The 57,671-nt window shown below is 57.8% G+C and carries 45 protein-coding genes and 8 pseudogenes (1 of these 53 running past the window's edge); 33 read left to right on the top strand and 20 right to left on the bottom strand.

Features of this window, described 5'->3' with window-relative positions; genetic code table 11:
• Positions 1-182, bottom strand: the 5' portion of a protein-coding gene (locus tag A5906_RS36120; protein WP_136615732.1) for an NAD(P)/FAD-dependent oxidoreductase. The gene continues 934 nt to the left of window position 1, outside the view; 182 of the gene's 1,116 nt are visible here — the first part of the coding sequence; its start codon is at positions 180-182; its stop codon lies beyond the left edge, outside the window.
• A 682-nt stretch (positions 183-864) separates the two neighbouring features.
• On the opposite strand from A5906_RS36120, the pseudogene A5906_RS36115 reads away from it, so the two are divergent.
• From A5906_RS36115 to A5906_RS36070, 10 genes and pseudogenes are all read left to right on the top strand, one after another.
• Positions 865-1,668: pseudogene (locus A5906_RS36115) on the top strand (tyrosine-type recombinase/integrase); the annotation flags it as partial.
• 729 nt (positions 1,669-2,397) lie between these two features.
• A complete protein-coding gene (locus A5906_RS36110; RefSeq protein ID WP_245327089.1) occupies positions 2,398-3,981 on the top strand; it encodes an amidophosphoribosyltransferase in 1,584 nt (527 codons plus the stop codon).
• 8 nt (positions 3,982-3,989) lie between these two features.
• The gene (locus A5906_RS36105; RefSeq protein ID WP_080139878.1) at positions 3,990-4,670 is read left to right on the top strand and encodes an HAD family hydrolase; all 681 of its coding nucleotides are present in this window, start codon (positions 3,990-3,992) and stop codon (positions 4,668-4,670) included.
• Between the two features lie 3 nt (positions 4,671-4,673).
• Complete coding sequence (locus tag A5906_RS36100) at positions 4,674-5,639, top strand: NAD(P)-dependent oxidoreductase (protein WP_080139876.1); 966 nt, start codon at positions 4,674-4,676, stop codon at positions 5,637-5,639.
• 468 nt (positions 5,640-6,107) lie between these two features.
• Positions 6,108-6,833, top strand: a complete 726-nt coding sequence (locus tag A5906_RS36095; protein WP_136615731.1) for an FkbM family methyltransferase — start codon at positions 6,108-6,110, stop codon at positions 6,831-6,833.
• Positions 6,834-8,320: 1,487 nt separating this feature from the next.
• Complete coding sequence (locus tag A5906_RS36090; RefSeq protein WP_080139874.1) at positions 8,321-8,773, top strand: (2Fe-2S)-binding protein; 453 nt, start codon at positions 8,321-8,323, stop codon at positions 8,771-8,773.
• A complete protein-coding gene (locus tag A5906_RS36085; RefSeq protein ID WP_080139873.1) occupies positions 8,773-11,097 on the top strand; it encodes a xanthine dehydrogenase family protein molybdopterin-binding subunit in 2,325 nt (774 codons plus the stop codon). The genes A5906_RS36090 and A5906_RS36085 overlap by 1 nt, the downstream gene beginning before the upstream one ends.
• Before the next feature lie 88 nt (positions 11,098-11,185).
• Positions 11,186-12,973 carry a PQQ-dependent dehydrogenase, methanol/ethanol family gene (locus tag A5906_RS36080; protein ID WP_080139872.1) on the top strand — a complete coding sequence of 596 codons (1,788 nt, stop codon included), beginning with the start codon at positions 11,186-11,188 and terminating at the stop codon, positions 12,971-12,973.
• Positions 12,974-13,045: 72 nt separating this feature from the next.
• Positions 13,046-13,663, top strand: coding sequence for a c-type cytochrome (locus A5906_RS36075; protein ID WP_080139870.1), 618 nt, complete (start codon positions 13,046-13,048; stop codon positions 13,661-13,663).
• Positions 13,660-14,313, top strand: coding sequence for a hypothetical protein (locus A5906_RS36070; RefSeq protein WP_080139869.1), 654 nt, complete (start codon positions 13,660-13,662; stop codon positions 14,311-14,313). The genes A5906_RS36075 and A5906_RS36070 overlap by 4 nt, the downstream gene beginning before the upstream one ends.
• A 362-nt stretch (positions 14,314-14,675) precedes the next feature.
• Here A5906_RS36070 and A5906_RS36065 read toward each other — a convergent pair whose 3' ends face one another.
• The 4 genes from A5906_RS36065 to A5906_RS36050 all read right to left on the bottom strand — a co-directional run bounded on the left by A5906_RS36065 (position 14,676) and on the right by A5906_RS36050 (position 19,549).
• On the bottom strand, positions 14,676-15,683 hold the full coding sequence (locus A5906_RS36065) for a LacI family DNA-binding transcriptional regulator (RefSeq protein WP_080139867.1): 1,008 nt from the start codon (positions 15,681-15,683) through the stop codon (positions 14,676-14,678).
• A 52-nt stretch (positions 15,684-15,735) separates the two neighbouring features.
• Positions 15,736-17,214 (bottom strand): aldehyde dehydrogenase family protein, encoded by a 1,479-nt coding sequence (locus A5906_RS36060; RefSeq protein WP_080139865.1) that lies wholly within the window; start codon positions 17,212-17,214, stop codon positions 15,736-15,738.
• A gap of 93 nt (positions 17,215-17,307) precedes the next feature.
• A complete protein-coding gene (locus tag A5906_RS36055) occupies positions 17,308-18,237 on the bottom strand; it encodes a dihydrodipicolinate synthase family protein (RefSeq protein WP_080139864.1) in 930 nt (309 codons plus the stop codon).
• 259 nt (positions 18,238-18,496) lie between these two features.
• Positions 18,497-19,549 (bottom strand): LacI family DNA-binding transcriptional regulator, encoded by a 1,053-nt coding sequence (locus tag A5906_RS36050; RefSeq protein ID WP_080139863.1) that lies wholly within the window; start codon positions 19,547-19,549, stop codon positions 18,497-18,499.
• A 306-nt stretch (positions 19,550-19,855) separates the two neighbouring features.
• On the opposite strand from A5906_RS36050, the gene A5906_RS36045 reads away from it, so the two are divergent.
• The 7 genes and pseudogenes from A5906_RS36045 to A5906_RS46265 all read left to right on the top strand — a co-directional run.
• Positions 19,856-21,454, top strand: a complete 1,599-nt coding sequence (locus tag A5906_RS36045; protein ID WP_080139862.1) for an acyl CoA:acetate/3-ketoacid CoA transferase — start codon at positions 19,856-19,858, stop codon at positions 21,452-21,454.
• Between the two features lie 12 nt (positions 21,455-21,466).
• Entirely contained in the window at positions 21,467-22,231 is a 765-nt protein-coding gene (locus A5906_RS36040) for an enoyl-CoA hydratase/isomerase family protein (RefSeq protein ID WP_080139861.1), read from the top strand.
• Positions 22,232-22,262: 31 nt separating this feature from the next.
• Positions 22,263-23,048, top strand: a complete 786-nt coding sequence (locus A5906_RS36035) for an enoyl-CoA hydratase-related protein (protein ID WP_080139860.1) — start codon at positions 22,263-22,265, stop codon at positions 23,046-23,048.
• Between the two features lie 120 nt (positions 23,049-23,168).
• Positions 23,169-24,515: an MFS transporter gene (locus A5906_RS36030; protein ID WP_080139859.1), complete on the top strand. Its 1,347-nt coding sequence runs from the start codon at positions 23,169-23,171 to the stop codon at positions 24,513-24,515.
• A gap of 61 nt (positions 24,516-24,576) precedes the next feature.
• Positions 24,577-25,728: a glycoside hydrolase family 88 protein gene (locus A5906_RS36025; protein WP_161495470.1), complete on the top strand. Its 1,152-nt coding sequence runs from the start codon at positions 24,577-24,579 to the stop codon at positions 25,726-25,728.
• A 771-nt stretch (positions 25,729-26,499) separates the two neighbouring features.
• The gene (locus A5906_RS36020; RefSeq protein ID WP_080139986.1) at positions 26,500-26,991 is read left to right on the top strand and encodes an Lrp/AsnC family transcriptional regulator; all 492 of its coding nucleotides are present in this window, start codon (positions 26,500-26,502) and stop codon (positions 26,989-26,991) included.
• A 224-nt stretch (positions 26,992-27,215) separates the two neighbouring features.
• Positions 27,216-27,398: pseudogene (locus A5906_RS46265) on the top strand (hypothetical protein); the annotation flags it as partial.
• Between the two features lie 74 nt (positions 27,399-27,472).
• On the opposite strand, the gene A5906_RS42145 reads toward A5906_RS46265, so the two are convergent.
• The 4 genes from A5906_RS42145 to A5906_RS35995 all read right to left on the bottom strand — a co-directional run bounded on the left by A5906_RS42145 (position 27,473) and on the right by A5906_RS35995 (position 32,194).
• Positions 27,473-27,706, bottom strand: a complete 234-nt coding sequence (locus A5906_RS42145; protein WP_245327098.1) for a GMC family oxidoreductase N-terminal domain-containing protein — start codon at positions 27,704-27,706, stop codon at positions 27,473-27,475.
• Positions 27,707-28,586: 880 nt separating this feature from the next.
• Positions 28,587-29,555: a hypothetical protein gene (locus tag A5906_RS45660; protein ID WP_245327088.1), complete on the bottom strand. Its 969-nt coding sequence runs from the start codon at positions 29,553-29,555 to the stop codon at positions 28,587-28,589.
• Positions 29,556-29,573: 18 nt separating this feature from the next.
• On the bottom strand, positions 29,574-30,269 hold the full coding sequence (locus A5906_RS45655; protein ID WP_245327087.1) for an outer membrane protein: 696 nt from the start codon (positions 30,267-30,269) through the stop codon (positions 29,574-29,576).
• A 1,415-nt stretch (positions 30,270-31,684) separates the two neighbouring features.
• Positions 31,685-32,194 (bottom strand): hypothetical protein, encoded by a 510-nt coding sequence (locus A5906_RS35995; protein ID WP_167523449.1) that lies wholly within the window; start codon positions 32,192-32,194, stop codon positions 31,685-31,687.
• A 172-nt stretch (positions 32,195-32,366) separates the two neighbouring features.
• Between A5906_RS35995 and A5906_RS45650 the strand changes: the two genes are divergently transcribed.
• The 4 genes and pseudogenes from A5906_RS45650 to A5906_RS35975 all read left to right on the top strand — a co-directional run.
• The gene (locus A5906_RS45650) at positions 32,367-32,813 is read left to right on the top strand and encodes a glycosyltransferase family protein (RefSeq protein WP_245327086.1); all 447 of its coding nucleotides are present in this window, start codon (positions 32,367-32,369) and stop codon (positions 32,811-32,813) included.
• Positions 32,770-32,931: a glycosyltransferase gene (locus A5906_RS45645; RefSeq protein WP_245327085.1), complete on the top strand. Its 162-nt coding sequence runs from the start codon at positions 32,770-32,772 to the stop codon at positions 32,929-32,931. The genes A5906_RS45650 and A5906_RS45645 overlap by 44 nt, the downstream gene beginning before the upstream one ends.
• A gap of 93 nt (positions 32,932-33,024) precedes the next feature.
• The gene (locus A5906_RS35985) at positions 33,025-33,819 is read left to right on the top strand and encodes a GDP-mannose 4,6-dehydratase (RefSeq protein ID WP_245327084.1); all 795 of its coding nucleotides are present in this window, start codon (positions 33,025-33,027) and stop codon (positions 33,817-33,819) included.
• Between the two features lie 1,834 nt (positions 33,820-35,653).
• A pseudogene (locus A5906_RS35975) lies at positions 35,654-36,019 on the top strand (branched-chain amino acid ABC transporter permease); the annotation flags it as partial.
• 33 nt (positions 36,020-36,052) lie between these two features.
• Here A5906_RS35975 and A5906_RS35970 read toward each other — a convergent pair.
• Positions 36,053-37,243, bottom strand: coding sequence for an aminotransferase class V-fold PLP-dependent enzyme (locus A5906_RS35970; protein WP_080139985.1), 1,191 nt, complete (start codon positions 37,241-37,243; stop codon positions 36,053-36,055).
• 477 nt (positions 37,244-37,720) lie between these two features.
• Between A5906_RS35970 and A5906_RS35965 the strand changes: the two are divergent.
• Positions 37,721-38,183: pseudogene (locus A5906_RS35965) on the top strand (YybH family protein).
• A gap of 151 nt (positions 38,184-38,334) precedes the next feature.
• On the opposite strand, the gene A5906_RS35960 reads toward A5906_RS35965, so the two are convergent.
• Both A5906_RS35960 and A5906_RS35955 read right to left on the bottom strand, forming a co-directional pair.
• Positions 38,335-38,961, bottom strand: a complete 627-nt coding sequence (locus A5906_RS35960; protein WP_080139845.1) for a LysE family translocator — start codon at positions 38,959-38,961, stop codon at positions 38,335-38,337.
• A gap of 16 nt (positions 38,962-38,977) precedes the next feature.
• On the bottom strand, positions 38,978-39,625 hold the full coding sequence (locus tag A5906_RS35955; RefSeq protein ID WP_080139843.1) for an FMN-binding negative transcriptional regulator: 648 nt from the start codon (positions 39,623-39,625) through the stop codon (positions 38,978-38,980).
• Between the two features lie 1,662 nt (positions 39,626-41,287).
• Between A5906_RS35955 and A5906_RS35940 the strand changes: the two genes are divergently transcribed.
• From A5906_RS35940 to A5906_RS35920, 5 genes are all read left to right on the top strand, one after another.
• Complete coding sequence (locus tag A5906_RS35940; RefSeq protein WP_080139839.1) at positions 41,288-43,807, top strand: MBL fold metallo-hydrolase; 2,520 nt, start codon at positions 41,288-41,290, stop codon at positions 43,805-43,807.
• Positions 43,804-44,136, top strand: coding sequence for a hypothetical protein (locus A5906_RS42135; protein ID WP_136615730.1), 333 nt, complete (start codon positions 43,804-43,806; stop codon positions 44,134-44,136). The genes A5906_RS35940 and A5906_RS42135 overlap by 4 nt, the downstream gene beginning before the upstream one ends.
• Before the next feature lie 406 nt (positions 44,137-44,542).
• The gene (locus A5906_RS42130) at positions 44,543-44,932 is read left to right on the top strand and encodes a hypothetical protein (RefSeq protein WP_136615729.1); all 390 of its coding nucleotides are present in this window, start codon (positions 44,543-44,545) and stop codon (positions 44,930-44,932) included.
• 424 nt (positions 44,933-45,356) lie between these two features.
• On the top strand, positions 45,357-46,091 hold the full coding sequence (locus A5906_RS35925) for a leucine-rich repeat domain-containing protein (RefSeq protein WP_080139836.1): 735 nt from the start codon (positions 45,357-45,359) through the stop codon (positions 46,089-46,091).
• Between the two features lie 64 nt (positions 46,092-46,155).
• Positions 46,156-47,439 (top strand): cystathionine gamma-synthase family protein, encoded by a 1,284-nt coding sequence (locus A5906_RS35920; RefSeq protein WP_080139835.1) that lies wholly within the window; start codon positions 46,156-46,158, stop codon positions 47,437-47,439.
• Between the two features lie 293 nt (positions 47,440-47,732).
• Here the strand turns inward: A5906_RS35920 and A5906_RS46530 are convergent, their stop codons facing one another.
• The 7 genes and pseudogenes from A5906_RS46530 to A5906_RS35890 form a co-directional block, all read right to left on the bottom strand.
• Positions 47,733-47,969, bottom strand: coding sequence for a hypothetical protein (locus tag A5906_RS46530; protein ID WP_430642444.1), 237 nt, complete (start codon positions 47,967-47,969; stop codon positions 47,733-47,735).
• A 340-nt stretch (positions 47,970-48,309) separates the two neighbouring features.
• Entirely contained in the window at positions 48,310-48,624 is a 315-nt protein-coding gene (locus tag A5906_RS45640; RefSeq protein WP_245327082.1) for a P-loop NTPase family protein, read from the bottom strand.
• 27 nt (positions 48,625-48,651) lie between these two features.
• Entirely contained in the window at positions 48,652-48,822 is a 171-nt protein-coding gene (locus A5906_RS45635; RefSeq protein ID WP_245327081.1) for a ParA family protein, read from the bottom strand.
• A gap of 132 nt (positions 48,823-48,954) precedes the next feature.
• Positions 48,955-49,515, bottom strand: coding sequence for a hypothetical protein (locus tag A5906_RS35905; protein ID WP_080139834.1), 561 nt, complete (start codon positions 49,513-49,515; stop codon positions 48,955-48,957).
• Positions 49,516-49,979: 464 nt separating this feature from the next.
• Positions 49,980-50,200, bottom strand: a pseudogene (locus A5906_RS45630) (LrgB family protein); the annotation flags it as partial.
• 185 nt (positions 50,201-50,385) lie between these two features.
• Positions 50,386-50,587, bottom strand: a pseudogene (locus tag A5906_RS35895) (Dabb family protein); the annotation flags it as partial.
• A gap of 78 nt (positions 50,588-50,665) precedes the next feature.
• A complete protein-coding gene (locus A5906_RS35890) occupies positions 50,666-51,298 on the bottom strand; it encodes a GntR family transcriptional regulator (RefSeq protein WP_080139833.1) in 633 nt (210 codons plus the stop codon).
• Between the two features lie 113 nt (positions 51,299-51,411).
• On the opposite strand from A5906_RS35890, the gene bioB reads away from it, so the two are divergent.
• The 5 genes from bioB to A5906_RS35865 all read left to right on the top strand — a co-directional run bounded on the left by bioB (position 51,412) and on the right by A5906_RS35865 (position 55,928).
• Complete coding sequence (gene bioB, locus A5906_RS35885) at positions 51,412-52,407, top strand: biotin synthase BioB (RefSeq protein WP_080139832.1); 996 nt, start codon at positions 51,412-51,414, stop codon at positions 52,405-52,407.
• 47 nt (positions 52,408-52,454) lie between these two features.
• Entirely contained in the window at positions 52,455-52,808 is a 354-nt protein-coding gene (gene panD / locus A5906_RS35880) for an aspartate 1-decarboxylase (RefSeq protein ID WP_080139831.1), read from the top strand.
• Between the two features lie 71 nt (positions 52,809-52,879).
• Complete coding sequence (locus A5906_RS35875) at positions 52,880-54,028, top strand: 8-amino-7-oxononanoate synthase (RefSeq protein WP_080139830.1); 1,149 nt, start codon at positions 52,880-52,882, stop codon at positions 54,026-54,028.
• A 2-nt stretch (positions 54,029-54,030) separates the two neighbouring features.
• Entirely contained in the window at positions 54,031-54,666 is a 636-nt protein-coding gene (gene bioD / locus A5906_RS35870; RefSeq protein ID WP_080139829.1) for a dethiobiotin synthase, read from the top strand.
• A complete protein-coding gene (locus A5906_RS35865) occupies positions 54,663-55,928 on the top strand; it encodes an adenosylmethionine--8-amino-7-oxononanoate transaminase (RefSeq protein WP_080139828.1) in 1,266 nt (421 codons plus the stop codon). The genes bioD and A5906_RS35865 overlap by 4 nt, the downstream gene beginning before the upstream one ends.
• Positions 55,929-56,576: 648 nt before the next feature.
• On the opposite strand, the pseudogene A5906_RS45620 reads toward A5906_RS35865, so the two are convergent.
• Positions 56,577-56,717: pseudogene (locus A5906_RS45620) on the bottom strand (3-methyl-2-oxobutanoate hydroxymethyltransferase); the annotation flags it as partial.
• Positions 56,718-56,840: 123 nt separating this feature from the next.
• Here A5906_RS45620 and A5906_RS35860 point away from each other — a divergent pair.
• Positions 56,841-57,671 (top strand): annotated as a pseudogene (locus A5906_RS35860) (aminotransferase class I/II-fold pyridoxal phosphate-dependent enzyme); the annotation flags it as partial.

The following is a 57,671-nucleotide window of genomic DNA, read 5'->3' as shown; positions in this document are numbered from 1 at the left end:
GAGCTGAATTGCATAAAGTTAGGCGTCGCCGCAGCTAAGAAGCTCAAGGACGCGAAACTCAATCCGCTCGCGCCAGAGCCAGGTGAGGCTCCATCAAACAACAGGACTGTCATTTTATTTGCGGCCAAATGAAGCGTGAGTGACGCGCCCATGATCCCGGCTCCGACAACAGCGACCAACATCGAGTCCTCCGTCAACCAGTGTGGCGGGCGCGCCTGTTGGAGCAGGAGTTATTGGTCAAGAGGGGCTCCGCCACGACTGTACTTTTCGCTTGTTGTGTCTCGAGCTTCCTCGGTTGAGGCAGAGAGAGGGACACTCCGGAAAGTCAATGAAGTCTGGCGAGCGGATGGCTCCTGGTCCCGTATGACAGGTTTGCGTCCAGATGAGATCGCTTTGGTATCCGCTTGACGGCCTCTCAAAATAGTTTCCAGGTTCTGTCTGAACTATCATTGGTCCAATGTTCCACGACGGCCACTATCTTCACTGCCGCGGCGCCCGGAGAATTCAGCGATCGGCGACGGGATGGCATTCTCCAAAGGCGAGGTTAACTTGAGGGTGCGGCACGCCTAGAGGCATGACAGTGCGTCGACCAAGGTCACCGGCAGAACGGACGGTGGTTGTGGTTCCATTGCCGAACACCTGCAGCCACACTTGATCAGCGCTACGCTCATCATCCAATCGGTGGCCTGCGTCTTTGATCGAATCAACTACTAACATTGGTAGTGGGCGCAAATTGTTGAATTTGTGAGCCTTGTACGGCAGGGCGAATGGGTGAGTTGCAGCGCCGCGTGTCCGGCGAGTTGTCGATTCAAGCGCCGTTGTCAAACTAGCAGCGTACGACCGCAATGGCTTGGCGCGCACGGCGCGTTCCTCACCGATCTCGAGGTTAAGCGCGGCGTCAGCACGAAGACGCGTAACCTGCGTCTGACCGCCATCCGATCCTTCTTCAGGTTCGTGTCCTTCGAGGAACCGGCACATAGTGCGCTAATCCAGCGCGTACTCGCCATACCGAGCAAGCGCCACGACAAGCGACAGGTGCACTTCCTGACGCGCCCCGAGATCGAGGCGGTTCTCGCCGCGCCTGATCGAACGACGTGGCTTGGCCGCCGCGATCACACCTTGCTGCTGGTCGCGGCACAGACGGGCTTACGCCTCTCAGAGCTGACTGGCCTTGACCGGGATGCCGTCCACCTCGGGTCTGGCGCACACGTACGATGCGTCGGTAAAGGGCGGAAGGAGCGGACCACTCCGCTGACCACACTCGCTCGGTGTGCACTCCAGGCATGGCTCAGGGAACCGTTGCGGAAAGGATCAACAGCGTTGTTCCCGAACGTGCACGGGGGCAGGCTCAGTGCCGATAGCGTCCAGTCCTTGCTGGGAAAGCATGTTCGTGTCGCTCACAAGAGTTGCCCGTCTTTGAAGGCCAAGAGCGTGTCACCGCACGTGCTGAGGCACAGCGCTGCGATGGAACTGCTGCAAGCCGGCGTCGACTGCTCCGTGATCGCGCTGTGGCTCGGTCATGAATCGGTCGAGACCACGCAGACGTACCTGCACGCCCACCTCGCGCTCAAGGAAGCTGCCCTGGCGAAGCTCAAGCCGTACGAGCGCGGCAAGCGAACCCGCTTCCAGCCGAACGACCGCCTACTCGCCTTCCTCGAGGCGCTCTGAAGGACCAGACTATGCCGAATGGAATGGGTTGCCCTGCGCGCGATCGACGGTGCCAGCGTGATAACAGCGCGCTATACCAAAATCCGTTCGGCATAGTTCGGCGGGCGGCATAAACGGCCCTATGCCGCGCGCGGCATAGGCAGGTCTCGATCAACGACGCGATGACAACACAGTGTCTGGCATCACCGTCGGGTCGGGCAAAGAGGGCGTTCTTGCGACCGAGTTTGATGCCACGGCTTGATCGTTCGACCGCACTGAAGATCGCGGGCGGCTGCGTCCATGACCTACTTGCCATCTCCAGGAAGCTCTCGTTCCAATCCTGCTCGCATGCGAAAAGGCGATAGGTCTAGCAGCTGCCCATCAAAAACCTAGTCGATGGACCAGAAGGTTCGGTGCGGATAGAAAGCCTCCTGTTCGCTCATCCGAGTGGACTGCGCCGCACGCAAGCTCGTGCATGAAGGTGTGCCGGCGCAGGACAAGCCAACTAAAAATCAGAGCTTGGCTGATTTCGGACCAAGGCGTCGCGCTCCAGACAGCGTGTCGGTAATCGGACGGCGCGATGGTAGTTGATAAATAAAACCGGAGAATATTTCTCGAATTCCGTCGCTCTAAGCACTGGTACGGCGCTTGCTAAAGTTAAGGGCGGAACGCGTCTTCACGCCTGGCGGTCAAATACATTGCTTGGGATGGATTGGGAAGATCGGCTCTTTGACAGGAGAGGCTACTGGCATGTCCGGTGTTGCTGCTGCGTTTCTATGTTCTTCAAGCAATTCACCGGGCACGGTTTATGATAGGCTCCAGCACATGGTTTCGAAACTTGCACTGCGTGGGCAGGCAGGGGTCGGTGTTGCAGCTTTCATGCACGAGGAAGGTGTCAGATACGGGGGAGCGCTTGAATCGTCATGCGATGCAGAACGCATCATAGACGCTCAGCAAGATCCGAACTTTCGGCCTCACGTTGCGATCGCCCAAATACATAACCGACGCCGCGCAATCACCGATGGCGACGACCTTCACTACAATGCGAGCACCAGCCGCAATCTGGCAATTTCTGTGGATGGAGCTTTGGTCAATGCCCGTGAACTCAGGGAAGAGTTGCTTGCCCAGGGATATAAGTTGAACGGCGACACAGATGCTGAACTCTTGCTCAAGTGGATCGAAAGCTCTTGTGAAAGGGACTACTGGCGGCACGGTCTGCCCGTCGACTACGAAAACGTCTTTCGCGACATTGACGACCGTATTGACGGGGGTATTAGCGCGCTCCTGCTGGATGGAGAGGGAAATCTGGTTGCATACCGTAGTCGATCGGGTTTGCGACCATTGGAATTTATGCAAACAGATGACGGGTTCTCGCTGTTTGCTTCGGAAAATTGTGCCTTCGTCGGCCTAGAGGGTAAGATGCAGCAGCTCTTACCTGGGCACATCAAGTATGTAGACGGGAAAACGGGGGACTGCGCTGATCGTTCGGTAGTGGTTGGGCGATACAAGGCCAAACTCTGCGCCTACGAAGCTCTCTACTTAGGAAATCCGAACACATCAATCGAAGGCCAATCACATCGAGAAACTCGTTACAAGATCGGAGTCGCTCTCGCTGGTCTGGTTGCGAAGCGGTTGGGAGGAACACCGGGCTCCGCACTCACAATTGTTTCCTCCATGCCGCATACTGGGGGGCCGTACGCTGATGGGCTATTTGCATCCCTCGCCGAATATGGCGTGTTCGTCCAGCGCCAGGAGATAGTCGCAACGCAATTTCTCCAGAGAACTCTCATCGGTGCACCCGGTAAACGAAAGGCTCGTATTGCTCGAAAGTACCGGGTGCCGCAGCAAACCAGGCTTGCGGAAAGCACGATAGTAATGGTCGACGAGGCCCTTATTCGTGGCGATACCAGTCAGGCTGTTACGAATATGTTGCTTGCTGCCGGGGCCAAAGCCGTACATTGGGCGATTGGCTCGCCGCCTATAGTGGCGCCGAATTACTACGGCATGGGTATCGACACACTAGAAGAGTTGGCATTCTGGCGGATATGGAAGCGATTGCCGCCCGAACAGCGCAAGCAAAGCCTTAGCTTTCACAAGATGGAGCCGCAACTTATCAGAATCATCGAGTGCAATATTGCGGCATTCATCAACGCGGCTACGATCACGTACCTGCCGTTTCAGCTTCTAGAAGCGATACTGCCCCGCGGGCGCGACGGCTTCGATCTGTCACCGTTTACATTCGAGATGCCAACCCCTGCGGGGCAGAAGCGTGCTGATAGGAACCTGCACGAATTAACGGCCCATCTGTCCTCTTTGGTAGCAATTCCTGCTTGAGGTGGGTCATGAAACCCGTTCTCGTCTTTGATTGGAATGGAACTCTGCTCGATGATGCTTACGCAGTGCTCCAAACGACCAATGCCATACTAGATCGCTTTGGTCATGCAACGATCGACATGAAAACGTTTCGGCAGCATTGCGACGTTCCGCTATGTCATCTTTATCGCAATCTCGGGATGTCACAAGACGAGGTTGAGATAGTTGATCGCGACGGAAGTGCAATCTTTCACGACATCTACGAACCTCTGGCAGGTAAAGCCGATCTGCGCGAAGGCGCGCGCAGAGTGTTGGAGTTGGCGCGCCAAGAAGGGGCATCTTCCATCATCGTGAGCAACCATATAGTTGACCCTCTGCGTTTCCAATTGAAGCGACTTGGAGTCGATGACTGCATCAACGATGTGCTCGCCTTTGAAAGCCGCGCCGCTCAATACAAGTCCATGAGCAAAGGAGAGCGGCTTCGTCTACACATGCAGAAAAACAACTTAAAGCCGGCGTCAACCTTTATCATCGGCGATATGCCGGTCGAAACGCATATCGCACGCAAGCTGGGACTCATAAGCATATCCATTGCGGGCGGATTCGTTTCGGCGTCGCGGTTGCGCGCGGCGCGTCCTGACTACACGATTAATAACCATCATGAGCTACTGCCGATCTTGCAAAGGCGCGGCTTTTTTCGGAATGCATGAAGCATGATAGGCGGGCAATCATCAGACGACGTCGCTCCTAAGACAGCGAGGCAGAGAATAGGCCTTATCGGAGCTGGACGCATGGGAACCGGTATTGGCATCAGTTTGTTGCGTCGGGAAATCGAGCTGCATATCAAAGCCAACAAAAGTCGCCTCGGTGCGGATCGCTTGACTGGTGCTGGTGCTTATGAACATCCGACGATCGCTGAGTTGGCCCGCCATGTAACTGCCGTCGTGTTATCGGTGCCTTCGAGCCGCGAGGTTGAGGCAATATGCCTTGGGCAAGATGGGTTGTTCGCCCATATGCTCCCAGGAGGTTTGATAATTGACTGCTCCACGTCTTATCCTGCTTCGACGGTCGCACTGGCTGAGCAGGCTCAAAAACGCCGCCTAAGCTTTATCGATGCTCCCGTAACGCGGAGCCCTGAACACGCAGAGCTAGGCCTTCTCAATGCAATCGTCGGATCGAGTGAAAAGCTTTTTCCTGCGGCTGAGGGCATTCTTGCCGCATTTTGCGAGACCGTTCTTCACGTCGGGGATGTCGGACAAGGTCACAAGCTCAAGCTTGTTTACAACAGCATGACTATGGGGATAGCGGCGGTAGCCGCGGAGGTCTGCCAATTTGCATCCGGTGTTGACGTCGATCTCGTAACGCTCCGCTCTCTTGTTAGTCGGGGCTCCACGAACAGCGGAATATTTCAAGCGTTCGTGGCCTTCTTGTTGAACGAGAAACCTGATGTTCTGGCAATCTCAATCGCGAATTCCGCAAAGGATATTGAGTGCGCTGTGCGTCTCGCAGGCGAGAGCTCAGTGCCAGTGCCCGTCTTGGCTGCCGCCGCGCACAAATTAAATGCCTCAGTTGCTGCAGGGGAAGGTGAGCTCACATTACCTCATCTGTCCCGCTTCAGGATGATTTCCGAAGTTGGCCTTGGAGCGCCGGCTCAAACAACGAGCCCGGTGGGTGGCTAATCTTCTCGCGGTCCCGGTACGAGACCTGTTCCGCGGTATCGAACGCGTTGTCACTGGCGCGGTGCTGCACACATCCTCGCCGAGCTTGCGAAGACGGCTGCCGCCGCAGCACTGGCGCAGTAGGCGACCGCTCGCTCAAATAGAGCCAAGATCGAGGGCGAGACAGCTGTTTCGGCTTAGAATCTGGTTGATATCGGTTGCCTCAAAATTAGTGCACCCGCGAGGCATGAGCTGTGGCTCAGCTTTAAGTCGGCCCATGAAAGCGGTCAGTGACCTGGCTAAATAAGTAACATGAGTGAATGAGGTCGCGGCACGGTTCATCCATGGACGGCTGTTCAGCCACAAGAGCGTTTTGATAAAGGCAGGCGGCTCCGTCAAGCAACATCAACTACCAGCATCGTCAGTTGCCCCCGGGATCACCACCATGCGAGAGCTATCTTTAACGGCTTACATGTGGAGGGCAAGTTCATGTTTTCCGAGCTTGAGAACGAGTGCATAAACCGGGAAGTCGAAAGGCTCAATCTTCCCAACTCTCGGATCAAGCACTTCGCCCCAGTTAGCTACGCACAAGCTGGAGAAGACGTTATTTTAGAGGGAATGTTGGCTGCAAGGCTCTCCAAGAGCCAAAGAGCTTGGGAGAGCGTGTTCTATGTCGAGATCGGCGCTAATCACCCCATCTCCACCTCGAATACCTATCTTATGTATCAAAGAGGAGCGCAAGGTGTTCTAGTCGAACCCAATCCTGAATTGGGAACGCTGATCCGGACAGTGCGTCCGAGAGACGTTCTCGTGCCGTCCGTTGTCCTGCCAACTTCACGCGCGTCTGCCACCCTCTTCATCGGAAACGCTCATGAGTTGTCTTCTTTGAATGAAGCGCATATCAAGAGCTTCGGAGACTTCGACGGCCTAGGAGGTGTGCGAGAGCACATCGAGGTGAGCGCTATAGCCATCAACGAGCTATTGACGCCGTATGCAAACAAGATCGATTTCTTGTCGATCGATTGCGAAGGATTAGATTACGATCTCGTCGAGGCCATTGACCACGAGCGCATCAAGCCTGCCATAATCCAGTGCGAGCCAAGTGAGCATTTTCTCGGTGGCAACACGGCTCGCATCATAGATCTGATGGAAAGCAGAGCGTACCGTCTTGCTGCGGTCACCGATCTAAACGTCATTTTCGAGAAATTGAACTGATGCAGCCACTAAAGGTAGCCCGGTGCTAGTTCTCTCCGGCGAATCCCGCTGATTGATGCAGGCGCACGATCTCCTCGGCGTATTTACCGGTCAGCATGATGAGTTGCACAGCTCGAGGAGTGGGAGGGATGAACCGGCGTACTGGACCATTCCAGGCAACGACAGAGTTGCACGAACTCTTCGTCGCGAAGGGTAACGTCGGAAACAGGTTACGCCAGTCGCATCTCCCAAGCCAGCAGGCCACTTGAGCCGGCGTCAGCCAGGACTGGCGCCACATTGTGCGAGGCGCCGAGCATGGATTAGCTCTCATCTTGCGGATGAGCAGACACCAAATTTCCGGCGGCGGCCGTGCTTTAAAGCAAAAGTTTTCGTGCGTCGGTTTGTCCCAATGGACGGGATTGCGGGCAGTTACCGTGAATGGTTCCTGGAAAGGGACAACGACACGTTCGCTATAGACCTTTCAGCTATCGGCTGACCTTGGACGTGCTTCTGCTGCGACAGCAATGTCAATGGCCGAATTGACCGAGGTCAGGGATCAGATGGCCCCTTTCTCCGTTTGCCGAGATGAGTGTCGACGTCGGAGGAGGTGGTGCTTGTATTGAGGAAGGGTAGGCGAGAGATTGCCGGCCGAGAGGGAGGTTTGGCCCGACCGCCGCTCTCACAGGGGAGGGGGACTTGAGGCGAGCGGCCTATGCTTCCGTATCACCCACGAAGCGCAAGGCGGCATCGAAGAGATCTGACCTTGGATGGTCCGTCGCGTGCCGCTGTTATGCTCTCGAATAGCTTACTTCCACGCGCGTGTTCGACATTCACATGCGGCGGCGACTGAGCGTCGACAGCTTTTAGCAAACGGCATGAAACCGCCCTCCGCGGCATTGCCCCACCAAAAGTGTTACCGGACACTTCCCTGTCGAGTCTCGGCGAAGCTGCGAATCAGTTCGATGGCGGCTACGGCGGGGCAGATGAGCATGCGAAAAAAGTTAGATACAGATGAAGCCCGCAACGAGGCCTGAAGCGCTGGTCCGGGTATTTTGACATCTTTGCGGGCTTAGTGGCGCACAAGCGCTCGCCTCTCATCTCCCGGTGTGGGTTTAGAAGCCGATCGACTGTTGCGGTGCGGGAATTCGCCTCGCAATGTCCGATCGTCAATCCATCAAATGCCAGGCTCCGGTATTTGATGGATTTTGATCAGCAAAACAGGGGACTTTCCCGCAAAAGCATCGATAACAATTAAAAACAATAAGCCAAATCTTCGTCGATCGTACATCGATTGACGGCATGCGGGGGAACCATAGCGTGACATTCACGTGCCGTGCTGATGAGTACCCAAACGGCGCGCTTCTCTCCCTATTCAACTCAATTGATTGCTGTAGATCGCAACGAGACTGAGCGTCTTGGAGCATGGGAGGTGTTCTACGTCCACTGGACACAATCGTCCATCGTCTGGCTTGGAAACCACAACGCCTGAGGCCTAGAGGAGGTCGGAGATGAGCATTGAAGTTACAATAAACAAGAAGTCTTACACTGTCGACGTCCCGCCAGAGACCCCATTGCTATGGGTACTTCGCGATGTGATCGGACTAACAGGGACCAAATACGGGTGCGGAATTGCCCAGTGCGGCGCCTGCACGGTGCATGTGGGCAGCGATGCGGTTCGCTCGTGCATAACAGCCGTAAGTGATGTGGCCAAACCAATTACTACGATCGAAGGGTTGGATGTAGACGGTAATCATCCCGTCCAGCGCGCATGGCGCGAAGAGCGCGTTCCGCAGTGCGGCTATTGCCAGGCCGGACAAATCATGCAGGCGGCGGCGCTCCTTGACGAGATCAAGAACCCTTCCGATCAGCAGATCTGCGATGCGATGGTAGGAAATATTTGCCGCTGCGGTTGCTACCAACGGATCCAGTCTGCAGTTCGCAGGGCGTCAAGGGGGATCTAATGATTAATGTTCGTGCACCGACGACGTCGTCCAACCCCCGCGTGAGACTTGAGAACGTTAGCCGGCGTCAATTCCTTCGCTCGGCCGCAGCTGTTACGGCGTTCGCTGTAGCAGCCGAGATTTCCGGTTTGGAACCGGCCTTGGCGTACGAAACCGGTGGCGCGCAGATGCCGCATGGGACAGTCAACGATCCACACGTGTTCGTATCGATTGACTCGTCAGGCATCGTTTCGATTACCGCCCATCGTTCCGAGATGGGTACGGGAATTCGCACCTCTCTTCCGATGGTGGTGGCAGACGAACTGGAGGCCGATTGGTCGAAAGTTCGCATAGTCCAGGCGCTCGCCGATGAGCCACGCTACGGCAATCAAGACACCGATGGCTCTCGCAGCATGCGCCACTTCTTACAGCCGATGAGGCAAGTGGGGGCGGCGATGCGCCAGATGCTGGAGTCAGCGGCGGCAAAGCAATGGGCGGTGCCCTTGTCAGAAGTTCAAGCTTCGAACCACGAAGTGTTGCATCGGCCGACTGGCCGAAAGCTCACATACGGTGAGCTCGCGAAGGCTGCGATGGACCTGCCTACCCCGCAGCTAGAAGCCCTGAAGTTCAAGCCCGACAATGCTTTTCGGTATATGGGACACGGCAACGTCCCGATCTACGACTTGTTCGATATTACCGTCGGCAAGGCGCAGTACGGCTACGATGTCCGGTTGCCTGGCATGACATACGCAGTGATCGCTCGTCCTCCTGTCGTCGGCGGTAAGCTAAGATCCTTCGACGCTATGGAAGCCCTCAAAGTTCCTGGCGTCGTAAAGGTATTGGAACTCAAGGTTAGCTGGGCGCCGCCTGCCGCGTTCTCACCTCTTGGAGGGATCGCAGTGGTCGCGACAAATACTTGGGCGGCCATAAAGGGCCGAGAAGCCCTGAAGGTCGATTGGGAAGATGGTGAGAACGGCGCTTACGATTCCGCCGCTTATCGGCAGCAGATGGCTGAAGCCGCGAACAAACCGGGTCGCGTGGAGCGGACGCAGGGAGATTTCGACAAGGCGTTCGCTGGAGCGTCTAAAGTTGTATCGGCCGAATATTATGTACCGCACCTCGCTCAGGCATCGATGGAGCCGCTCGTTGCGACGGCGACCATTCGCAATGGCGAATGCGAGGTTTGGGCTCCGTTGCAGTATCCGTTCGGCGCGCGCGAAGCATTCGCCAAGCTACTCGAGTTGCCGATTGATAAGGTCAAGGTGAACGTCACTCTTCTAGGCGGCGGCTTTGGACGAAAGTGTCAATCGGACTTCGCGCAGGAAGCCGTACTACTCTCGAAGGCACTGGATGGCGCGCCTGTCAAGCTCGCCTGGACGCGAGAGGATGACCTCCATCATGCCTTCTATCATACGGTCACCTATTCGCGGCTGGACGCCGGCGTGGACTCGTCGGGAAAAGTGATTGCATGGCGTCATCGCTCGGTCGCGCCGACCCTGTTTGCGAATTTCAAGCCCGATCCGAAACGCGAGCAAGCTATTGAATTGGGCTTGGGGCTTGCCGATGTCGCCTTGGACATTCCCAATGTGCGCGTCGAGACGGGTGAAGCGGCGGCGATGACGAGAATTGGGTGGTTCCGATCAGTCAACAACATACCTCATGCGTTTGCGGTACAATCTTTCATCGGAGAGATAGCCGAGGCCTTAGGGAAGGATCCCAAAGACGTCCTGCTCGAAATCATCGGGCCGCCACGAAAGCTTGAGCTTGACAAACTCGGGCTGACGGATCCGCTTTGGAATTACGGCGATCCGTATTCAACCTACCCAGTCGATACCGGGCGTCTTGCGAACGTCGTCAATTTGGCGGCTTCGCGCGCGAACTGGGGAAGATCTCTCCCCAAGGGGAGCGGGCTCGGAATTGCAGCACACCGGAGCTTCCTCTCGTACGTGGCGACAGTCGTCGAGGTGGGCGTGGATAGCCAAGGAAAGCTGGCCATCCCGCGCGTGGAGACCGCGATCGACTGCGGCTTTGCCGTCAACCCTGAGCGGATTCGGTCTCAGATTGAGGGTGCGGCGGTCATGGGGCTCAGCAATTTCATCGGGGAGATTTCGTTCAAGAACGGCAGAGCTGAGCAGGGTAATTTCGACAATTACCCAGTGGCCCGCATCGACAACGCGCCGACAAATGTGCGTGTTCATATCGTTCCGAATGGTTCAGACGTCCCTGCGGGCGGTGTCGGAGAGCCGGGAGTGCCGCCTTTTCTGCCGGCGCTCTGCAACGCGATCTTCGCCGCGACAGGCAAACGTATTCGTTCGCTTCCAGCGGGCGATCAGCTCCGCGTCTAGACGACCAGACGTCAAACGCGATCGCGCTGAGCCGCGATTGAGCTCGAACAGAAACAACAAAACAATCAGCCCTAGAGGAGTGAAAAGGATGTCCAAGGTAAGCAGGACAAGAGTTGGAGCTCGGGGGACCGTCAGCACGATCGTGGGGATTGGCCTAGTGGCAGGCGCCCTCGGCAGTGCGGCGGCTGCTTCCGATGAAACGACGGAAAAGCGGCTTCTCAATGCAACCCAGGAAACGAGCAACTGGCTGCATCACCACCGCGACCACACGGCACAGCGTTATTCGCCGCTCAGCCAAATTAATCGCAACACGGTCAAGGGGCTGCACGTGGCCTGGACAATGGCGCTGGGCGGTATCGAGGGGGGCGGGATTTGGAGCCACGGTGGTCTCGAGGGGACTCCGATTGTCGAGAATGGATTCATGTATGTCACCGATGGGTGGGGATCTCTCTACAAAATCGATCTCCACGGCGGCAACGGAACTCTCGTCTGGAAAATGGATCCGAAGACCGATCACGACTGGGCCGGCGCCATTGCTTGTTGCGGAGTTAACAATCGAGGCGCTGCGCTATGGGGCGATATTGTAATTTCTCATACCCTCGATGGACGATTGGTTGCGACGAATAAGGAGGATGGCAAAGTCGCTTGGGAGCGCAAGGTAGCCGATCCAGACAAGGGCGAAGTGATCACTGGCGCGCCGTTGATCGTCAAGAACATGGCTATTACGGGCGTGGCGGGTGCCGAGTACGGCATCCGCGGCTGGATTGCCGCGACTGACTTGAAGTCCCAAAAGGAAGTTTGGCGAACCTATACGATTCCAGGCAAGGGGGAACCCGGCAACGAGACCTGGAAGGATGATCACGACTCCTGGAAGACCGGTGGGGGATCCACCTGGGTGACCGGATCGTATGATCCTCAAGCCAACTTGCTCTACTGGGGGGTCGGAAATCCTGGGCCTGACTTTGATACTGAATACCGTCAGGGCGACAACCTATACACTGATAGTACCCTTGGGCTCGATCCGGACACCGGAAAGATCAAATGGCATTTTCAGCACACACCGAATGATCCATTCGATTATGACAGTGTTGCGGAAAGAGTTCTCGTCGACCTTCCGATCAAGGGAAAGGAGCGCAAGGTGGTACTTGAAGCCGATCGCAACGGCTTCGGTTACGCGCTCGATCGCACCGACGGCTCTTTCATTTGGGCAACGCCGTTCGTGAAGAAGGTGACATGGACCAAGGGCATCAACCCCGAGACCGGAAAACCGACTGAGTATGATCCCAGCAAAGCGGTCCAGACCTATGATCCTCAGGCGACGCTGAACCGGAAGAACACCCATGTCACCATTTGTCCTGGACATAACGGTGGCAAAAACTGGCCGCCTACTGCGTACAATCCCGACTTGAAGACCTGGTACATCCCGGTCATCGAGAGCTGCGACGAGTTGGATAACAAGGAGACCAAACCTAGCGACTGGAAGCCTCGTGAATTCTTCACAGGGGGCGGTCCAGTCGTGAAGATGCCGATAACAGGAAGCGTAACCGCCATTGACGCTATCACTGGCAAGGTCACGGGCAAGTATGAGACCAAGTATCCGATGCTGGGCGGGCTGCTTGCAACGCCCGAATTGGTGTTCGCTGGTCATCCATCCGGCGAACTCTACGCCCTCGATGCCAAGACATTGAGCAAGGTGTGGGAATTCAATACGGGTGGCGGCGTCAACGCTCCTCCCATGACCTTCTCCGTCGACGGAAAGCAATATATTGCCATCCTCGTGGGACTGGGCGGCGCCTGGGACAAGTGGAATCTCGATTCCACTAAAGGCCTGGAAAAGGTCCCCCCGGGCTCCATGCTCTACGTTTTTGGATTGTGATCCGCTGTGAGGCGAAGTGGGGCGGCACTGTACTCGCCCCTTTTTCTTACGATTGGTCCAAGAGGGAAAAGAATGGAATTGAAGGTCGTGCCCCTGACCCAGTGGGTAAACCGCGCGCTCCGCGTTGGCTTGATTGGCTTGTTTGTGGGGGGTGGCTTGGCTCTTCTCGCGACGGGAGGCTCTGCTTGGGGTGAAGGTGGCACGCCCGTACCGGGGCAGGTCATCAACGGCGCGCACCGCGCCCAGGATGAAGGGCAACGCATCTACGAAAAGGCAAATTGCGTAGGCTGCCACAAATGGCATGGCGATGGGGGCGGCGGGTATGGAGGCGCAGCGCTTTCGTTGCGAGGTACGCAGCTCAGTCGCGATCAAATCGTCGAGGTTGTCCATTGCGGGCGCCCTGGAAGCGGAATGCCGCATTTTGATCGCGACGCGTACAAGGACTACGGATGCTATTCGGGGATCACGGCTCAGGATTTGGGCAGAGACCTGCCTCCGGATGCAGCTACATTTCTCCGGCCGAATGAAATCGAGAAGGTCGTTGGTTATATTCTGGAGCACATCAAAGGGAAGGGACCGACGAGCTATCAAGACTGCGTTGACTTCTTCGGAGACAGCTCGAGAGCCTGCGAAGTCTACAAGAACAGATCGATTGGCTCGCAAGCAACAGGAACGGAAGCGAAGCAATGACACTTCAACGATTGGCTTGGGCCCTGTCGCCATTGCTTCTCTTGCTCGCTTGGGGAAATGCGAACGCACGCGATACGATCGACTTACGCGACCTGAGTCTGGGGATGTCGGTCGCTGATATTCCGCCCAAGGAGTACATCAACCTCGCTTGCGCCGCGAAGGAGGGGGTCAAGCTGTCTTCCTGGAACGACTTTCGGGCATGCCCGGCGGATGAAATGGGCTTGCACGGTATCTCCTTTCGTTTCAACGACGAAGTCAATCCGCTGGCGGCTGTGAACGATAAGTATGAAGGTACAAAGCTCGGCGGCCATCCTGTGTTGCTGAAGGGTCTCGTAGACAGCAGCGGCGCATTGCGAGGTATTCGGATCGACACGGATCCGAGCGCACGTCTGTTTTGGCGCAAGAAGGCCTATCTCTTGGCACTTTCTGTGAGAGCTCGGTACGGCGAGGCGGGTTGGATTTGCCGAGAGGTGGAGTCTCATGACGGTGAGAATCCCGTGGGCGGTCTCTTAATCAAGGAACATTGCGAAAAGCTCTCAGAGCGGCGTCACTTGATCTTGGAGCGGGACCTCTATCGGCGCGCAGACCAGCCTGTTTCGGACTTTGTCAATGCGACGCACCTCATCATTGAACAGACGACCGACCGCTGACTGGCATTGCCGACGATCCGGCAATTGATCTGGCGCTCTTCGGTGCCGTCTTCTGGCAAGGACGTTTTGTTGTGAAATGTCAAGCTGGGTTAGTAATTGCTCAGCACGGGCAATGAGCCGGCCGATAGCTGCGACGCGCGTCTGGCCGACGCACTCGAGCGTATCGTTCAACGGATCCGCTGGCAGACCGGGCTCGTCTGCCTACCTCCCTGGACTTAAGCCGCTGTTGGAGAGGTCCAGCAGCGGCTACTTTTTAAACCTCCAGGGCGCCATGGGGGGCGAGCTGTCAACCTGCTCGTCGTCTGGGGTACCGACCGCCGGCCATTTGCGAGGAATGGTATCGTTGCATCTGTCGGAACCTGCTAGAGATTCTGCGCTGTAATGGTGAGAAACTGGACCGGGGCACTGCTCACGTCGACGTCAATGAGTCCTAGACGGTGAAGCACTGTATCCAGCGAGCGGCGTGCCTGGGTTTCAGGCGCGCCGTCAATGCAGATGTCCATCAATCCCGAGCGAAGACACTTTGCAGTGCTCTCAGTAAGCGCATGCCCGATCCAGAACACCTTGGCAGGATGTGCGTTTAAAGTCGCCGCAATCCCCTCCCTGCCAGCCCCCACGCTATATAGTCCGACAACGCGCTCGCCGTTGCGCAACGCTTCAGACAGCCTCTCTGCCGATAACAGATTGTCGTCATGGCCAAAAATGACAGCGCAAAAATTGCAATGGCTATCGGCGTGCTGCATCAGATAGTCCGAGAAGCCCCTTATGCGCTCCCGATGCGCCCGGTAGGCCCCGCTGTGGCACATGGCGAGGACATTGCCAGGAATGCCACGGAGCATGCGGGACATATAATACGCGGCCGTCCGTCCCGCCGCGTAGTTGTCAATGCCGATATAGGGCACATCCTCATCGGCGCTTCCCGTCAGCAACTGTACGACTTCCACACCCGCCATCCGGGCTTGGCGAATGCTCTCGGTAATTTCAGGATGGTCTGGAGCCAGAACAATCAGGCCGGCTCGCCGAACAGGTGGTTTCGCAATATGCTGGGCGACGCCCGAGATGTCGTCCTCGCTAACGAAGGTCCGGTGCACTAAAATGGCCGGATCCAACGAGGCAGATATCCGCTGGAAAGTAGCGTTGAGGTCTGCATAAAAGACCTCGGCTTCCGGCTGAACAAGGAGCACCTCAATCCGAATGATGCCGCTGTGAGACCTCAATCGCCGATCGCCATATTTTAGCTTTTTTGCGGCTCTGATGATTCTTTCGGCAAGCTCGGTCCTCACACCGCCACGGTCATTGAGAACCCGCTCGACGGTAGCGGTACCGACATTCGCCTCACGCGCAATGTCTCTGATGGTCGGACCACTCAAATGCGTGCTCCTTCGGAGTGACTTCGATCAACACGGCACGGGAGTCTATGGCCTACTTTCTTTCTCGATTTAGCCCGTGCATTTGAGGAACATTGCCGTCGAAAGTGTAGGACGTCTTCACCGTCGTATAAAACTCTTGCGCGTAGCGGCCCTGCTCGCGTGGACCATAGCTGGAGCCTTTGCGGCCCCCGAATGGAACGTGGTAGTCCACGCCGGCCGTCGGCAGATTCACCATCACCATGCCGGCCTCTGCGTTGCGTTTGAAGTGGCTGGCGTATTTTAGGCTGGTGGTGCAAATCCCCGAAGACAGGCCGAACGGCGTGTCGTTGGCCAGTTCAAGCGCCTCGTCGTAGTCTTTCGCCCGGATTACGGCGGCAACTGGCCCGAAAATCTCCTCTCGCGCGACACGCATCTCATTGCTCACTTGAGTGAGCAGTGCGGGCGCGAGATAGAATCCGGGCGTCTCCCGTTTCAGGATCTCGCCCCCGGCAACCAGCTTTGCTCCTTCCGCCTGGCCTATGCTGATATACTTCAGGTCCTGCTCGAGTTGGCTCTGGTCGACGACCGGGCCGATATGCGTCCCGGCTTTCAACGCATCATCAATGACAAGTCCCTGCATCCGCTCCTGCATGGCGGCTACGAATCGATCGTGAATCCCATCTGTCACAATCAGCCGCGATGAAGCCGTGCAGCGCTGGCCGGTGGAGAAGAAGGCACTGTTCACTGCGCATTCCACTGCCAGCGTCAGATCGGCATCATCAAGGACGACCATGGGGTTCTTGCCCCCCATCTCGAGTTGAAGCTTCTTCATCGGTTCAGTGGTGATGCAGGCCTGGGCGATCTTGCGCCCCGTCGGCACTGAGCCCGTAAAGGAAATGGCAGAAACCTTGGAGCTGTTCAGCATCGCCTCACCAACCACCGAGCCCCGGCCCATCACGAGGTTGAATACACCAGCCGGCACTCCGGCGCGGACGATGATCTCGGCAAGCGCATGGGCCGAACCCGGGACGAGCTCGGCGGGCTTGAACACAACGGTGTTGCCGTAGGCAAGTGCTGGCGCAATCTTCCAGGCTGGAATTGCAATCGGGAAATTCCAGGGCGTAATGAGACCGATGACGCCGACCGGCTCGCGAGTGATCTCCACACCGACTGACGGCCGGACTGACGGCAGCGTTTCGCCCGTCATGCGGAGGCACTCGCCAGCGAAGAATTGAAAGATCTGCCCGGCACGCGCGACCTCGCCGATCCCTTCTGCCAAGGTCTTGCCCTCCTCGCGGGAGAGCAGGCGGCCGAGCTCGTCCTTGCGAGCGTGGATCTCGTCACCAATCGCCTTGAGCATGTCATGCCTCGCCTGGATACTGGAACGCGACCAGGCCGGAAATACGTGGTGAGCCGCGGCAATCGCGCGCTCGGTCTCTGCAACCGAGGCGTAGGCAAAGTCGCCCACTACATCATCGGTGTTGGACGGGTTGATATTTGGCCTCGCTTCCGCAGCCGGAAGCCATTCGCCTGCGATATAGTTGTTTGTCATCGATAAACTCTGAAGTTGATTGAATTTTGTAGGTGCATGCGCTTTCGGCCTTGCACGTCAGTTAGCCGACTAAATCAATTCAGGTAGAGCCATTTAGTGACCCCAGCGGAGCGCCAACGGGTTGACCTCGCGCGCCAGCTCAATCAGCCCAGCCTTCGTGTGCGGATGAATTTGCTCCAGCGGATGCCGCACAGCGTCAGATCTGATGACGTTGCCCTCCCTCATCACGGTCTTGGCCGCGCGCAGCCCACATTGACGGTTCTCGTAATTGATCAAGGGCAGCACCTTTGCATAGGCTGCGGCCGCTTCTGTGCCGCGACCCGCCATATGATGGTCGAAAACCGGCCGCAATAAATCCGGACAAAGCGCGCTCGACATCGTCCCGGTCGCTCCAGCTTGCAGATCTGCCATCATGGTGATGGCTTCCTCTCCATCAAACGGACCTGCTATGGCAGCATTGCCAGCCCCGATCAGATTGCGCAGCTTGGCTGCGGCAAACGGGACTTCGATCTTGAAATAGCTGACAAGCGGCACCTCCTGTGCGAGCCGAACGAGAAAGGGTACCGACAGCGTGACGCCGCTGAGCGGGGCGTCCTGCACCATGATCGGAGTTTGCGCCGCATCGGCGACACGAGCGAAATGCTCGACCATATGCTCTTCGTCCGCCTTGAGACCTGCACCGTGATAAGGCGGCATCAGCATCAGGAGGCTTGCGCCTCGCTCGGCGGCATAGCGTGCGCGTTCCACCGCAATCCGAGTGCTGAAATGGCTGCAAGTCACCATGACCGGCTTGCGGCCTGCGACATGTGACAGACAGAGGTCAACCAGCAATCTGCGCTCCTCGTCTGATAACAGAAACTGCTCGGAATAGTTGGCAAGTATACAAATTCCGTCGACCTTCTGATCGATCATGCAATCCAAAACGCGCCGTTGTCCCTCGAGATCGAGATCTCCAGACTCCGTGAATGGCGTCGGCGCGACGGGAAACAGACCACGATAGGGCCGGCTTTTCTGGACTTGCATGAGCTAGGATCTCTTTACGAGGGATGAGGAGCTTAGGAAGTGCAACGGTGTGGGATTGGTCGGAATCGCGGATGTTGCTCGAAGCGAACAATGTGCCGAGGATTCACCCTGACCTACGCCGCCAGGCACCTTGCGAACCCGGATCGTTAGCTCGGGAAGCGCTGCTAATCGCTGTCGTTCGTCCTGTAAGGTGGCTGACGCTTGCGTTGCGGCCAAGAAGGAGAGTCGAGCCTGACAAGACATTGCGAACTGCCGTGTGTTATTGGCGGGCCTTCGCCGGTGCAGTTGAGTCTCGCACGATCAAACGCGTCTCAAGCTCTACCCTTGCGTGGATGTCCAGGGAATGTTGATCTGCCAAAAAATAGTTGGCAGCCTGTTCGCCCATCAGGCGAGCCGGGACATCAACTGTCGTCAGACCTGGAGTGAGATACTCGGCGATATCGAGATTATCGAAGCCAATCATCGATATGTCTTGAGGCACGCTCAATCCAGCATCCTTGCATGCGCGCATTGCTCCGACAGCAAGTACATCGCTCCCGCAGAATATTGCTGTGACATTTTTATTTTGGTTCAAAATGATTTTAGCAGCTGCTCGGCCTCGACTGAACTCGTAGGGGGATTCCACAACGGCGATATTGGAGCGGCTTATTCCGCGACGCTCAGCCATGGCGAGGAAGCCCTCGAGGCGACCAGATGCACGGTCATTGTCGCGCGTTACGCCTGCGATAACGGCAAGGTGCCTATGGCCGAGGTCTGCAAGATAGTTTGCTGCCAAAGCCCCGCCGCTGCGGTTGTCAAAACCCATGCTGGCGATCGAAACGTCGTCCGAGAGGGCGTAGGTTACAGCATATCTTACCTTGTGCTCCCGCAGTAGTTTGAGTGTTTCCTTCCTGTGGCAAGAACCCACGAGAACAATACCGTCGACGCCCTTTTCGATAAGGTTGCGCACGACGCGCGTTTCCCGATCCAGATCGTAACCTGTTGCAGAGTAGACCAGCGAAGCGCCGGCCGGTGCTAGCCGGCTCTCCAGACCTTCAAGCATTCGCGTGAAGATCGCGGCATCCAGCGTTGGAACTATCAAGCCAATCAGTCGAGAACGCGAAGATCGCAGCGCGCGTGCAGATCCGTTGGGAACGTAACCGAGTTCATCAACGAGCCGGAGAATGCGCTCTCTCAAGTCGATTGCGACGGTTTCGGGCCGATTCAATACGCGCGAAACTGTGGCGATAGAACATCCGGCCTGTTTCGCTATTTCCACCACAGTGGGTGATTGCCTGCCTCGGTCAATTCGGGCCGTTTTTTCTAACGCCATGAGCCTGCTTCTTCCTGCCAGCCAGCCTAAAAAGGCGGGCCATCAAGCCAATTGACTGAAATCGTTATCATATTGAGGGTGCGGGCGCAATTGATGAATTTGGTCAGTAATGGCGCGGAAAATAGCCAATTTGCCACACTTTCTAGCGTCACGCATCTTTCCCCCTTGCCGAATTGCTCAGAGCAATGTAAACCTTTTCATAACGGCGCTTTCCTCTGCGTCAGCCGAAGCTGCGCGCGGCGCCGTGCAGGGGCACAAGGCTGCCCCGTAGCGGTCAGACGCATCAAACCGGCTAGTGGAGAAGGCATGCAATTGAAAAAGAACAAGCGAACCGGCGAAGTGCCGATCATCACGGCTCGGCAGGCCGTATCGCTGATCTCCGACGGCGATTGCGTCTATTTCGGCGGCTCGGCCGGAGTTGCGATCCCTGAGCTAATCATCGATGCGCTTCGTGATGTTCATTCCGAGGAGGGGTCTCCCAAGAACTTGAAGCTCGTGGGGACGGTAGCCATCGGCGATTGGGCTACGACAGGATTCAACAAGCTGGCAGCCCCAGGCCTGGTGCGTCGCGTGGTAGCCAGCGGCTTGAACAATTGTCCGGCGCTTGGGCGCCGTGCGCTGGCCAATGAAATTGAAGCCTACACCCTCCCTCAGGGAGTGTTGGCACAGCTCAGTCGCGAAAACGCAGCGGGGCGCCCCGGGGTGATCACGAAGGTAGGCCTCAGAACTTTCGCCGACCCCCGAATCGGCGGCTGCAGGCAGAGCGAGTGCAGCAAAGAGGATATGGTTGCTGTTGTCGATATCGAAGGAGAAGAGCACCTGCTCTACAAGACCTTCCCAATTCAGGTCGCGATTCTCCGAGGCAGTATTGCGGACGAGAAGGGAAATATCTCGCTCGAAGACGAGGCATATGTCGGCGAAAGCATGTCGATTGCCGCCGCCACGCGCCGCTCCGGCGGAATAGTCATTGTCCAGGTCAAACGGGTCGCTGCATCCAATACGCTAAACCAGCGAGAAGTGAGAATACCTGGGGTTTTGGTCGACTATCTTGTCGTCGATCCCAATCAGCGACAGACCTATGCGACAGAGTATAGCCCAGCCTATGCCGGAAAAATGCGCGTGCCGGACGGGAAGATCGCCTCGCTGCCGTTCGATGTGAGAAAGGTGATCGCGCGACGCGCGGCCCTTGAGTTGACCCCAGGAGCTACCGTCAACATTGGCTATGGCATCTCGAATGGGATTGCGGTCGTGGCCGCAGAAGAGGGGATATACCGCTCAGTCACGCTGACGGCCGAGCAGGGGGTGATCGGCGGTATTCCTGCGCCCGGACAGGACGCCGGCGCCGGGACGAACTACGACATGATTGCGCCGCAGCCGGATCAGTTCGACTTTTACGACGGTGGGGGGCTGGACATCGCATTCTTGTCTTCTGCCGAAGTCGATCGACACGGCAACGTCAATGTGAGCCGCTTCGGCGACAAGATCATAGGACCGGGCGGCTTCATCAACATCAGCCAAGGCGCTCGAAAAGTCGTTTTCTCGGGCACCCTCACGGCGTCGGGGCTGAATGCGATCCCGGATAACGGGACCCTCGTCATCGCTAACGAGGGCACGGTCAAGAAGTGGGTGAAGGACGTCTACCAAATCACCTTCAGTGGCGCTTTTGCAAAGGAGCGAGGGCAAGAGGTCGTTTTCATCACCGAGCGTGCCGTGTTCAAGCTCACGCCGAACGGCGTCATGCTGACCGAAGTCGCTCCTGGCATATCTGTCCAAAAGCACGTGCTGGCGAACATTGAGTTCGACGTAATCGTCTCGCCCGACTTGAAGCTGATGGACGCGAGGATATTCAAGAATGAGCCAATGAATTTGGCTCCGCAATTTCATGACAACGCGGGACGGGCGTAAGGAGAGGTTGACGTGAAGTTCGTCTCGATAGAATGCGAAGACAAAGTCCAGATCCTGGCGATGAATAGGCCAGAACGGCGCAACGCGCTCGGCGAAGACATGCTGAAGGATTTGCTTGAGTCGGTGGACAAGGCAGCCGGCGACCCCGCTGTGAACGTCATCCTGGTCGCTGGAAACGGTCCCGGTTTCTCGGCCGGCGCAGACTTGAAGGATTTTTCGGCTGGCAATATCAACGACACTTTTGACCTGAATCGCCGGCTGGGTGCATTTGTGCGCTCTCTTGCTTTTGTCAGAAAACCTGTCGTCTGCGCGGTGGATGGGTTTGCCTTGGGCGGGGGCCTTATGTTGGCGGCGTCGTGCGATGTTGTTGTAACGGCTCGGGAAGCGCGCTGGCACTTGCCGGAAGTGTCTTTAGGCTGGCTGCCGGGCTTCGGGCTGGACACTTTGGCCGCACGCGTCGGTCCGTTTGCGGCTCGGTCCTTGAGTTGGAGCCCGACTGGTATCGACGGAGTAGAGGCACATCGCTTGGGACTGGCGGATATTCTGTCGTCACCGGCCGAGACTGCTCGCGAGGCGGCGCTCCGCTACGCCAAGGCCCTGGCGGCAATGCCGCCGCATGCCGTGCTCACCACGAAACAGTTTTTCTCCACCTCGGTAGCCGCGAGGGCAGAAGTCATGGATGACTTGGCAAACCGCTACTTCGTTCAGAACATTCTGCATGAGACGGCGCAAGCGAATATGCAACGCTTCCTTCCGAAGAAAGCCGCCGGCGTCTAGCCCTCCGCAGAGTTTGATTTGAAGGAATGATATGAATCATGCTGTCCCTCCTCTGATCGTCGCCGAGCGGCCCGACCCAGCCGTACTCCTGCTGCAGCTCAATCGTCCAAAGCAAAGGAATGCATTGAGTGCGGCGCTCCTGGGCCAGCTTGCGGATGCACTTCGTGCGGCTCGCTCGGATGAGGCGGTGCGATGCGTAGTTTTAACTGGCGACGAGGGCGGCTTCTCCGCTGGAGCCGACATCAAGGAGATGCAGCAACACGGTTTTGAGGCGCTGAGCGATCCTGCACGGCAGCATGCATGGGATTCCATCGCCGCGTTCCCCAAGCCCCTCATTGCTGCGGTTCGAGGCGTCTGCCTCGGCGGCGGCCTTGAGCTCGCGATGCTCGCCGACATCCTGCTTGTCGCGGAAGGAAGCGTGCTTGCGCAGCCGGAAATCACGATCGGGATCATGCCAGGAGATGGCGCTACCCAGCGGTTGACGCGGAGCATTGGCAAATCACTCGCCATGCAGATGGTGCTGACAGGTGAGCCAATCAGCGCGGAAAGAGCAGTGGCTGCCGGGCTCGCATCCGAAGTGCTGCCGGCGTCTGAGTTAGTCGAACGGGCGCTCGCGATAGCACGCGTCATCTCGAAACGCGCGCCGATTGCTGCTCAGTTGGCCAAGGAGTCGATTCAAGCAGCTTACGAAACTCCATTGTCGGCCGGCTTGGCGATCGAGCGGCGCGCTATTCGGTATGCATTCACCACCGATGACCAAAAGGAGGGCATGGCCGCCTTTGTCGAAAAGCGGCAGCCAATATTCTCCGGACGTTGAGGGAAGATACTCAAATCGTCTCCTGATCTCGCGAGTCGTACCCGATGCGACAACCCAACGGGCGCTTCTGTCGCGAGAAAATGTAAACGTTTTCATCATAATAAACCCGAGGAAACCAAAATGACCACCATCGTTGAGCCCATCGCTTCAGTCGGTCCGCAAAGCTCGGCTCTTGAAGGGCCGCACCAAAAACAAGTCGCCACGAAGAGCATGACCATTGCTTTGGGCGGTGGTGTAGCCCTGGAGTGGTACGACTGGACCGTCTACGGAATGATGGCTTCTTTTCTGTCGCCGCTTTTCTTTCCGTCCAGCGATCCGACAACATCGCTGCTTGCCGCACTCGCCGTCTATGGCGCAGGCTTCTTCGCGCGACCGGTAGGAGCTGCGATACTCGGTCCGATCGCCGATCGCATCAGCCACAAGCGTGTGATGATGATCTCCGTCACCGCGATGGCCTTGTGTTCGCTGCTTATTTCGGTCTTGCCCAGTTACAAGGAGCTCGGCGTCGCAGCGGCCGTCATATTGTTGGTCGTCCGGCTTATCCAAGGACTCGCTACCGGCGCTGAGGCCGGAGTCGCAAATGCCATTGCGATCGAACTTGCTCCGCCAGGCCAGGAAGGGCGGTACCTTGGCCTGATCAGCGGCACGTTCATTCAGCTCGGTGTCTTCGGATCCAGTTTGGTCGCCTTTCTCGTGAGCGCCTCGGTGACACCTGAGATAATGCACGATTGGGCTTGGCGGCTACCTTTTGCCATCGGCGGAGCGCTCGGCCTGCTGATCATTTATCTGCGCAGCAAACTGCCAGAGACCTTGATCAAACACGTCATGCATCGGGACGAATTGTCGCGTACTCAGGAGACCACCAGTGGCGTCTGGAAGACCCTCTGGAGCGTCCGCCTTTCGCTGCTCGCTGTCATCCTGGTCGTCGGGGCCGTGCAGATCGCGAATTACGCGTGGAATGCTGGCTTGCCCAACCTGGCGAACGGCGTCTTCAAGGAAAATAGCACCTGGGTGTACGGGATCACGACGCTGATGGGCGTGATTTGGATCGTGACGGCGCCATTTGTGGGTGCCTTCGCCGACAAGGTTCGAGCTTCGCGCGCGTTTACACTGCTACGGCTCTTGCTCGTGGTGTGCTTCTTCCTGACGTTGCTCTATTCCGAGAAGAGCATTTCCACTTTCTTCTTTGTAATGGTGTTCGGCGGCGCGGTCGTCGGCTTCAACATGGCTCTCTACAATTTCATCGCAACCACGTTGATGCCGCGCGCGGTGCGCACGACGGGCATCGCTGTCGGCTATGCGCTTGGAGTATCACTCTTTGGCGGTACCTCACCCTATTTGCTGGTCTGGTTGCAGCACGCAAATATGGCATGGATGTTCCCGGTTTATGGATCTGCGGTCGCGGTGCTCAGCGTCGTCGTCTATCACGCAGCAAAAAGGCGCGGGCTCGTCTACATCGGCGACTGAATTTGCCCCTTCCACCTTTCAATCAGGGCTCTGCTGGGGCCGACGTTTTGTTGGAGAAAACATGTCCGGAAGCAATTACTTGTGCGCACGCGAACGAATGCTGGCGCGCATCGCGCAAACGAGGGAAACTGCCAAAGCAGGCCTGCCGCACTGGGCTCGCACCACTGATGGAAAATGGACGTTCACGCCCGACGGTGATTGGACCGGGGGCGCCTTCGTCGGCCAGCTTTGGCTTGCACATCTGGCCGATCCACAGCGCTTTCCGATTTCTGACGCGCGTGCGGCCCTGAGCAGAATGTTGCCTCGAGCCCAGCTCCGGACCGCTTTTAAAGGATTTGGCTTCTACCACGGTGCGGCGCTTGGAAGCATCCTCTTCGCGGATGAGATGGCACGCGATGCCGCGCTCACGGCGGCCAGGTCGCTGGAGCAGATGTTCGATCCCAAGCTGGGCTTGATCCCGCTCGGCCAGGATGCCGAGGAAGCCAACGCTGTTGGTACTGCTGAAAGCAGCATCGACTCTCTCCAAGCGACGGGATTGCTTTACTGGGCCTCGGACCAGTTGGGGGAGCAACGCATGGACGAGATCGCCAATGCCCACATGCGCAAGGTACTGGAGATTCATGTTCGGCCTGATAATTCCGTGATCCAGTCGTCCACGCTCGACCCGCAAACCGGCAAGGTGCTCAGGACGCACACGCATAAGGGATACAGCGATGTGAGCACTTGGGGACGTGCGCAGGGGTGGGCGATTCTTTATACCGCTCATGCGGCAATGGTTCGCCCAAAGGAGCCGCTGTGGCGCGAGTATGCGGTGCGCGTGCTGGACTGGTGGATCGACCACGTCCCCACGGATCTGGTCGCGTATTGGGACTTTGACGATCCGGCAATTCCAAATACGAGCCGGGATACCGCGGCCACCGCTATCGCCGCGGCAGCATCCTTGAGACTTGCGTCCGCACTGGGCGCCACTGCGGGCGCCAAGTACCGAGACTTCGCGGAGCGGACAGTCGCCAAACTGGTCTCGGAATACTTGACGCCCGTCGTCCCTTCCGACGAGCGGCCACCTGGAATGCTCACGGGGGGGTGTTTCACCCGAAAAGCGTTGGCGCGGGACATCGACACCGCGCACGACGCAGAACTGATATTTGGCAGTTACTTCCTATTTGAAGCTCTTGCGATCCTCACTGGTCTCGTGACCATGGGGCGGATCTGATCCTGTGTTTGCACCTGTGATAATGAAGTTCCGTTCGGTGGTTCGCCTCAGCAAAACGTCGGCGATTCCCGGGGGCGCCTGCATCGCATTATGCGATCGGACCCATCGGAAATTCGAACAGCGGGTTTGATTGCACGCGCCATCGGCGAAGAAATGGAGGCTGTCCAGCCTATGCGAGAAGAGGCGACGAATGCGCAACAGCTTCGATGGTTCTCACCAGCAAAGTGCTGCGCGATGCGCGGCGGAAGGTTCGGGCTGATCCGCTACTATTGGTGGCGGACGCCCGTTGCTCCAAGAAATGCGTCGACCGCTTCAAAGCGCGCCGAGAGGTGTACCAGAAGTGGGCTTCGCGCGTTGCAGACGGCTAACACAAGGGCGGTGTGACATTGATAGTGCTCTACGACGTGAGACGAGCAACGTACTGTAATTCACTGTCACTGGCTGCGACGACTTTCCCTTCGGGGGTGCTCTGGCTCGTCGTCCTACTTCACCGACGTCGGCAGATATTCAACGTTCTGCACTCGTGCGTTGAGTTCTTTGCAGAGACCTTCTCTAAACAGAAGCTTAGTCCTTCGGCGAGGTTGGACTGTTTTTTCACAAACAAGGCGGCGTTGCGCGCTCTCTCCTCTGCCGTGCAATCGAGGGTGCGTAAATGCGCTGTCTTTGTTTCCGAGCGGTTCCTGGCCCGACAGCGGCACCGCTGTGGAACGATTTCCTGCGCCCGGCGCATGGAATCTGGCGGTGAAATTCACCTCAAGGCGGGAGTGGATTATGCGATACGATCGGGTAGACGCGCGTATCCTCGAGATCGTGCAAAAGAATAACCGCCTAACGTCCGAGGCAATCGGTGAACTGGCGGGGCTTTCGGCCACGGCATGCCAAAGAAGACTAAAGAGGCTCCGTTCGGAAGGCATCATCGAGGCCGATGTCTCAATCGTTTCGCCGAAGGCAGTTGGAAGTCCACTCCAAATGCTTGTGTTGGTTACACTTGAGCGGGAGCGTTCGGATATAATTGATAGGCTTAAGAAGACCATCAAATCATCAGCTGAAGTCGTCAACGGCTTCTACGTTACTGGCGATGCTGACTTTATCTTATACGTTACCGCACGCAGCATGGAGGATTATGAGGAGTTCACTAGACGCTTCTCCCATAAGAACCCGGACATCAAAGGCTTCAAGACGATGGTCGTACTGGATCGGGTAAAAGCTGGCTTTGCTGTTCCAGTTGAGACGCCTCCCTGCGATAGACTAAGCAATCGGTGACGGGTGTCTCACTCCGGCAATTCCGCTGGTGTGACCTTGCCCCACTGGTTGCGGCTTTTCGCGGTGGACTACAGATCCTCGAAAGCGGCCTCGATCGGTTGCCTACGATTCGGGTTGGCGGCAGCGAGCTGCGCGGTGAGATCCTCCAAGCTGGATCGAAGTGTGTACAACTCCCATGCGTCCTCGGATGTCGAACTTGCGACTTCCCAGCCTGAGTACGGCTTCTGCTTCACCAGGCCCTCGCTCACCAACCGCTCCAGCGCCGCTCTTATCGTGCCGCCATTCTTGCCGGCTGGCCGGCGTATGCTCGCGTAGCGCCCAGTGTGACCTTGTCCGAGCGCCGCAAAGAGTATGTTCGAGCGATCAAGATTCTCGGCGCCTCAGACGCGCGGGTCCTGCTCGTTCATATCGCCCCCAATACACAGTGCATTCGCGGTCTCTACATCGAGTTCGGCAAGGACATACAGACCCGGGTGCTCCATCAAATTCCGTCCAACCTCAGGACTTTCCACGTGGGGAATAATGCCATGTCTTGTGTGATGATGGGATCACCGACACCGGAAAGCATCAACAAGTGCGGGGAATTGATCGAGCCCGCGGAAAGAATAACACCTTTCGGCGCTCGACGGTGAAGCCATCGCCTTGCTGCTGCGTGCGCAGCCGTTTCCTGCCCCGCCCGATTCGCGCCTGCACGAAGGATATCCGAGCGCTGCATGACCTGAGCCTCAGTTGCCGCTGAACATGGTGACGTTGCCGGGCTGATAGCTGGTGCGTGTCGAGAAGGTCTTACCCGCTGAAGCAATGATCGAAATTGATCGAATGATGCAGGCTGGCGAAAGGTGAGGGTCTTCAACCCGCCACCTCTGTCCCGAGCTTGAATGCCCCCGCAATGAGCAAAAGATGGAGCACGCTGAGTTGCTGAGGTTTAGGATCAAGCTGCTGCATTTGATGCTAGCCAACCTACGCAATGGCCAGCTCGTAATGCAGGAAATCAAGTCAAAACAGGACTGAGCCCTGTCTGCGATTGATTGGCTATCGGCACACTGGCGCGCTGTTTAAGCTGTTTTCGAACTAAACGCCTTGCAGATATAGGCTTTCCCGCCCGGGCTATATAGTTTGAACGTCAATGACAACGAGCTGACCGATCTGACGCCGAGCCTTCCGCCCACTCTGCAGTTACTCTACGCCAACCGCAATCGACTGCCCCATCCGCCCGAAACACTCCCGCCTAGTCTTCGGCATCTCCAGCTCAACGGGAATGAGCTAACGCGCCTGCCCGATCTGCTTCCAGCCGGACACGAGACTCTGTCGGTTCACGGCGAACAGCTTGCCTCATTCCCTCCCGGTCACGCTGTAACGCGTGAACATAGGTTACAATTCTCTATCCACGCTGCCCGAAACCCTCCCGATGTCATTGACCGAAGCGCACGATGCGCATGGTCTCATGGCTACCCGGACCATGTGCTCAAGATCGAACTGCTCGGAGTTAGATAAGGCCCCGCGACCGGCAAGGACATGGCTAATGATCCTTGCTCGATGCGCGCGCCATTTCTTGGCTTCGAAGACGTCCAGCGGTTGGCTTTAGGTGTGATTTTTCAATCGAACCTATAGGAGGCCTGAAAGAACGTACCCCAGCGCTCCATGCTGTACTTCGCAAACCGAGCCGGAGCACCAACGCAGTCGCTGCCGCGGCACAAAGAATCGCCGCGCCTGTTGGTCCACATGGCCCAGTAGCGTCCGCCGACGCCGACGCTGAAGTCTTTGGTGATGAAGTAGGACAGCACACCTTCGATCTGGACGCCGGCGCCCCCATTGCCCCCTTGTTCAGAGAAGTGGGTCTTGTCGCGCAAGAGATGGTTGTCGCGCCCCTTGAAATCGGTCCAGGGCAGGTAGGCGACATCGGTGTTTAAGCGCCAACGGTCGGTGAGCATGGTTTCGGCGCTTAGGCCGACACGAGGTGCATTCCACTGCGTAGTCTGGCTGCCAACGACCCTGTCGTCGCCCGGCGGCAAGGTTTTAGCCAACGGGTTGGCGATCTCTACAGACCCTGTCTTGTCGGAAGTTTGTTCGTAATAGGTCCAGCCGATAAATCCACCGAGCTTGTAGTTGGCGCCGCGCAGGAAATCGTAACCAGCATCGGCCGTGTAATAGGTGAACCTTCCGTTTGCCTGGCCTGATATCGTGTTCTTATAGGAGAGACCGCGATTGAGGCCGCCCCAGTCTTCATCGTTCTCGTTTCCTTTGTTGAAGCGCCCGATGCCAACGTTGCTCTTCAGGAACACTCCCCAGGGGCTGTCGATACGGCCAAATAGCTCTCCGGAAAGTCCGTCAAGGCCGCGGTAGGTGAGCCTCGATCTAAGGATGCTGGGGTCTAGAGGCGAGCCATAAGGCACTGCGCTGTGGTCCCATTGAAAACGTCCGCGGCTGAGCCAGAGCCGCGATCCGCCTTCGAACGACCAACCGGCCGTGTAAGCCATCGGTAGCGCACCGGCGGGTTTTTTCGCGTACAGCGGCGCATCGGACCATTGCGCCGTCCATGGGTCAGCGCCAAAATGGTAGTTCAACCCGATCTTTCCGATGTGCTAGTCGCTGGACAGGCTGGTTGTGTTCGCCGGAAGAACCGCGAACGGCGGACCCTGCACTGTTAGAGGCGTTACGACGCTCGGTCCGCCGAAATGCAGATAGTCATACTCAGCTTTAACCGACCATGCGGGCGTAAGCGCTTGCTCGACGCCCAGCCCGATGGTGCCACCGATGCGACCATAGCCGAAATGGGTTTTCTCCTGTGGCCCGCCCCCTTCGAAGTTGTTGACGATGTCGCCCTGATTGTTTTGCCAAGCCACGCCTCCCTTGAGGTAGGCGAGCGTACGGCCCAGCGCGCCAAACGCGTAGCCGACACGACCGGTCGCGGTCGCAAAGACGTGGGGACCTGCCTTGCAGTTTGCGCTCACGACAAACCCGGAGGCGGCGAGGCAGGTGTTTGTGCTCTCCGAGACGACACCGCTGGCGTCGAGCTCGAGACCAAACACCCAACTGTTGTTCTGCCAATTGTAGCCGATCTGGCCACCTGCAAGGAACGCCGGCGTATCGACGATGCCGCCATAGATTGATGGACCGTAGGGATTGCTGAAGGAGGTTTGGCCGTACCCGCCGCCGACGTGCCCGCCGATATAGCCTCCAGACCAGTTCCACACCGCCGGTGGCAGTTTCACTTCCGGCTCAAGGTCTGCCGCATTGGCGGCACCACTTGCGACGAGTGCAATTGTCGTGGCCGCCAAAAGACGAACTCCAGATCGCATTCAACAGCTTCCCTGCATTTTCTCGGTCCATAACCGAGCGCCCGTAAGTTATCGCCGCAGCAAACCGTCGGGCCGGACGAGACGCTAACAGCGACACGTGCCGAGTCCGTCCCGAAGACCATCGCACTGCGATTGGTGATGATGCCGCAAAGAGAGCAAGCCGCGTGCCGAAGTGAATTCGCAGGCTTTGAAGGCACTTCGTCGCGCCGTGTATCGTCAAGTTGCTGACATTGTCCCAATACCGACAGCCGCAGCCGCTGCCCGAGCGATCCTTTCGATGGCCATGCCTATGAGGTAGAGATCGCTGCCAACCCTCCAGCTTCTCCGGCAACGCCGTGAAGTTTTCCATACTTCTTCCTGCCGTGCATGATCGTCAGTGACCGTGAAGACGGTCAATTGCTCGAGATTCATCTCCCCGCCGAGATAGAGATCGAGCAGGGTCGGGTTGACGGCTCGAGCTTGAGCCGCTCTTTGACGACGGAAGCGGTGACTCCAAACCGGGCGGCGATATCCTCGGCGCTCATGTCAGCGCGCCCTATCTGTCCGAGGTGAATTGGGCTAGTCGAAGCAGTTCACTGATCGCTGAATAAGCCTTGACCTCGGAGATCGTCGTTTGCTGGCCATGCAACGCGTGGTCTCGCCAGCAATGAAGAATATGGAGGGCGGATCCGAACTGGCGCTGGACGGCGTTCGTGGCCCGGCCAGTGACGTACGTTGTGACGCGACTACGCCCGCCTGCGGTATCGTACATCTTGAGCATCTTCGCCCCGTCACCGCTCTTGGCGATTGCCGCTGCGAGCAAAATCGATTCCGCAGCGGACCTGCCATCGCGCATGCAGCAAGGTAATTCACGGTCCGATAAATCCCGGGCCAAACCGAGGAACGAAGCCGGAGAGCTCTTCCGACATCCGGCCATATCCAAGAAGGGCCGGGCAGAGGCCCCTGCAAGCCACTCGAAAGCGAACGCGGTTATCGACCAGTGATCGCCTAAATCGTTCGGATGCTCCGTGTTCCGCGGCGCGCCGCGGCCGGGGCGAAGCCCTCCAATCCGCGAAAGCCCCCATGCCGCATTATAGAAACCGTGAACTGACCATCCGTCGGCTCGACGGTCGGGGTCCCCGAGGCTCTTGTCTGCCAGAATCGAGCCACCACGTCCGGGAGGTAAAGGTGAGCGTATCGCATCGCGACCAAGCTGTGTCGGGAGACGTTGGACGGAATTCCTGCGATCAGAAATTCGAATGCTTGTTCGTGTGGATCTGCATTAGTCGCCGTTGGAAACCGTCAATCCAGCAGAGCTGTAGGGGTCAGCGATCGCGAAGATTGGCCCGCGTCAGTAAAAATATGTCCGGTCGCTAACGTCCGCGCCGGGATCGATCATCTCTCTTAGTTCATTTCTAAGGTCGTAGCAAAGTTCGCCGAAGCGGGTTACGGCAGAACGAATGACGGTAGTTCGACCTCGAATGAATCCCCCACTGTGCTTTGCCGGTGAAAGTCAGGGAATACTTGAAGCCGTCTCCATTCGGATCGGTTGCCACGAAGAGGCGGATAGCTTCCCGAGCGACCAGTTCGAATTCCCCGGCAGCGTCATCGCCCTGGGCGTTTTTGGATAAGCAGACGGTAGCCTTCAGCATTTTTTCCAAGTCGTGACGCGGCCTCTGCAATTTGGCACTCGACGCGTCGCCGTCAAATTTGGACATTTGGCCTAACGCAATGAGATCTTTAAATTCCAATTCAATGTAATGGCGGTACAGAAACAGGGCAGGGAAGATCATTCCGACGGTGAAGTGGGCGGTCGCTACCTGTGTGCGGCACCAGCGAGCCGTGATCGACCGGGAGGGCTTCCGTGCCCTGGAGATGCCGACGGAGCCTGCCTCTCTGTCGCGTGTTTCCTTAATTCGCTCCATCCTTCGTCTTCGCAAGATATTGTCGAAGGAACGTCCGGACCTCATTCACGCGCTTCACATAAGGTCTATCGTTCTGCTGAGCTTATCAGGGTCGATCGCGCGCAGATACCCTCTCCTCGCCTCGTTCACAGGCTTTGGGGAGCTGTGGGGACGCGCCGCATGGGCAACCGGGATGGTGCGACAATTCGTTCTCCTGCAGAGCTGGTGGCTGGCCCGAGGCCGCGCTGCTCTTGTCTCCTTTGAGAATTCAGATGATCGCCGCAAGTTTGCACCTCTGACGCATTCCGTGGTTATTGGCGGGTGGGGTATCGAGATCGAGCCCCGTCGATCGATCAAGCGAGCGGATCACGGGATCATCCGGATCGCCTTTCTGGGAGGGATGCTGAAATCGAAGGGTCTCGAGACGATGGTCGAGGCCATCTGGCGTGCTCGGGCGCGGGAGCCACGGATCGAGGTGAAGCTTCGGGAAATAGCAGATCCCGGAAATCCGACGAACTATACAGAGGCCGAACTGATCCTGCTTTCCAAGATCGACGGCGTCACCTGGATGGGCAAGGGCCCCGGACATCGCGACCGTGTGGGAGCATGCCGACATTGCGATCCTTCTATCCGAGAGTGAAGGAATGCCGCGGGTACTCATGGAGGCCGCCGATTTCGCTGTACCGATGATTGCCACGAATGTAGCCGGCTGTCGCTCTGTCGTCCGGGACGGGATTGATGGTTTGCTAGTGTTTTGAGAGAGAAGCTGCCTTACCACAGAGTCTGACGATCTATTCATGCCTCATCGCAAATCGTGAGAATGCAAGTCCCAAGTCAACTGGCGCGCGACCATGGATCTCAAGCAATTCTATCATAGACGAAGAGTCCTTGTTACCGGAGCTGGCGGGTTCATAGGAAGTCATCTCACAGAAGCTCTCGCGCGAGCGGGCGCCCATGTGACGGCCATGATCCGGTACTCCTCATCTCCTGCGTGGGGAAATCTTGAGCATCTGCCGCATGATCTGAAGACTTCGATCAAGGTGATCGCCGGAAATATCGAAGATCCGGAGTTCGCCATTCAGGCGCTACGCGGCCAAGATATTGTCTTTCATCTCGCTGCTTTGATTGCTGTTCCGTATTCCTATCTCGCCCAACGAAACTACGTCCGCACGAATATAAAGGGTACGCTAAACGTCGTGGAAGCTGCGCGGCGCCTTGGCGTGTCCCGCGTCGTGCACACCTCGACCTCCGAGGTTTACGGAACCGCAATCACCGACAGGATTGATGAAAGTCACCCGCTCCAGGGACAATCGCCTTTTTCGGCGCCCAAGATCGGCGCCGACAAGATAGCGGAGAGCTACTTCTGCTCTTTCTCGACGCCCGTTGTGACAGTCCGACCGTTCAACACGTTCGGCCCGCGGCAATCGGCTCGCGCCATTATTCCCGCGATCATTTCCCAGGCGGCAACACGCGAGGTCATCGAGCTCGGCGCTCTGGATACCTTGCGCGACATGACCTTTGTGGGGGATACGATCTCCGGCTTCCTTGCGGCGGGGCAACGCCCGGGATCGAAGGCGAAACCATCAACCTCGGGACCGGCAAGGCATTTCTCGTCAGCCACTTCGCCAATCGAATCCTATCCTTGATCTTACGCTTGGCTGGAGGGCCAAATTCGAACTTCGGAAATGAACGACAACTGTTCATCAGCAATGCGTGAGCTGCAAGGTCTTCGGCTCATGCGGGCATTTCGCCGGATCCACGACCAAACTCAACGGCTAGCGCTGCTTCGGGTGGTGGAATCACTTGCCGGTCCGGCCCTCGATCAGCGTTCTCACGGCATTTTGGGCGCGCCAGACCTATCGTCTCCGGCGACATTTCCGGACAAGCCGGCGTAGTGCGGTCGTGGTCTTCCGATCGTCTCTTTAACCGTCGTCCCTGACTGCTTGCGCCCGAAATCGCGATTCAAGCGCTTTGCGCCTCAGTGCATCTAGCGCGGCGAGTTGATGAGTCCAGATGCGGCTCAAGCGCCTCACGCCGCTTGCTAACACCCGTTAAGACCATTGTCAGGCGGACGTCAGCGAATCATGTGTATCCGTGGCCCGTAGGTCTCTTTGCGTGGAATGTAGCACCGGAGCACTAAACACTCCGTCGCTGATAGAAGCAGGCAGCAGACGGCGGAAAAAGAACGGAAGCGGGGCCCGCAGACTGACGAATGACCGAAACGCCTGTGGAGGACAGGATCACAAACGCTGGGACCGATCGCGCAGCGCGACGCTCGAACCCCTGTGTACGAAACCTGCTTTTGCACTTCCGAGGACGTCTCATTTCCGCAGCGGGCTGGAGTGCTCGATTCGCCGCCTCGCCAGTTGAGCGGGCGCTGATACGTGGAATACATGAGCCATTAGGGCCCCACCTCCGGAGGTGGCCAGTCCGCGATAACGTTGCACCTCTCGATCATCAACCGAACACCCCACTTTCTGAATTCGAAGAAGTTCGCCATGATGTCTCCATTGCCAACCTGCTGTTGCTTGCTCCCTACCACCTGGCCATGGCGCGGAAGTTTCAGGAATAACGGGTAACCTGTACTTGCCAGGAAGACTGCGCCGGCGGGTAGGGTGGGATGCTGCTACCCTGAGGCGTAACCGTCGGAAAGCGCCGGAAAGGGATACGTGAACGCAGGAATTAATCAGCTTATGGCTGCTCATCGCATCAATTGAGATCAAAACCTGATTAGAGTCGCTGACCAATCGGACGACGCACCGCGATCGAGCGTATCGCTTCGCCCCGAGGGCGCACAAAGAGCCGAGCTCGCGCGCCCGGTGCCCGTAAATGCAGCCAGATTTGACTGAAACGGCGCTTCACGTGCGGGCACGATGTTGCCGCACGAGCGTCTGCCAAAGGAGGCGAGAAGTGCAAAATCACTCCTATAGTTCCGAAAACCGAAGGTGCTGTGCGGTGTGCGGGGGTAGGTTTGGGCTGATCCGCCATTACTGGTGGCGAACGGCGCTTTGCTCCAAGAAATGCGTGGACCGCTTCAACGCCCGGCGGGAGGCCGACCAGAAATGGCTGCGCCGACTGCTAGCGTCTGGTGCGGAAAGCGAGACAAGCCCGAACGGAGCCCATTGCAGGCCGTGCACACAGCAACCCGTTGATTAACAGCAGGAAGCTCCGGTAGCTTCGGAAATGAACGACCACAGTTCATCAGCAATGCGCCAGCTACAGGGGCTCCGGCTCATGCGCACGTTTCTTCGGATAGAGGATGCAGCATTAAGCTGGCTGAGCGCCTCGCAGAAAGGGCGCGTGCTGCCTCGCCTTCGGCGGCCAACCCGCCAACGTGACGTCACTGCGCGAGAACCCCACGCCAGCCTGACATTCCGACCATGATCCGCCCGGAAGCGGGGCAATTCCACCCCGAACTTATTCCGACCTGTCGACGGTGCAAAAAGGCGATGACGTTGGCTTCCCCGAGGTCGTGTCCCCAGTGAGCCGCGCGCGATCTCGCTCGGCTATTGCACCGACCAGTACAAGTTCCTGGCCTTCGTGCTGCCAGGAACGCTGACGGGCTTTGCCGGTGCGCTGAAAGTGTTCGTGGCGCAGAACGCCTCGCTCGCCGACGTGCACTGGTCGCTGTCGGGCGAAGTGGTGCTGATGACGCTGGTCGACGGTCTCGGCACCATCTTCGGCCCCGTGGTTGGCGCGTTCGTGATCATCACCATGCAGCAATACCTGGCGGGCTTCGGCCAGTGGGTGACGGTGATCCAGGGCGTGATCTTCGTGGCCTGCGTGCTGCTGTTCCGCCGCGGCATCATCGGTAAAATCGCGCAGCGCTACAACTGCGAGCTCTGACGATCTGATGCAAGCTGTCACGCGGAGCGTTCATCAGCGGCTTATTCGTCGTACAGCTGACGCAAGAGTGTTGACCTCTTCAATTGTATTGTAATAGTGCGGCGAAGCCCGAACGACATGCGGGAGCCTTCTCCTCGTTGCGTCCAATGGCGTACTTGTTGGAGGAGAGACTGAGATATTAATTGTTTCACTTTCTAGATGGCGCATGACTTCGCGTGCTTCCACGTCGTGAAGAGTGAACGATACGATTGACGCGCGATCTTCTCCGAGGTCGTGAATCGACAAACCGGGGATCGCGCCGAGTGCTGCGCGCAACTCATTCGCAAGCAGGCGGCAACGCCGTTCGATCTTGTTGATGTCGATTGAAAGTGCGTAGTCCACCGCTATGCCAAGCCCGAGCCGCGCGGCATAATTGGCATCCCACGTTTCGAACCGTCGAGCGTCGGATCGGAGTTCATAGCGCTGCGGTCCAACCCAAGGCGCTCCGAACAGGTCGATCATGGCAGGTTCTATGTCTTTCAAAATATCGTCGCGCACGTACAGGAAGCCCGTCCCGCGTGGGCCGCGCAAGAACTTGCGCCCGGTTGCTGTAAGCATGTCACAACCGAGTGCACCGACATCGATCGGCATTTGCCCAGCGGCCTGGCACGCATCCAGCAGGTAGGGAACTCCACGTGCTCGGGCGATTCGACCCACAGCTTCAGCCGGATTCACCAAGCCACCATTCGTTGGTATCCATGTGATGGCGATAAGTCGCACGCGGTCATCGATCATCCGCTCGAGTGCCTGCGGATCGAGAACCTGGTTTGCGTCGTCGGGTATGACCTCGACCCGTGCGCCGGTACGGCGGGCGACCTGCAAGAACGCGACATAGTTTGCCGCAAACTCGGCAGAGGTGGTGAGAATTCGATCTCCTGGGCCAAAGCGGAGCGAATAGAAGGCGCGCTGCCAAGCAAGAGTGGCATTTTCGGCCAGCGCGATTTCTTCCCGCTTTGAGCCGACTAGTCGAGCTATGCTATCGTATACGCCTTCGAGGCGCGCAGTGTTTTCGGCGCTCGCTTCGTAGCCGCCAATTTCAGCTTCGCGTTGGAGGTATGTGATCATGCCCTCGACGACATGCCTCGGCATCAACGCGGCGCCCGCATTATTGAGGTGAATACGATGCGCGACACCCGGCGTATCCGCACGCAAACGATCGACCTCGGAATCTGAAAGATCCTCCATCGAGCTTGCGGTTTGCTCCCGGATATCCTGCACCAGAGATCCCCTCTTTCCCGACACGGTAGAATGCCAGATTGCGAGGCGTTAGCGACCTTCGACCAGCAAGTCTTCTTGGAATATGCCTGCCGGACGAGCCCAAACCCGCCATTTTAGGGTCAACAATGCCGAATTCCGTCATGGATTGCGCCAAAGATTGCACTAACCGGCTTCGCGGCTCGGCACAGTACCGTCCGAAAAGATCGAATGAACTTGCCAGGAGGATGACCTTGGTACCCCCTTTTGAGGCCGCCGACTCCGCGACACAGTCGCTTGCCACTCAACGACCCATCCTATTGCGCAGCCGGTCATCGGGCCTGAAACAGGCGGCTTCCTGGTTCGACCGCAACGCAGGAGATGAGCCGCTGCGCCTTCTTCGAGCCTGCCCGCGCTATGCTCCGACCGATTTGATCTCGCTGCCCGGTGCTGCCGAACGGCTAGGTCTTGGCGAAATATGGGTCAACTCCCGCTGAGATATCAGGCAGCGAAGCCAAACGAAACGATGGCGGTGCACTCGACGCCCTGATCGACTTCTATCGGTCCTTCAACAATGGAGATACGAGGGTCTCGCCGCGAACTGGGCGGAAAGCGATGCGCCTAGCATGGACAATCCCATCGGCGGCATTCGTCGTGGCTGGCCTGCCATCCGTGACGGCTATGCAAAGCTGTTCGGAGGGAATGCAAGTGTGACGGTGACGCTCTATGACTTTTCGTCCCAGGGCGGCGACGACTGGCACCTTTTCGTCGGGCGAGAGAAAGGCACTGCAAGACGCCGTCTACCACCCTCGACTTGCGCTTCCGAACAACGCGCTGGTTCACCAAAGTAAACGGCGTTTGGAAACAGCTCCACCATCACGAATCGATCGAAGAGCCGGCTCTGCTGGCCGATTATCAGCGTGTGATCTAAGGCGCTCCGTTGCAGCAGCCAGCGTGAGGCGCTTGGCTATATTCACGGAAACCGGACATAACGAGTCTGACGGCTGTGGGATCGTTGAACCTCAACTCTCCGAGCGATTGATCGCGGCCGAGGGGCGACTAGCTTCCTGTTGCGTGTGGCATCAAGTTGCACGACGAGCAAATAGTAATGTCGCTCCCAGTCCGCACATGACGGCGCCCGACGCTTGTCGTGTCCTGGCAATGAGCGACGGACGCTTTGCGAGCCCGGCCCTCGCTTTCGCGGCCCAATAGGTTACGACCAAGTCGACTGTTGTGTTCAGTGCGACCGAGATGAGCCCAAGTACAATGAACTGCGCGGCGACGAGAGTGGTAGGATCTACAAATTGTGGAATGAAGGCGAGAAAAAATGCAGCGGTCTTCGGGTTAAGCGCTTCGACCACGATGCCTTCGCGAAAGGCGCGATGCGCTCCTGTCGTTTGAACAGCAGTTGGATCGACGACGCGAGCTTCGCGCCATGTCTTGATGCCGAGCCAGATGAGATATAGGGCTCCCGCGATTTTCAACAAAGTGAACGCCTCCGCGCTTGCCATGACGAGCGCAGATAGGCCGATAGCGCCTCCGAGAACGTGCACGAGCCCGCCGAGACCGAGGCCGACGCTTGATGCCAATCCTTCCGAGCGCCCGCCAGCAAGCGTGCGTGCTGCGATGTAGAAGATGCCTGGCCCGGGCGTGATCGCTACAACGAGGGCCGCTGCCAAGAATAGAAGTGAGGTCTGAAAGCTGAGCATAGTGTCTCCGATCGTGCTAATTGGAGGATCTCCCTCCGCCCTCAACCGAAATGAGCAGTCCCACTTCTCTATCTCGTGGGTCCTCGCTTGCCGTGAGGCCGGCGGCAACGCGCGTGCGATCAGCTTCAGGACGGTTCTGGCTCATCTTGCGTTTGCCTTTGAACGTTGTGACGGGAATGCGCACCCCAACGATCCCGCGCAACTGTGCGGCGACGAAGTCGGCAGGAGCTTCGTCAACAGTCCAAGGTTTTGCGCGCGGCTTTTCCTGAATGTTTGTGAGGCGCGTGACAACCTCAAGCAAGCGTTCGGGATCGTGAAAAAATTCAACCGGACCATAGGCGTGGACGGCGATGTAATTCCATGTCGGCACCACCTTGCCGTTTTCTTGCTTGGTGGCGTACCAGGAGGGCGTCACATAGGCGTCGGGCCCCATGAAGATTGCAAGGGCTTCGCCGATCGGAGGCGAATGCCACTGCGGGTTTGCCCTTGCAACATGCCCGTACAGAACGCCCCGCTCGCCTTCAGTCTCTTCAAGAAAGAGCGGCAGCGGCGTCGCGAGTGGCCCATCTGCGGTGGCCGTGACCAGGTTGGCCAGCCGGGCGGAGCGGACATTTGCTCGGATGTTGTCGAGGTCATCGTCTCTGAACGCGGGAGGCACATACAAGGCAGTTCTCCGTTCTGACTGGGGTCGATTTGAGTGTTGGGCGACTGAGCGAGGGTCTAGCTCAGCCTACTCATTTTGCCAACGCCCTGTCATGATAGTAAACGGCGAGAACTCGACTGCGGGGCCAGATCGAATGGAGGCGCTCGGCGCGAAGTATCCATCCTCGATATATACGCGCCAAGCTCGTTGGGACGCGGGTCGCTCCAAGAATTTCAACGCGCCCGCGAATGTGTACCAAATCGCCGGTCAGAAAATCGATGAAGAGCAGAGCGGCATATGGATGGGCTGAAAAGTTGCCTAGCGTGTTGTAATACAGGTTGCCGGAAAAGTCTGGAACAGTGATCACGTAGCAGGACGCCGAGATCCTGCAGAACGACGAGGTCTCGGCCGAGATCCTCGGGCACCTCGTCGGAGCAGTATGGTTTCAGTGCTACTCTGACCTTCTTTTTCCGGCCGCTTCGCACGAGTATGTTCGACGTGCACGCGTCCATCCACTCACGCTCAAGCGATTGCAGGTCAAGCAGCGCTACCCTGAGATCGTACCGTACAGAGAGTTCCGAGGTCTTTTCGTTAAATCGGCCAACGGCGTCGGCGTCAAGAACGCGGGTTCCGATGTGAGGTGCACCGAAAGCTCCATCAGGTCGCGGCCTGCGCTATTTCCAAGCGCGAGCTCGCGGGCTATCGGAACCGCGTTCTGATAAAAGGCGACATTGATGTTGTCCCCGGCGGTGCAAACTGTCGTGAGCGGTCCCGCCGCCGATCCCCCAGCCCGTGTCTGCCCCAACCTACTCTGCTCCAAAAAAAATACGTTACGACAAACGTTCGCGAACCGACAAATGTGCGCGGAGCTGAACCGCGTAGCTCTTCTGTAGAGCTGCCGCGTACCAATGCTGTTTGCTTCGCGCAATTAGCGATTATAGGCCAGATCACTGCTGCAATTCGAGAATATTCCCGAGTTGTGCATTGGAAAATGGAATAACTTGCGCACTCCTGTCCGGATTCGTGCGCGGGAGGCACGCTTCATGAGGACGTTTGCCGAAGCGAAGCTCAGGCCAGCCCGAGGCGAGTATGCCGGCGGGGCCTCCCGATACGCTCGATCCTCTATCTATTCTGGGCAGAACACGGACCTCGTTGAGCAGAATGAGACTCCCGAGATGAAAAATCATGGCGCGAAGTCCACTGCCGGAAAGGCAGAGGCCGATCACTCCTCAAGCTTCGTTCCTTCCAGGAGGTCGGCAATTACGCAGTCCGGGAACGAATCATCGTGGCTCACTTCTTCGGTCATTCTAGCGCTTGACGGAAGCAGGTATTCTGACTGATGAACGATTTCAGTGACACAATATGCATCTTCTCCGGCGTCGGGATCGGCCGGTCAGCAAATCAACTGCACTAATCGCTTGAAGTAGGTAGTTACTATAGTACGATACAACCGGATTTGAAAGGCCATCAAGCGATTGCGGACTTGATTGTTTTAAGCGTTTGTCATGATCACACCCATAGATGCCGACACCCAAAACGACGATCCGGTAAAACCGACCGCTTGAGATGCGCGTCACGAAAGTGTCTTGAGCGCCGGTGTACCGATTTGTGTCTGAAGGAGTTTGACCGGCTAAACGGCTCAGGTGAGCGCGAGTGTTGTGAAGTCTTGGGAAGGAGCATTTGATGAAGTTGTACTTGTTGGATATGGGCTCGAAAATCTATGGAGACTGCATTCTCGCCGTTGAGGGCGATCGAAGCATTTTGATCGATGGAGCTCACCCGGGGGATTGGAAGTCGAGTGGCGATACACCGTCAATCCCCGATCAAATCGCTGAAATCCTCGGTGAGCCTCCGTTCAAGGTTGATCTGCTCGTTGTCACCCATTGCCACTCGGACCACATCGGGTGTCTGCCTAAATTGGTGCAGGACGGCACGATTACATTCGAGCAGGCCCTTGTGGCCGACGAGAATCTTGGATTTCCAACGGATGGCGAAGACGCGCCGCTCGATGCGGAGACCGCCAAAGTGATGGCTGCAATCGTCGAGGAGCCGCAAGGCGACCTTGACGGCGCGGCATTGGATCAATTCCTCACCGACGCCGCCAACTTGTCGGCAAACTATTCGGCGATGCTGTCCAAACTGAAGGCCGACCGCACAAAGATCGTCCGGTACACCGGCCCGTCCGCAAAGGTGACACAGATCGAGAAGGACTTTGCGGATTTCAATCTGAAGATCCTTGGTCCCAGCGCCAACCACCTGAAAATTTGTAGTGAGGAGCTCAAGAGGCTCAAGAACAAGGCCCGCCGCGCAAGCGACAGCTTGCGGCACGCGGATGCTGGTCTGGATGCGGCCGACATTTACAAGAGGCTGTTGTCCGGGTCCGGTGTCAAGGGAGCCGATGTAGCCGCCGATGATATACGCGAGTATCTCGACCGAGTGGGTCCAGGCGCCGCACTGAATGACCAAAGCATCGTGCTCAGCCTTGGCAAGACCGGACAGCGTATCCTGCTCACCGGCGATATGCAGCTTGCAGTCCCGGAAGTGCCCGGACTGGACAACGACATGGCCTCAATGATCGATGCCATCAAGGAAGGGGGGCCGTATCAGTTCGTCAAATTACCCCACCACGCGTCGTACAATGGTTTTGACGAGGACGTCCTGAAAGCCTTTGAGCAGGCCCAGGCGTTCGGAATCTCGACAGGGAGGGGAGATCCCGGTCACCCGGATCCCGGCGTGTTGAAATTCCTCAAGAGCATCAACGACAGATATCACTGGGCGCGGACCGATCGGAACGGAGTCATCACGGTCTCGTTTGTGCGGTCCAAACTCAAGATCGATATTTCCGAAGGCGACCTCGACGATCCTACTCCGAATGCCCGGGACGTCGCTCCAACCGGGGAAGGCGGCGGCCCCGAACCACAGGGCGTCCCGCCCCCGCCACCTGCACGGCGCGTCCTCGCGGAAGCGGCTCAACCTCCCGCAAAGCGCGGAGAGGCAATGGTGCGCCGGATCGATGGAGAGGAAGTCGAGGTCATCGCAAGAATCCCCCACACCAAGACAAGGGTGACGATCACGGTCGAGATCGATCCTGGGGAAACAGCTGCCGTCGCCGCGGTAGCTCCGCACGACCTTGTAAAAAAAAACATTGATCGTCTGCCGCCTCTCCTGTTTGTCACAAATTCAAAGCGCCTGGCAGGCAATATCGGCCAGGCGGAGGCAGCCAGGATTCTCGACACGATCCGTCCCAAACAACCGATGGTGGACTTGGCCCGCGAGAATGATGCATTCGCCGCGATCCAGCGGGAAGCGCGCAATGCAAACGTCAAAGGGGTCGTCATCGTTGGAGGCTACGACGTCGTTCCGTCCGAACGCTATGACACACTCCCACCGAGCTTGCGTGCCAGCATCGGGCCGAGCGCGACGAATGATCCGGACGATTTTATCGTCTGGAGCGATCAAAGCTACGGGGATCTGGACGGTGACCATCTCGCCGACGTGCCGGTCTCCAGGATACCGGATGGGCACACAGCAAGCGTTGTGGAGTCGGCGTTCGAAACCGCCTCGCCGCCCTTGGTAAACCGTTTCGGCCTTCGCAACTTTGTGCGCCCCTTCGCGGATCAAATCTACTCAGGGCTCCCGGGCGCCGAACTGATGCTCACCTCCGAGCTGGTGCGCTCCAATGCCATCCCCGGCGATCTCTCGGCCAAGCACATCTATCTCATGCTCCATGGCTCGGATACGGACACCTCGCGCTTCTGGGGTGAGACTCAAGGCGACATGCTTGAAGCGATGACCGTCAACAACGTCCCCGACCCGTGCGGGGCGATCATCTTTGCCGGATGCTGCTGGGGCGCGTTGACCGTACGCACGCGCGCTGCGGTCTATCGGGCTGGCGACCCCATTCAGGTTGTCACCCCAGCTCAGTCGATAGCCCTTTCCTTCCTGGCAGCGGGAGCCAACGCTTTCGTCGGCTGCACCGGAGCGCACTACTCTCCCGTCGATGGTGACCTCAACTTCTTCGGAGCACCGATGCACTCTGCATTTTGGAAGCAAATTCTAGCTGGAAAACGACCCGCCGAAGCGCTCTTTCAAGCCAAGATTGACTACATAAAAGGCATGCCGCACGGCAGAACCAAGATCGAGGAAGTCGCGATAGAAAACAAGATTCTGAGACAATTTACCTGTCTTGGACTAGGCTGGTGAAAGACTATATGATGGCAACCGATCCATTTACGACAGGTGACGTCATGGCGGGAAAATCTGATCCTTTTAATGGCCCGCTCGAAGGCTGGGAACCCTTGGATTCACCTCCAAAAGGACTGGATTCGAGTGCTCCGCTCCCTAAACCTGACAGAGTAGCTCAGGAATGGACCAAGGTCGCTCGGAAGTATGCCGCGGATTCGGCCGGTTCCGGTTCATCGTCTGAACACGCTACACTGGTGCGGGCAAAAAAGAAGGGCTCCCGGGATAGCGACGTGAACGCCAAGACCTTCGTCCTGTCAGGGAATAAAATCGTCGGGACCCAGGGCTAATTGCTGCAACGCAATATGGAGAGCCGCCGCCGAGAAATCCGTCTCGGCGTCGGCTTCTTTTTACGCGGGTTTGGCAAGCCCGGGACGCTCGGTTTCACGGAATGAAATAAAAGGAGATTTGGGGACCTTAAATCTCATTTCGGCATGGCCCTCGGCCAAGTCACTCAGCTGGTCGCCTACATCGGCAATGATCGTGAAGTGGCGTCAGCAGAATCTCGACAAGCTGTCGAAGGAAAAACGCGCGAACTCGTCACTAATCCGAGCTGTCTTGTCTGGGCAAGCAGAAAAAAAGTCTTGCGACACCGGCACCAGCCCGCCCGTCAAAATGGGGAGCCAGAGAGTGTACCGCACAAGTGCCTCGTCGTTCTCCTCCTTGGTGGGATGATGGACATCCGCGAAAAACGGTGTGCGCGAACCGGTCAGCGTGTTCGATAGAAAGATCCTCGACGGCCGCAACCGCTATCACGCCGCCATCGAGACCAGCACCGATTGTCCGACGCGCAACCATTACGGTGACGATCCGCTGGGATCGGTCATCAGGCTGAACTTGAAGCGTCGACACCTCGCCGAGAGCCAGCGCGCGATGTGTGCGGCGCGGGCAGTCGAACACTTCAGGCACCGACAGGGCGCGGCCGCGCAGGCCAAGGGGGTGGTGGCACGGTGGACCGCGAGGAGGAAATCAGGCGCCTCCACGCGGATACGTCCCTGTCTTATGATGATCGTGCCGAAATGGTCGCGCCGCTTCGGGGAGGCGCAACCATCACCGCCTTTCCAACTCCGAGTCGCCACCTGCTGATAGCTTCTTCGTCAGCTTACCGACAGGTAAATGCTTCAGAGGTTAGAACGTATCGTAGGGGACTGAGTCTACTCAGTCCTGGCAAGGGAGTATGGAATGGATCCTTTTGAGGCAGGACAGATTCTGCGCGGCGATGGGATCTTCTCGAACGAATAAGAGGGGCAGGAAAACGAGGCCGCGGCGCTGTGGGACGGAGTGCAGGCTATTGTGGCAGATCCAGCTCATGCGGAGGACGATCAAGACCAGACGGTTGAGAATTGGGCTGCTGAATGGGACCTGGATCCGCTGAGAATCGAGGAGAAGCCGTAAGGCAATCGATCTCAGATCGTTATCCCTGACCAGTCTGCCCAGATTATCCCCCGACCTCACGGCGATCAACATTTCCTACAATCGGCTGACCAGGCTGCCCGATAGCCTCCCTGCCATGCTCGAGTACCCCAACGTCAGTCACAACGATCTGACCAACTTGCCCGCCCTTCCGGCCGGGCTCCAATCTCTCAACGCGAGCGACAACCGACTGGCGAGCCTGCCTGAGGTCCTTTCGCCTGCGCTTCAGCATCTCGATGTCAGCGACAATCAGTCGCTGAATGTGCCGGAGGTCCTCCCTGCTGCGCTTCTTTCTCTCGACGTCAGCCACAATCAATTGACGAGTCTGCCGGAGAACCTCCCCGCTATGCTCCATGCTCTCGCCGTTAGTGGCAACCAGTCAACCAGCTTACCTGAGGCGCTCCCGCCGGGACTTGTGCTTCTCGACGCTGGCCATAACCAGCTAACCAGCCTATCCGAGGACCTGCTGACGCAGTTGGGCGTTCGCGCCAGCATAGATTTGTCTGGAAATCCGCTGCGGGAGCAAGTGCTGACGAACCTGGATAGTATCCTAAACGCCGAGAACTACGTCGGTCCGGCCGTCAGACTTCCGGATAACGACGCGAGTGAACCATCCTCGGCAGACGATGAACAGGACGTCTCTCTCACTGAAAAAGTCGCAGACTGGCTCGGAGGCAATCCAAGAGACGGCGATCGGGAAGTGCTAGCCGCGCGGCGGACCTCTGCAGAAGAGCCTGGTGCTCAAGAGTACGCGCTTTTCCTCGGCAAGCTGCTCGAGTCCGTCAACTCTGACAATCAAAGGATTCCAAAAAGGCCGGGGTCAATTTTGTGACCACCGCCTTGTACCACCGATTCGGTCCGCAACGCGCGGCAAGCATCAGAACAGCGAGGCAGCCATGGTAAAACCGTTCCCGTCGAAGACCCGCATCGCCAACCATATGCTGCATCCGGAAACGCTGATGCTGACCTATGGCTACGATCCGCAGCTCTCGGAAGGCGCCATCAAGCCGCCGGTGTTCCTGACCTCGACCTTCGTGTTCAAGACGGCCGAGGACGGGCAGGACTTCTTCGATTTCGTCTCCGGCCGACGCGAGCCGCCGGAGGGGATGGGCGCAGGTCTCGTCTATTCGCGCTTCAATCATCCCAACAGCGAGATCGTCGAGGACAAGCTCGCGGTCTACGAGCGCACCGAAAGCTGCGCGCTGTTCTCCTCCGGCATGGCGGCGATCGCAACCACGATCCTCGCTTTCGTGCGGCCGGGCGACGTCATCCTGCACTCCCAGCCGCTCTATGGCGGGACCGAAACGCTGCTGACGAACACGCTTGCGCGCCTGTCGATCGGCGCCGTCGGCTTCGCAGACGGTGTCGATGAGACGGCGGTCAGGCAGGCTTCGGAGGAGGCCATGGGCAAGGGCCGCGTTGCGATGATCCTGATCGAGACGCCGGCCAACCCGACCAACGGCCTCGTCGACATCGCGATGATCCGGCGCGTTGCAGATGCGATCGGAAAAGCGCAGGGACTTGTTCCGGTGATCGCCTGCGACAACACGCTGCTGGGACCGGTGTTTCAGCGGCCGATCGAGCATGGCGCGGATATTTCATTGTATTCTCTCACCAAATATGTCGGCGGTCATTCCGACCTGATCGCGGGCGCCGCGCTCGGCAGCAAGGCGATCATGAAGGGCATCAAGGCGCTGCGCGGCGCCATCGGCACCCAGCTCGATCCGCATTCCTGCTGGATGATCAACCGCTCGCTGGAGACGCTCAGCCTTCGCATGGAAAAATCCGATGCGAATGCGCGCCTCGTGGCGGACTTCTTGCGCGACCATGCCAAGGTGGCCAAGGTGCATTACCTCGGCCATCACGAGGAGGCCTCGCCCGCGGGGCGCGTGTTCGCGCGGCAGTGCCTGGGGGCGGGATCGACGTTCTCGTTCGACATCGTCGGCGGCAAGGATGCGGCCGTGAAATTCCTTAACGCGCTGCAGATCTTCAAGCTCGCGGTGAGCCTTGGCGGAACGGAGTCGCTCGCCAGCCTGCCGGCGACGATGACTCATTCCGGCGTTCCCGCCGACATCCGCCAGAAAATCGGCGTGCTCGATTGCACGATCCGCCTGTCGATCGGCATCGAGAATCCGGCGGACCTGATCGCCGATCTCGGCCAGGCGCTGAACGCGGCTTGAGCGAGGGAATCAAAGCGGATTGGACGCGCAGCACGCTGACATGATCGCTGCGGCAGCCTCATTGCTCTGCGCGCACGAGAGCTGCCGCACCAGGCAGACGTAATAGCCTGCTGGATGCGTTCAGCAGGGAATCGTCAGCAGGCCGTCAATCTCACTCGATTTCGAGCCATTCGGAGACGGCGCAACCCGTGGGCAAACGAACGAAACCAACTCGCAATCACCGCCTGATGCCTTGCCCGACCGCGATCACCATGCTCCAGCTTTGCATCCAGTCGAAGCAGTTCAGCCTCGGCTCATTTATGGTCCTGACCCTGATCGCTGCCGCGCAATCCAACGTCGCTGGCCAGATAGCGGCCACGGTCCAGCCGCTTGGCGTACAGCGAGAGCCCGACTCCGTCGTGCCAAAGCGCCTTGATCAGGGTGCGGCCCGACCACGGAACACAAATGTGCCAGAGGCCGACAAGCTCCGACACGCGCATGCCTGCGGCGAAGGCCAAATGCAGCATGGCTCGATCACGGATGCCGGACACGGTGCTCGCATCTGGCGCATCTAACACAGCCCGCAGCTCATCGCGATTGAGATAGCCGGACGAGCGCCTGATCGGTCTTCTTCATCGGGATCGCACGGATCCGACGTGATCGGTCGAGGCAGGATGGCACCCTCTATTCCAGATAGAGGAAGAGCGAGTTGATCGCAGCGAGCCGGGCATTGCGAGTTCGCGCCGAGTTGCCGCGCTGCCTCTCTAGATGCTCAAGGAACGCCAAAATCACCGGCGCGTCGAGCCGTTCGATCTCTCCAGATAAGCGAGCACGGCATCAGTCGGTCCGCAGTCGAGGAGATGAAGGCGGAGATAGCAGCCGCTGGCGGGCCTAACTGATGCGGATGAGTGTTTCCACTTGCATTGCCGTCTCTATCCCCTCCATCTCATCGATATGATGATGTCTTGCCGTTTCTCTTCGAGGCGACGTAGCGGATGACATCGAGAGCCTCGTTGAGCGATTGCGACGAATAGCAATCAGCGTCGGTATCGCAACTTCTATGTCGGCCGAACTCGGACGAAGCGGCATCAGGCAAAGATCGGCCTTCGCGATGGTGCGCATGGCCAGTGCATTGTTCGTCGCCGCGGTATCGATAACCGTAAGCCAGATCACCTTGGCTTCAAGGCTGACGAGCGCCCCTTCCATTTCGGCCGAAACGACGACGCGAACGACCTAGGGATGAGGATGGCCGCGTGGCTCTTTCCGTTTTAAAATCGTGCCTTGTGGATCCGCCTCGACAATTGCGACGCGCTCCCCGTTCCCCAACGCTGCGACTGCAATTCCGACCGCCAGCGTGCTCTTGCCGCTTCCGCCTTTTTGGGTGACCAGACAAAGGACATACATCTTCTACGCGTTCCGGACGATAACGACAGGTCATCCACGGTTGGCTCAACTATTTCGTTCAGATAGCGTTCAAGGTCTTCCACTGGCTTCAGCATTGTTGATTTGACCCGAAGGCTCAGCATCAAGTTGAGCTCATCGACGAACGTGAGGCTTGGTCAGGCCATCGCTATCGTTCACGACAATCGTGCTGCTTCCCCCATGAAACAGCGGGACTGCCGTCCTCAGCAGACTCTCCCAAGTTGCCGCGCAATCTGTTGCGAACCTCTCAAGCTCCGTAAGTTCGACAGGGCGAAAGTTGCTGTAATCATGGATCGCCCACTCCTGAATGCCAACCCCAGCCTGTTTCGGGCCGATCACATATCCCCAAACGGAGTGAAATAGCTCTTTGCGAGAGGCGAACAATTTCTCCGCGCGATCCAAGTCAGCCATAGCGAGTTCAGAGCCGTCCAGGGCGCGCGCCTTATCCTTCAGGAGGTTGAACACGCGTGACACCTGAAACCCGCCCGACCGTCTAAGCTCCGTCATAGCCTCAAGCCACGAAGCTTTGTGAATTGCGTTCCCAAGAGCACAGACGGCGGCTTCCAGTTGAGACCAGCGATACAGCGAGCGACCTATCGCGACGTAGTATTCAACCGGCAGATCCGCGCGCGTCATGTCGAAGTGGGTAAAGGTAGGTATGCTAGTGTCAGTCATTCCAATCTCGCGAGTGTCGTGATGGCAGCAGGCGTTCCCGCTCTCCTGCCAAGAAGCCATGCTTAACGGAATCCGTGCGACTCCAAAACGCCCGTTGTGCCGCGTGCACGAAGCTATCAAACGTCGGCGGGCGGAGCGTGCAAATTGTTCGATACGTGTCCAAGAACCCCAGCCAATTTTCCTCAGTGCGGCTAAGCCAGTGCAGTTGCTAGGTTTTGATGCGCTGGGGAACTGGCGTGCCCCTACGCTGGCCTCAACGCCCAAACGCGTCTTTTCTTCGCACGTCGGAGCCGCGATTCCTCAGAGTCAGCCTCAAAGACGCCGGAAAATATCGAGCGAGATGGCGTACATCGTCGGGCCTTCTGCTGCTCCTGCTCGCCTCCGGGGCCGTTGACTAGCAGACTGGCAAGGGCCGCCCTGTTTTGAAGCTGAGTCAGGGCGGCCCACTCCCGCTAGGACCGCGAGACCAATTGCGCACCGGCAAAGAAGGTTGTGTATGACGTACCGGTCAGGAGTAGAAATATGGCGATGATCCACATCGCATGCAGGACGGGGTTGGCAACCGATGACGGCGCGTTGCCAGCGATACCGAATCTGAGATGGCATAGATCAGCAGGGTAACCGTCAGCCAGAGCAGAGGCGACTGTGAGAGGTAGACCCACAGCGAGAGCGGGTTCTCCTTCATGCGCGGGTCCTATAGGCGCATGAGACGACTGATGAAGCGGAAGGTCAGAACCGCAAGGTCACGGTCACCGACACCAAAAGAATCAGAATGATTGCGATGCCATGTGCGGCGAGCACATCGAGCTTCTGCACCACCCTGCACCGGCACGAACGAACAGCAGCGACAGGTGTTTAATACGCATTCTAGGCTGCGAGTTCCGTCTCACTGTCGAACTCGCTATAGACCCTTGACGTCAATGTCATTGCCGAGCTGGTCGGTCTTGCGGTTGCGACCGATCTCGAGCGGCCCTGCATTTGGAATAGTTGTGAGGATCGATGGGCGGCCTTCGATGATTTGATCGAAATAGGTACTATCCTTGGCAGTGAACAAGAGAATGTGACGGATCATCGATGGTCCTGGAGTACGCCTTTGATGTTCTCGCGATCGGACCATCCACGAAGGAACTATCAACGAGTTTTGTCGCCGTCAGGCGGGAAGGGCAAGGCGCTCGATGGTTTGAATATGGCGCGCAAGCAGGTTGCAGGCCTGATCGACGTTGCGTGTCCTTAGTGCTTGCACAATCAGGCGGTGATCCTGATTGGACCGCGGACGCCACCCGGCAGACCTTGCCATTGCGAACACCAATCGCGAATTTGCAAGCTGTAGTCCGTCGAGGTTGGCGAGGAGGCGGGGCATCCCGCAAGGCGCAACCAGCGCTTGGTGAAAGGCGCGGTTCGCCTTCTCAAATTCCTCGATGGTCTGGGCATTGTCTCCTTCAATCAAGGCGAGTTCGATCCGTGCTAAATGTGCGGATGTAAGCTTCGGAGCCGAGTTGCGAAGCGCGACCACCTCGAGCGCGGCCCGCATCTCGGCGATCTCCTTGACTGACTTTGTATCAAGCGGCGCAACCCGTACTCCGCGACGTGGCTCAGCGACGACGAGGTGATGGGCTTCCAGTCGTCGAAAAGCCTCGCGCACAGGAACATGACTGGAGTTGAATTCTCGCGCGACATGATCTTGACGGAGTGGTGCGCCTGGCTGCAACGCTCCGCTGATAATGCGCTCACCGACTGACTGCTCAATATGCGCCGCAACAGTCGTGCTCCCATTGGCGATCATAGATTATCTACCACAAAAATGGATGCGTTCGAGAAGGCGCTCAATTAGCATCGGCTCTTAGGTGATGGCTATAGATAATCTGCGAAATTATCTACGATTTGGGTGGGCCCTTTATGGTTTCTGATGCTGGCGTGAAGAGAAAGAAAGGGAATAGCGGCAGGCCAGTTCGCCACGACTGGAATCGCGCAGAGGCTGAAGCGATCTATGAACAACCGTTCGCCGACCTCTTGTTCGAGGCGCAAAGCGCTCATCGCCAAAGTTTCGATGCAAATCGGGTCGAGATCGCCAGCCTACTCAGCATCAAGACAGGTGGTTGTCCGGAAGACTGCGGCTACTGCTCGCAGAGCGCCCACTACGACACCGGTTTGGAAGTCACGCGTCTCATGAAGCGCGCGGATGTGGTGGCCGCCGCGCAGCGCGCCAAGGATGCCGGCGCGACGCGCTTCTGCATGGCAGCAGCCTGGCGCAGTCCAAAAGACCGGGATCTCGATCAGGTCTGTGACATGGTGAGCGCAATCAAAGCTCTTGGAATGGAAACCTGCGTCACGCTCGGCATGCTGACGCCTAAGCAGGCCGACTGCCTCTTTGAGGCAGGGCTCGACTTCTATAACCACAATGTCGACACCTCGCCGGAGTTCTACGGGAAAATCATCACCACCCGCACTCTGCAAGATCGGATCAAAACCCTTAAAGATGTGCGGCAGGCCGGCATCAAGGTCTGCTGCGGGGGCATTGTCGGCATGGGTGAACGCGTCGAGGACCGCATCGCGATGCTCGTGTTGCTCGCCAATCTTCCGATCCACCCGGAAAGCGTGCCGATCAACCTGTGGAACGAGGTGAAAGGTGTGCCTGTGAATGAGACAGCAGAGCGACCAGACCCAATCGCTCTGGCACGCTTAATCGCAACTGCCCGGATCATGATGCCGAACAGCGTGGTGCGGTTGTCCGCCGGCCGGCAATATATGACAGATGAACTTCAGGCCCTGTGCTTTTTGGCCGGCGCCAATTCAATCTTTGTCGGGGATTTGTTGTTGACCACTCAGAACCCGAAAGCCGATCGCGACGCGAATTTGCTGGATCGGCTCGGTATTGCATCAGGGCTGGCTTAAATAGAGCAGCTTAACAACGCCGCCGCACGCAAACTCTAAGGTGAAAAATGCAAGTTACCTTGATGAAAGGCAAGATCCATCGCGCGTCCGTGACCGAGGCGGATCTTCACTATGAGGGCTCGGTTTCGATTGATCGTGCGCTATTGGAGGCGGCAGGATTCGTGCTTAACGAGCGCGTTGAAATCTACAACGTCGACACTGGAGCGCGGTTTGCGACCTACGTGATCGAGGCTCCTAAGGGATCCGGCACGATAAGCCTGAACGGCGCGGCTGCGCGACACGCCCTGCCTGGGGACAAGGTCATTATTGTTGCATATGCGTCTTTTGATGAGGCGGAGGCGAAGGTCTTCAAGCCACGAGTGGTGTTGGTCGACCGGGAAAATTGCATCTTGACCACTTAGAGCGAGCCGGCCGGCGGTGAAGCCTTCCGGTCATCAACACTTTTGATGCAATCGCTAGTCAGCGGGTGAAAATGAAGTCAATCAACGCGGATCGAGGCGGCCATTATGTCGCGGCCCTGCATGCTCTGAAGCAAGACGATCGGCTCCGCGGTCTAAAGCCGCCCAGCGGAATCGATTTTACATCGAATGATTATCTCGCGCTGGCGAGCTCGCCACGTATGAAAAAGGCGATCTCCGATGCGCTTGAAGCCGGCACGCCCGTCGGGGCCGGCGGCTCGCGGCTTCTACGCGGCAATTGTCAGGAACACGAAGCTCTCGAAGCGGAAGCGGCTCGCTTTTTTGGAGCGGAGACAGCGCTTTTCTTTGGCGGCGGCTATGTTGCAAATTTTGCTGTCCTCACAACGCTGCCGCAGCGGGGTGATCTGCTCGTTCTCGACTCTCTTGTGCACGCAAGCATTCATGAGGGCGCGCGAGCCGGCCGCGCCGACTTTCGGATCAGCGAACATAATGATCCACAGTCCGTTGAGGACACGATTCAAGAGTGGCGCGCTAAGGGTGGGGGCGGTCGGATATGGATTGTCGTCGAAAGTCTCTACAGCATGGATGGCGATTTTGCACCACTGGAAGACCTGGTGGCGATCGCCGACCGGCATGACGCGTTTCTGATGGTCGATGAGGCTCATGCCACAGGCGTTTACGGCGAGCACGGGCGAGGGCTTACGGCGCCCTATGAAAGACGCGATAATGTGCTAGTGGTTCATACCTGCGGCAAGGCCTTGGGGGCTGCCGGCGCATTGGTAACGACCGCACGAGCGCTGCGCGATTTCCTGGTCAATCGTTGCCGTCCCTTCATTTTCGCTACCGCGCCCTCGCCGTTGATAGCTATCGCCGTGCGAGAGGCGCTCCTAATCCTTCGGCAGGAACCCCAGCGACAACAGCGTCTGGCCGATCTGATTGCGTTTACGCACAGAGAGATCCGTGCGCGCGGTCTTCACAGCCCCTCGAGTTCGCAGATCGTGCCCTATATTGTGGGCGAAAACGCCCACGCGATGCAGCTCGCATCGAGACTGCAGGATCGCGGTTTCGATCTTCGGGGGATTCGGCCGCCGACTGTGCCCGCCGGGACGGCCCGTTTGCGCATTTCACTGACGCTCAACGTTGGGGAAGGTGATGTGCGTGCGATGCTGGATGCGCTCTCCGAGGAGACGAGAGGTTGGTGAGGATGAATCAGCGCATCGTAGTCGCCGGCACCGATACCGGGATCGGAAAGACCGTCTTTTCCGCGGGCCTTGCACATCTTCTCGGAGCGAAATATTGGAAACCGGTTCAGGCTGGGCTCGAAGGAGAAACAGACAGTGAGGCCGCCGCACGGCTGGGCGGCCTCTCGCCCGGTCGTGTTATGCCGGAGCTCTACCGTCTTCGAACTCCTGCCTCGCCACATCATTCGGCTCAAATCGACGAGGTCCGTATCAATGTGGAGTCGTTTCATCTACCTGATTGTCGGGACCGGCCGCTCGTCATCGAGGGGGCGGGCGGACTCATGGTGCCACTGAACCGGGACGTGCTCTACATTGATATCTTTGAGCGATGGAGCCTTCCCGTCGTGCTTTGCGCAAGTACGAAACTTGGCACCATCAATCACTCGCTGCTCTCAATAGAGGCTTTGCGAAAGCGTCAGATTCGGCTTCTTGGCATTGCCTTCGTTGGGGAAAGAAATCCTGAAAGCGAGAGCGCAATTTGCGAAATTGGGCGAGTCCGCTGGTTGGGGCGATTGCCCTGGATTACGCCTCTTACGGCCGATTCCTTGCAGAAAACTTTCAAAAGCTCATTCGTGCGTGGCGATTTCTTGAATCCATGAAGCGCAACAGCAAGATTCCGATCTGGCATCCGTTCACGCAACATGCGTTGCAAGACGAGATGACAAGGATCGACCGCGGCGATGGTGCTTATCTTTTCACGGCGGATGGGCGCCGTATGATAGATGCAATCTCATCCTGGTGGGTCGTGACGCATGGTCATTGCCATCCACACATTGTACGCGCTATTCAGGAACAGGCAGCCAAACTCAATCAAATCATCTTCGCCGGCTACACCCATGATCCGGCGGAAGAGGTTGCGCAGGAACTCCTAAAGCGCGTGCCGCGTGGCCTCGATCACGTCTTCTTTTCCGACAGTGGCTCCGCTAGCGTCGAGGTCGCACTCAAGATGGCGCTTGGCTACTGGCATAACATCGGCAAACAGAGGATACGCATCGTCGTAATGCAGCGCTCCTATCACGGAGACACCATTGGGTCGATGTCGGTCGGCGCCCGAGGCGTCTTCAACGCAGCGTACGGACCCTTGCTGTTCGATGTGATCTCGATCCCGTTTCCTGCCAGGGGTCATGAGCAGACAACGTTGGATGCGCTTGAATCGGCGTGTCGACACGAAATGCCAGCCGCCTTTATTGTGGAGCCTCTGATATTAGGGGCAGGTGGGATGCTAATGTATCCACCCTGGGTGCTGAAAGAAATGAAGGTGATCTGCGAGGCTTCGGACGTTCTTTTCATTGCCGACGAGGTCATGACGGGCTGGGGCCGCACTGGAACATTGTTCGCCTGCGAGCAAGCCGATGTGACGCCCGATATAGCTTGCTATTCGAAGGGAATTACAGGAGGAGCGCTTCCACTCGCAGTGACACTCTGCCGATCAGATATTTTCGACGCCCACTATTCGAGGGATCGCACTCGCACGTTCTTTCACTCGAGCTCATATACTGCGAACCCCGTGGCTTGCGCCGCTGCGAAGGCAAACCTGGATCTTTGGCAAGATCAAAAATATCGCGACCGAGTGGCGTCCGTGGCCACAATGCAAGAGCAGGCCATTGCAGCATTTCGAGTCGATAAGCGCTTTGCAAACGTCCGTCGGACGGGCACCATCACGGCCCTCGATCTGAAAACCAGCGATGCCGGCTATCTCGCGGACATTGGTCCGAAACTTGGAGCTTTCTTTGAAAGCCGCAACCTGCTGCTGCGCCCACTTGGCAATACGATCTATGTGATGCCGCCTTATTGCGTGACAGCGGCAGATCTTGATGAAATCTATGCTGGAATCCGCGATGCTGCCGACGCACTTGCTTGACGAGGTGCTCTCTCGTGCGCGCCACCGAGAGCAGCCTTTGAACCATTCTGATCGTCAGGCTCGACCCACCTGCAGGCACGACCCGTACGCGCCATCGATGGACCGAGGATCGCCGCACGCGGACAGTGTAACCAATTCCGATCCGATAGCACTCCTCCCTGATTGGTATTGGCGTCAGCCGAGGTGGTGCATTTGAGGTTGGACTTGCAGCCTTCCTGACTGCCGCTTCGTGCTGGTTTCACGTGGCCGCGGCGTTCGCGGGGGTGTGGATCGACGCGACGGCCGCGAGCCAGCGCTGCCCCACCGCTGAGGCACCTCAGCGGTTCAAATAGGTGGGCTAAGATGCGCGCGGCAGAGCAGGTCCCATTCTCGCACGGCGAAAGGACGGCTTGGAAAATCCTGTTTGATGATCGCGCGATCATTGGAGAGTTTTTGCGTCTGCTGGCGGTTGGGAGGAGGTATGTTGCTTTATTCCAGTCGCTATTGGTGGCGTTAACACCCTAGGAAGCACTAACTCCAGGGAGTAAGGGTAGGATAATAATCGGGGGTAGGGGAGCTACACTTCAGAGCGGCCTGTCGAACGTGTCACGCTTCCAGTTCTGCAGCGTTGGAGCCAAGAGGGACGCCGGACCGTATTGACCACCGCTTACCCACGCGGTGAATGACAGGAATTTCGCAGTCGGCCAAGGCACGTATCGTTTCGACACGCTTGGCGCCGCCATGGGGTTTGACAGCATCAGCGCCACGTTGGAGGACACCGCCGGCCTTCAGGATCGTGTGCCCGATGCCACAACTTCGCGAAAACCGCCGGAAAACAAGGATTCCAAAAAGGCCGGGTCAATTTTGTGACCACCGCCGTTTACCACCAATTCGGCCCGCAACGCGCGGCAGCATCAGAACAGTGAAGCAGCCATGGTAAAACCGTTCCCGTCGAAGACCCATATCGGCAACCATATGCTGCATCCGGAAACCCTGATGCTGACCTATGGCTATGATCCGCAATTGTCGGAAGGCGCCCTCAAGCCGCCGGTGTTCCTGACCTCGACCTTCGTGTTCAAGACGGCCGAGGACGGGCAGGACTTCTTCGATTACGTCGCCGGCCGGCGCGAGTCGCCGGAAGGCATGGGCGCGGGCCTGGTCTATTCGCGCTTCAACCATGCCAACAGCGAGATCGTCGAGGACAGGCTCGCGGTCTACGAGCGCACCGAGAGCTGCGCGCGCTGTTCTCCTCCGGCATGGCGGCGATCGCGACCACGATCCTCGCCTTCGTCCGGCCCGGCGATGTCATCCTGCACTCCCAGCCGCTCTATGGCGGCACGGAGACGCTGCTGACGAACACGCTGGCGCGCCTGTCGATCGGCGCGGTCGGCTTTGCCGACGGCATCGATGAAGCCTCAGTCAGGCAGGCCGCGGAGCAGGCGATGGGGAGGGGGCGGGTTTCGATGATCCTGATCGAGACCCCGGCCCAATCCGACCAATGGCCTCGTCGACATCGCGATGATCCGCCGCATCGCCGATTCCGTCGGCAAGGCCCAGGGGCACACGCCGATCATCGCCTGCAACAACACGCTGCTCGGTCCGGTGTTTCAGCGGCCGATCGAGCACGGCGCGGACCTGTCGCTGTATTCGCTAACGAAGGATGTCGGCGGCCATTCCGACCTGATCGCGGGCGCCGCGCTCGGATCGAAGGCGATCATGAAGGGCATCAAGGCGCTGCGCGGCGCCATCGGCACCCAGCTCGAT

It is taken from the genome of Bradyrhizobium sacchari (assembly GCF_002068095.1).
In the GTDB taxonomy this organism is placed as follows: domain Bacteria; phylum Pseudomonadota; class Alphaproteobacteria; order Rhizobiales; family Xanthobacteraceae; genus Bradyrhizobium; species Bradyrhizobium sacchari.
Note: the sequence above shows the minus strand (reverse complement) of the source record. Positions and strands in the feature narration are given on the sequence as shown.

What these genes read in the sequence shown, in the direction of transcription:
- A5906_RS36110 (WP_245327089.1), top strand. Translation starts at nt 2,398, where the DNA reads ATGTCCGGTGTTGCTGCTGCGTTTCTATGTTCTTCAAGCAATTCACCG.
- A5906_RS36105 (WP_080139878.1), top strand. Translation starts at nt 3,990, where the DNA reads ATGAAACCCGTTCTCGTCTTTGATTGGAATGGAACTCTGCTCGATGAT.
- A5906_RS36100 (WP_080139876.1), top strand. Translation starts at nt 4,674, where the DNA reads ATGATAGGCGGGCAATCATCAGACGACGTCGCTCCTAAGACAGCGAGG.
- A5906_RS36095 (WP_136615731.1), top strand. Translation starts at nt 6,108, where the DNA reads ATGTTTTCCGAGCTTGAGAACGAGTGCATAAACCGGGAAGTCGAAAGG.
- A5906_RS36090 (WP_080139874.1), top strand. Translation starts at nt 8,321, where the DNA reads ATGAGCATTGAAGTTACAATAAACAAGAAGTCTTACACTGTCGACGTC.
- A5906_RS36085 (WP_080139873.1), top strand. Translation starts at nt 8,773, where the DNA reads ATGATTAATGTTCGTGCACCGACGACGTCGTCCAACCCCCGCGTGAGA.
- A5906_RS36080 (WP_080139872.1), top strand. Translation starts at nt 11,186, where the DNA reads ATGTCCAAGGTAAGCAGGACAAGAGTTGGAGCTCGGGGGACCGTCAGC.
- A5906_RS36075 (WP_080139870.1), top strand. Translation starts at nt 13,046, where the DNA reads ATGGAATTGAAGGTCGTGCCCCTGACCCAGTGGGTAAACCGCGCGCTC.
- A5906_RS36070 (WP_080139869.1), top strand. Translation starts at nt 13,660, where the DNA reads ATGACACTTCAACGATTGGCTTGGGCCCTGTCGCCATTGCTTCTCTTG.
- A5906_RS36060 (WP_080139865.1), bottom strand. Translation starts at nt 17,214, where the DNA reads ATGACAAACAACTATATCGCAGGCGAATGGCTTCCGGCTGCGGAAGCG.
- A5906_RS36055 (WP_080139864.1), bottom strand. Translation starts at nt 18,237, where the DNA reads ATGCAAGTCCAGAAAAGCCGGCCCTATCGTGGTCTGTTTCCCGTCGCG.
- A5906_RS36050 (WP_080139863.1), bottom strand. Translation starts at nt 19,549, where the DNA reads ATGGCGTTAGAAAAAACGGCCCGAATTGACCGAGGCAGGCAATCACCC.
- A5906_RS36045 (WP_080139862.1), top strand. Translation starts at nt 19,856, where the DNA reads ATGCAATTGAAAAAGAACAAGCGAACCGGCGAAGTGCCGATCATCACG.
- A5906_RS36035 (WP_080139860.1), top strand. Translation starts at nt 22,263, where the DNA reads ATGAATCATGCTGTCCCTCCTCTGATCGTCGCCGAGCGGCCCGACCCA.
- A5906_RS36030 (WP_080139859.1), top strand. Translation starts at nt 23,169, where the DNA reads ATGACCACCATCGTTGAGCCCATCGCTTCAGTCGGTCCGCAAAGCTCG.
- A5906_RS36025 (WP_161495470.1), top strand. Translation starts at nt 24,577, where the DNA reads ATGTCCGGAAGCAATTACTTGTGCGCACGCGAACGAATGCTGGCGCGC.
- A5906_RS36020 (WP_080139986.1), top strand. Translation starts at nt 26,500, where the DNA reads ATGCGATACGATCGGGTAGACGCGCGTATCCTCGAGATCGTGCAAAAG.
- A5906_RS42145 (WP_245327098.1), bottom strand. Translation starts at nt 27,706, where the DNA reads ATGCAGCGCTCGGATATCCTTCGTGCAGGCGCGAATCGGGCGGGGCAG.
- A5906_RS35995 (WP_167523449.1), bottom strand. Translation starts at nt 32,194, where the DNA reads ATGGAGCGAATTAAGGAAACACGCGACAGAGAGGCAGGCTCCGTCGGC.
- A5906_RS45650 (WP_245327086.1), top strand. Translation starts at nt 32,367, where the DNA reads ATGGTGCGACAATTCGTTCTCCTGCAGAGCTGGTGGCTGGCCCGAGGC.
- A5906_RS35985 (WP_245327084.1), top strand. Translation starts at nt 33,025, where the DNA reads ATGGATCTCAAGCAATTCTATCATAGACGAAGAGTCCTTGTTACCGGA.
- A5906_RS35970 (WP_080139985.1), bottom strand. Translation starts at nt 37,243, where the DNA reads ATGGAGGATCTTTCAGATTCCGAGGTCGATCGTTTGCGTGCGGATACG.
- A5906_RS35960 (WP_080139845.1), bottom strand. Translation starts at nt 38,961, where the DNA reads ATGCTCAGCTTTCAGACCTCACTTCTATTCTTGGCAGCGGCCCTCGTT.
- A5906_RS35940 (WP_080139839.1), top strand. Translation starts at nt 41,288, where the DNA reads ATGAAGTTGTACTTGTTGGATATGGGCTCGAAAATCTATGGAGACTGC.
- A5906_RS35925 (WP_080139836.1), top strand. Translation starts at nt 45,357, where the DNA reads ATGCTCGAGTACCCCAACGTCAGTCACAACGATCTGACCAACTTGCCC.
- A5906_RS35920 (WP_080139835.1), top strand. Translation starts at nt 46,156, where the DNA reads ATGGTAAAACCGTTCCCGTCGAAGACCCGCATCGCCAACCATATGCTG.
- A5906_RS45640 (WP_245327082.1), bottom strand. Translation starts at nt 48,624, where the DNA reads ATGGAAGGGGCGCTCGTCAGCCTTGAAGCCAAGGTGATCTGGCTTACG.
- A5906_RS45635 (WP_245327081.1), bottom strand. Translation starts at nt 48,822, where the DNA reads ATGTATGTCCTTTGTCTGGTCACCCAAAAAGGCGGAAGCGGCAAGAGC.
- A5906_RS35905 (WP_080139834.1), bottom strand. Translation starts at nt 49,515, where the DNA reads ATGACTGACACTAGCATACCTACCTTTACCCACTTCGACATGACGCGC.
- A5906_RS35890 (WP_080139833.1), bottom strand. Translation starts at nt 51,298, where the DNA reads ATGATCGCCAATGGGAGCACGACTGTTGCGGCGCATATTGAGCAGTCA.
- bioB (WP_080139832.1), top strand. Translation starts at nt 51,412, where the DNA reads ATGGTTTCTGATGCTGGCGTGAAGAGAAAGAAAGGGAATAGCGGCAGG.
- panD (WP_080139831.1), top strand. Translation starts at nt 52,455, where the DNA reads ATGCAAGTTACCTTGATGAAAGGCAAGATCCATCGCGCGTCCGTGACC.
- A5906_RS35875 (WP_080139830.1), top strand. Translation starts at nt 52,880, where the DNA reads ATGAAGTCAATCAACGCGGATCGAGGCGGCCATTATGTCGCGGCCCTG.
- bioD (WP_080139829.1), top strand. Translation starts at nt 54,031, where the DNA reads ATGAATCAGCGCATCGTAGTCGCCGGCACCGATACCGGGATCGGAAAG.
- A5906_RS35865 (WP_080139828.1), top strand. Translation starts at nt 54,663, where the DNA reads ATGAAGCGCAACAGCAAGATTCCGATCTGGCATCCGTTCACGCAACAT.